The 57671-nt window shown below is 70.6% G+C and carries 48 protein-coding genes and 1 tRNA gene; 23 read left to right on the forward strand and 26 right to left on the reverse strand.

The genetic code is table 11. The features are described from left to right. Positions 1-235 precede the first annotated feature (235 nt). The gene (locus QP119_RS06890; RefSeq protein ID WP_284774748.1) at positions 236-5368 is read left to right on the forward strand and encodes a YPDG domain-containing protein; all 5133 of its coding nucleotides are present in this window, start codon (positions 236-238) and stop codon (positions 5366-5368) included. A gap of 115 nt (positions 5369-5483) precedes the next feature. Here the strand turns inward: QP119_RS06890 and QP119_RS06895 are convergent, their stop codons facing one another. From QP119_RS06895 to QP119_RS06910, 4 genes are read right to left on the reverse strand one after another with little or no spacing between them, the layout of a single operon-like run. Beyond that, entirely contained in the window at positions 5484-6263 is a 780-nt protein-coding gene (locus QP119_RS06895; protein ID WP_284774749.1) for a type 1 glutamine amidotransferase, read from the reverse strand. Further along, a complete protein-coding gene (locus QP119_RS06900) occupies positions 6260-7636 on the reverse strand; it encodes a Mur ligase family protein (RefSeq protein WP_284774752.1) in 1377 nt (458 codons plus the stop codon). Before QP119_RS06900 ends, QP119_RS06895 begins: the two co-directional genes overlap by 4 nt. A gap of 11 nt (positions 7637-7647) precedes the next feature. Continuing rightward, positions 7648-9318 (reverse strand): exonuclease domain-containing protein, encoded by a 1671-nt coding sequence (locus QP119_RS06905; RefSeq protein ID WP_284774754.1) that lies wholly within the window; start codon positions 9316-9318, stop codon positions 7648-7650. After that, entirely contained in the window at positions 9315-10712 is a 1398-nt protein-coding gene (locus tag QP119_RS06910) for a hypothetical protein (RefSeq protein WP_284774756.1), read from the reverse strand. Before QP119_RS06910 ends, QP119_RS06905 begins: the two co-directional genes overlap by 4 nt. A gap of 360 nt (positions 10713-11072) precedes the next feature. Here QP119_RS06910 and QP119_RS06915 point away from each other — a divergent pair, with 360 nt between their 5' ends. Further along, complete coding sequence (locus QP119_RS06915; RefSeq protein ID WP_284774758.1) at positions 11073-12284, forward strand: NRAMP family divalent metal transporter; 1212 nt, start codon at positions 11073-11075, stop codon at positions 12282-12284. A gap of 1 nt (position 12285) precedes the next feature. Further along, complete coding sequence (locus QP119_RS06920) at positions 12286-13101, forward strand: putative hydro-lyase (RefSeq protein WP_284774760.1); 816 nt, start codon at positions 12286-12288, stop codon at positions 13099-13101. A 415-nt stretch (positions 13102-13516) separates the two neighbouring features. Here the strand turns inward: QP119_RS06920 and QP119_RS06925 are convergent, their stop codons facing one another. Genes QP119_RS06925 through QP119_RS06940 form a run of 4 tightly spaced genes read right to left on the reverse strand, consistent with a single transcriptional unit; the run spans position 13517 to position 18886 of the window. Further along, entirely contained in the window at positions 13517-14302 is a 786-nt protein-coding gene (locus tag QP119_RS06925; protein ID WP_284774761.1) for a GntR family transcriptional regulator, read from the reverse strand. Continuing rightward, a complete protein-coding gene (locus QP119_RS06930; protein ID WP_284774762.1) occupies positions 14299-16119 on the reverse strand; it encodes an acetyl/propionyl/methylcrotonyl-CoA carboxylase subunit alpha in 1821 nt (606 codons plus the stop codon). The genes QP119_RS06925 and QP119_RS06930 overlap by 4 nt, the downstream gene beginning before the upstream one ends. Beyond that, positions 16116-18134, reverse strand: coding sequence for an urea amidolyase family protein (locus QP119_RS06935; protein ID WP_284774763.1), 2019 nt, complete (start codon positions 18132-18134; stop codon positions 16116-16118). The genes QP119_RS06930 and QP119_RS06935 overlap by 4 nt, the downstream gene beginning before the upstream one ends. Then, a complete protein-coding gene (locus QP119_RS06940) occupies positions 18131-18886 on the reverse strand; it encodes a LamB/YcsF family protein (RefSeq protein WP_284774764.1) in 756 nt (251 codons plus the stop codon). Before QP119_RS06940 ends, QP119_RS06935 begins: the two co-directional genes overlap by 4 nt. Before the next feature lie 435 nt (positions 18887-19321). Here QP119_RS06940 and QP119_RS06945 point away from each other — a divergent pair, with 435 nt between their 5' ends. Together QP119_RS06945 and QP119_RS06950 are read left to right on the forward strand one after the other, a co-directional pair. Continuing rightward, positions 19322-20341 carry a HesA/MoeB/ThiF family protein gene (locus QP119_RS06945; protein WP_284774765.1) on the forward strand — a complete coding sequence of 340 codons (1020 nt, stop codon included), beginning with the start codon at positions 19322-19324 and terminating at the stop codon, positions 20339-20341. A 34-nt stretch (positions 20342-20375) separates the two neighbouring features. Continuing rightward, positions 20376-21644: a hypothetical protein gene (locus QP119_RS06950; RefSeq protein ID WP_284774766.1), complete on the forward strand. Its 1269-nt coding sequence runs from the start codon at positions 20376-20378 to the stop codon at positions 21642-21644. Positions 21645-21697: 53 nt separating this feature from the next. Here the strand turns inward: QP119_RS06950 and leuA are convergent, their stop codons facing one another. Then, the gene (leuA, locus tag QP119_RS06955; protein ID WP_284774768.1) at positions 21698-23518 is read right to left on the reverse strand and encodes a 2-isopropylmalate synthase; all 1821 of its coding nucleotides are present in this window, start codon (positions 23516-23518) and stop codon (positions 21698-21700) included. 556 nt (positions 23519-24074) lie between these two features. On the opposite strand from leuA, the gene QP119_RS06960 reads away from it, so the two are divergent. From QP119_RS06960 to QP119_RS06975, 4 genes are all read left to right on the forward strand, one after another. After that, positions 24075-24689 (forward strand): hypothetical protein, encoded by a 615-nt coding sequence (locus tag QP119_RS06960; protein ID WP_284774769.1) that lies wholly within the window; start codon positions 24075-24077, stop codon positions 24687-24689. Positions 24690-24701: 12 nt separating this feature from the next. Continuing rightward, entirely contained in the window at positions 24702-24893 is a 192-nt protein-coding gene (locus tag QP119_RS06965; protein WP_284774771.1) for a hypothetical protein, read from the forward strand. Beyond that, positions 24877-25434, forward strand: coding sequence for a hypothetical protein (locus QP119_RS06970; RefSeq protein ID WP_284774772.1), 558 nt, complete (start codon positions 24877-24879; stop codon positions 25432-25434). The genes QP119_RS06965 and QP119_RS06970 overlap by 17 nt, the downstream gene beginning before the upstream one ends. A gap of 712 nt (positions 25435-26146) precedes the next feature. Further along, positions 26147-26902, forward strand: coding sequence for a LamG-like jellyroll fold domain-containing protein (locus QP119_RS06975; protein WP_284774774.1), 756 nt, complete (start codon positions 26147-26149; stop codon positions 26900-26902). 22 nt (positions 26903-26924) lie between these two features. Here QP119_RS06975 and QP119_RS06980 read toward each other — a convergent pair whose 3' ends face one another. Further along, positions 26925-27812, reverse strand: a complete 888-nt coding sequence (locus tag QP119_RS06980; RefSeq protein ID WP_284774776.1) for a DMT family transporter — start codon at positions 27810-27812, stop codon at positions 26925-26927. 198 nt (positions 27813-28010) lie between these two features. Here QP119_RS06980 and QP119_RS06985 point away from each other — a divergent pair, with 198 nt between their 5' ends. Together QP119_RS06985 and QP119_RS06990 are read left to right on the forward strand one after the other, a co-directional pair. Then, on the forward strand, positions 28011-29276 hold the full coding sequence (locus QP119_RS06985) for an aspartate kinase (RefSeq protein ID WP_284774778.1): 1266 nt from the start codon (positions 28011-28013) through the stop codon (positions 29274-29276). A gap of 92 nt (positions 29277-29368) precedes the next feature. Then, positions 29369-30400 (forward strand): aspartate-semialdehyde dehydrogenase, encoded by a 1032-nt coding sequence (locus tag QP119_RS06990; RefSeq protein WP_284774780.1) that lies wholly within the window; start codon positions 29369-29371, stop codon positions 30398-30400. A 104-nt stretch (positions 30401-30504) separates the two neighbouring features. On the opposite strand, the gene QP119_RS06995 is transcribed toward QP119_RS06990, so the two are convergent. After that, complete coding sequence (locus QP119_RS06995) at positions 30505-31860, reverse strand: YkvI family membrane protein (RefSeq protein ID WP_284774781.1); 1356 nt, start codon at positions 31858-31860, stop codon at positions 30505-30507. Between the two features lie 221 nt (positions 31861-32081). Further along, positions 32082-32636, reverse strand: a complete 555-nt coding sequence (locus tag QP119_RS07000) for an RNA polymerase sigma factor (protein ID WP_284774783.1) — start codon at positions 32634-32636, stop codon at positions 32082-32084. A 271-nt stretch (positions 32637-32907) separates the two neighbouring features. Here QP119_RS07000 and QP119_RS07005 point away from each other — a divergent pair, with 271 nt between their 5' ends. Next, entirely contained in the window at positions 32908-34413 is a 1506-nt protein-coding gene (locus QP119_RS07005) for a catalase (RefSeq protein WP_284774872.1), read from the forward strand. Between the two features lie 309 nt (positions 34414-34722). After that, positions 34723-35130 carry an Ohr family peroxiredoxin gene (locus QP119_RS07010; protein WP_284774784.1) on the forward strand — a complete coding sequence of 136 codons (408 nt, stop codon included), beginning with the start codon at positions 34723-34725 and terminating at the stop codon, positions 35128-35130. A gap of 145 nt (positions 35131-35275) precedes the next feature. On the opposite strand, the gene QP119_RS07015 is transcribed toward QP119_RS07010, so the two are convergent. From QP119_RS07015 to QP119_RS07040, 6 genes are read right to left on the reverse strand one after another with little or no spacing between them, the layout of a single operon-like run. Next, entirely contained in the window at positions 35276-35623 is a 348-nt protein-coding gene (locus QP119_RS07015) for a Na+/H+ antiporter subunit G (protein WP_284774786.1), read from the reverse strand. 6 nt (positions 35624-35629) lie between these two features. After that, positions 35630-35902: a cation:proton antiporter gene (locus QP119_RS07020; RefSeq protein ID WP_284774788.1), complete on the reverse strand. Its 273-nt coding sequence runs from the start codon at positions 35900-35902 to the stop codon at positions 35630-35632. Continuing rightward, positions 35899-36363, reverse strand: coding sequence for a monovalent cation/H+ antiporter subunit E (locus QP119_RS07025; protein WP_284774790.1), 465 nt, complete (start codon positions 36361-36363; stop codon positions 35899-35901). The genes QP119_RS07020 and QP119_RS07025 overlap by 4 nt, the downstream gene beginning before the upstream one ends. A 3-nt stretch (positions 36364-36366) precedes the next feature. Then, positions 36367-37899: a monovalent cation/H+ antiporter subunit D family protein gene (locus QP119_RS07030; protein WP_284774792.1), complete on the reverse strand. Its 1533-nt coding sequence runs from the start codon at positions 37897-37899 to the stop codon at positions 36367-36369. After that, positions 37896-38366, reverse strand: coding sequence for a cation:proton antiporter subunit C (locus QP119_RS07035; protein ID WP_284774794.1), 471 nt, complete (start codon positions 38364-38366; stop codon positions 37896-37898). Before QP119_RS07035 ends, QP119_RS07030 begins: the two co-directional genes overlap by 4 nt. A gap of 3 nt (positions 38367-38369) precedes the next feature. Then, entirely contained in the window at positions 38370-41441 is a 3072-nt protein-coding gene (locus QP119_RS07040) for a DUF4040 family protein (RefSeq protein ID WP_284774796.1), read from the reverse strand. 166 nt (positions 41442-41607) lie between these two features. Between QP119_RS07040 and QP119_RS07045 the strand changes: the two genes are divergently transcribed. Then, the gene (locus QP119_RS07045) at positions 41608-43386 is read left to right on the forward strand and encodes a hypothetical protein (RefSeq protein WP_284774798.1); all 1779 of its coding nucleotides are present in this window, start codon (positions 41608-41610) and stop codon (positions 43384-43386) included. A 149-nt stretch (positions 43387-43535) separates the two neighbouring features. Here QP119_RS07045 and QP119_RS07050 read toward each other — a convergent pair. Together QP119_RS07050 and QP119_RS07055 are read right to left on the reverse strand one after the other, a co-directional pair. Continuing rightward, positions 43536-43612 (reverse strand) — tRNA-Pro (locus QP119_RS07050). Positions 43613-43663: 51 nt separating this feature from the next. Beyond that, positions 43664-44584 (reverse strand): metallophosphoesterase, encoded by a 921-nt coding sequence (locus tag QP119_RS07055; protein WP_423777771.1) that lies wholly within the window; start codon positions 44582-44584, stop codon positions 43664-43666. 38 nt (positions 44585-44622) lie between these two features. On the opposite strand from QP119_RS07055, the gene QP119_RS07060 reads away from it, so the two are divergent. Further along, positions 44623-45090: a GatB/YqeY domain-containing protein gene (locus QP119_RS07060; RefSeq protein ID WP_284774800.1), complete on the forward strand. Its 468-nt coding sequence runs from the start codon at positions 44623-44625 to the stop codon at positions 45088-45090. 114 nt (positions 45091-45204) lie between these two features. Here the strand turns inward: QP119_RS07060 and QP119_RS07065 are convergent, their stop codons facing one another. Then, positions 45205-47460: a transglycosylase domain-containing protein gene (locus QP119_RS07065; protein WP_284774801.1), complete on the reverse strand. Its 2256-nt coding sequence runs from the start codon at positions 47458-47460 to the stop codon at positions 45205-45207. A 137-nt stretch (positions 47461-47597) separates the two neighbouring features. Between QP119_RS07065 and QP119_RS07070 the strand changes: the two genes are divergently transcribed. Further along, positions 47598-47966, forward strand: coding sequence for a WhiB family transcriptional regulator (locus tag QP119_RS07070; RefSeq protein WP_284774803.1), 369 nt, complete (start codon positions 47598-47600; stop codon positions 47964-47966). Positions 47967-48029: 63 nt separating this feature from the next. On the opposite strand, the gene QP119_RS07075 is transcribed toward QP119_RS07070, so the two are convergent. Then, positions 48030-49202 carry a globin domain-containing protein gene (locus QP119_RS07075; protein ID WP_284774804.1) on the reverse strand — a complete coding sequence of 391 codons (1173 nt, stop codon included), beginning with the start codon at positions 49200-49202 and terminating at the stop codon, positions 48030-48032. 172 nt (positions 49203-49374) lie between these two features. On the opposite strand from QP119_RS07075, the gene QP119_RS07080 reads away from it, so the two are divergent. The 3 genes from QP119_RS07080 to QP119_RS07090 are packed head-to-tail and all read left to right on the forward strand — an operon-like array spanning position 49375 to position 50869. After that, positions 49375-49536, forward strand: a complete 162-nt coding sequence (locus QP119_RS07080) for a DUF4177 domain-containing protein (protein WP_169842156.1) — start codon at positions 49375-49377, stop codon at positions 49534-49536. Next, on the forward strand, positions 49533-49991 hold the full coding sequence (locus QP119_RS07085; RefSeq protein WP_284774805.1) for a RidA family protein: 459 nt from the start codon (positions 49533-49535) through the stop codon (positions 49989-49991). Before QP119_RS07080 ends, QP119_RS07085 begins: the two co-directional genes overlap by 4 nt. Positions 49992-50047: 56 nt before the next feature. Next, positions 50048-50869 carry an MBL fold metallo-hydrolase gene (locus QP119_RS07090; RefSeq protein WP_284774808.1) on the forward strand — a complete coding sequence of 274 codons (822 nt, stop codon included), beginning with the start codon at positions 50048-50050 and terminating at the stop codon, positions 50867-50869. A gap of 140 nt (positions 50870-51009) precedes the next feature. Here QP119_RS07090 and glxR read toward each other — a convergent pair whose 3' ends face one another. Both glxR and QP119_RS07100 read right to left on the reverse strand, forming a co-directional pair. Beyond that, entirely contained in the window at positions 51010-51693 is a 684-nt protein-coding gene (glxR, locus tag QP119_RS07095) for a CRP-like cAMP-activated global transcriptional regulator GlxR (RefSeq protein WP_284774810.1), read from the reverse strand. A 255-nt stretch (positions 51694-51948) separates the two neighbouring features. Beyond that, entirely contained in the window at positions 51949-52077 is a 129-nt protein-coding gene (locus tag QP119_RS07100) for a hypothetical protein (RefSeq protein ID WP_284774812.1), read from the reverse strand. Positions 52078-52286: 209 nt separating this feature from the next. Here QP119_RS07100 and nth point away from each other — a divergent pair, with 209 nt between their 5' ends. The 4 genes from nth to QP119_RS07120 all read left to right on the forward strand — a co-directional run bounded on the left by nth (position 52287) and on the right by QP119_RS07120 (position 55943). Then, positions 52287-53120 carry an endonuclease III gene (nth, locus tag QP119_RS07105; RefSeq protein ID WP_284774813.1) on the forward strand — a complete coding sequence of 278 codons (834 nt, stop codon included), beginning with the start codon at positions 52287-52289 and terminating at the stop codon, positions 53118-53120. Further along, positions 53117-53737 (forward strand): TlpA family protein disulfide reductase, encoded by a 621-nt coding sequence (locus tag QP119_RS07110; protein WP_284774814.1) that lies wholly within the window; start codon positions 53117-53119, stop codon positions 53735-53737. The genes nth and QP119_RS07110 overlap by 4 nt, the downstream gene beginning before the upstream one ends. Then, positions 53737-54576: an NUDIX hydrolase gene (locus tag QP119_RS07115; RefSeq protein WP_423777772.1), complete on the forward strand. Its 840-nt coding sequence runs from the start codon at positions 53737-53739 to the stop codon at positions 54574-54576. Before QP119_RS07110 ends, QP119_RS07115 begins: the two co-directional genes overlap by 1 nt. Positions 54577-54752: 176 nt before the next feature. After that, positions 54753-55943 (forward strand): MarP family serine protease, encoded by a 1191-nt coding sequence (locus QP119_RS07120; RefSeq protein ID WP_284774816.1) that lies wholly within the window; start codon positions 54753-54755, stop codon positions 55941-55943. Positions 55944-56000: 57 nt separating this feature from the next. On the opposite strand, the gene QP119_RS07125 is transcribed toward QP119_RS07120, so the two are convergent. Together QP119_RS07125 and QP119_RS07130 are read right to left on the reverse strand one after the other, a co-directional pair. Continuing rightward, on the reverse strand, positions 56001-56987 hold the full coding sequence (locus QP119_RS07125; protein ID WP_284774818.1) for an alpha/beta fold hydrolase: 987 nt from the start codon (positions 56985-56987) through the stop codon (positions 56001-56003). Between the two features lie 38 nt (positions 56988-57025). After that, a complete protein-coding gene (locus QP119_RS07130; RefSeq protein WP_284774821.1) occupies positions 57026-57529 on the reverse strand; it encodes a phage holin family protein in 504 nt (167 codons plus the stop codon). Positions 57530-57671: the final 142 nt, after the last annotated feature.

The following is a 57671-nucleotide window of genomic DNA, read 5'->3' on the forward strand; positions in this document are numbered from 1 at the left end:
TTCACATCTTTCGGAGTCCAACGACCAGCCACAACAACCTCCAAGTCGAGGTGGCGCATTCACCCACTGACAACTCCGGCAAACCTCGTCCAGCTACGATCTGCAACTCGAGAAGGAGGACGTCACAGCCGCGGCAAGCGAGGAGGGGCTCATCTTCGGCGCGGCGGGCAAATACGGCGCGGACAACACCAGCGCGAGCTTCCAGTTCTTTCAGAACCTGTACACGATCGCCCGTGTGAACCCGTGGCCCAGTGAGAACTCCGACTGCTCTCCGATCACGGTGAGCTGGAATAACCTCGAGCGCGTCGTCATCGAACCGGGCAAGACGATCGAGGTCGGCAAGGTCAACTTCACCGACGCCTCGACCCGGGACCGCATCGTCGTCGAGGCCTACACCAACGACGGGCGCTTCATCGACGCTGACGCGGAGATCGCCGAGGACGGCACGATCACCTACGCGCTGCCGAAGCACGTCGACACGCAGTGGTCGGAGAACGCCGGCATCACCTTCACCGCCTACGCCACGGAGCGCACTGCCGACGTTCTCAGGGCTGACGTCACGAAGACCGCAGATGGTGAGAAGACCTACGTATTTGAAGAGTCCGTTAATTCCATCGGCCGCTACAACAGGCCGAACGTCCTGAGCAGCTCGCACATCAGCCTGGACGACACGCAGTACCACGAGCCACGCTACGAGACCGGGGAGCAGGCGATCACCTCCGGCGTCGGCGAGGACGGCGTGACCTCGGAGCCGCAGGAGGTCGTCTTCGAGCAGGTCGGCGACATGATCGCCGATCTGATCAAGCCCGAGAGCGAGGGCGGCGCCGGCGCGACGGTCGAACTGGACACCGACCACGTCTACGACGGGTGGGAGGCCGAGTTCGTCAAACCGAACGAAGGCGACTACGACGTGCGCGTCACCGCGCCCGCCGGCGCCACGCCGGGCACCTTCGCCCAACCGCGCGTCGTCGTCACCTACACCAACGGCACGAAGGACGTTCTGCCGCTGCTGACGGTGGTCAACCCGAATGATACGCAGACCACCGACGTCGAGTACTCCGTGCAAGTCGGCGTCCAGGGCAAGAAGCTCGAGGCCCGGCCGACCCTGAGGCGCATCCTCGGGAAGAAGGCCCCGAAGGTCCCGAAGAGCTACGCGGTCGACGCCACCAGCATCCCCGAGGGATGGCAGATCACCGTCGCCGACGACGGCACCGTCACCGCCGTCTCCCCGGCGGACGCCCCGAACCACTCCGTGGCCAAGCCGGTGATCACCGCGACCTACCCGGACGGCACCACTGACGAGGTCTCCGTCATCTTCCAGGTCGTCACCAGTGTGAAGGTCCCCACCTACGAGGGCGTGAACGGCAAACCCGGCGCCGAGGTCACACTGTCGCCGGCCATGCCGACCAACGGCATCGACGGGAACCCGCAGGCCGAGGAACCGAGCAGCTACTCCTTCCCCGACGGCACGCACGAGTACCGGCCCGCCTCCAATTCCAACTGGGTGTTCACGATCGACGAGCACACGGGGGAGATCACCACGACGGTGCCCACGGACGCGTTGCCCGGTGCCAACGTCAACGTCCCGGTGCAGCTGCACTACGAAAGCGGCGCGGCGAAGCAGGCCACGACCGCCACCGTCGCCGTCTACAGCGACGCCACGGGCGTGGACAACGCCGTCTACCCGAGCCGGATGACCTCGGCCGGTGTGTCGGTCACCGCGCCGTTCACCACCGCTCTGGCGGACAAGACGGCCGCGCGCTACAGCCTGCCCCGCGACTACACCGACAACGGCGACGGGACCTACACCAGCCCCGAGGGCTGGACGGTCTCCGTGGCCGAGGACGGCGCGGTGACCGCCACCCCGCCGCAGCAGGCGCACAGCGGTGACACGCTGACCGTCCCCGTCAGCGTGGCCTACCCGGACGGCTCGTCCAACGAGGTGCCCGCGAAGTTCGTCGTCCTGGCCACCGACGCCGACGCGAACAACCCGTTCTACCCCACGGTGATGGGGGCGCCGGGCACGACGGCCACCAGCGCCGTCGACACCTCGCAGCTCAATCCCGTCCGTGTCGCCCGGTACTCCTTCATCACGGACCCGGAGGATCCCGGCTACCGCCCGCTGCCGCAGAACCTGAGCTGGGACCAGCTCAAGATCGACGAGAAGACCGGCGAGGTGATCACGGAGATCAGCCCCGAGGCGCTGCCCGGCACGTTCGCCGACGTCCCCGTCCGCATCGACTACGTGGACGGCTCGCACGGCAGCGCGCTCGCCACGGTGGGCGTGATCGCCCGCCGAGCCCAGGTCTACAACCCCTCCTACGACCTCCGGAAGACCACTCCGGGTGTCGCGAAGAGCTCCGAGCTCAAGCTCGCCAACGGCCGGCCGATCATGGACCGGGACCTGCGTCGCACCGACGCGGAAGGCAACAAGGTCAACCCCTTCTCCGCCCCGGAGACCGTGGACGGGTGGAAGGTCTCGGTCGGTGACGATGGCACGGTGACCGCGACCCCGCCGGTCGACGCCGCCAGCGGCGACTCCGTCAGGGTGCCGGTGACCATCACCTACTCGGACGGCTCCACGTTCACCACCGAGGCGAGCTTCGTCGTCCAGGCAGCCAGGGACATCCACGAGCCGGTCTACCCAGTGGATGTGGCTCTCCCCGGCAAGACGGCGACCCGCGAAGTCAGCTCCGACGGTGCCCCGGAGGGCACGACGTTCTCCCTCGCGGAGGGCCGGACTGACGTCGACGGCTGGAAGTACGAGATCGACCCGGAGACCGGGGCGGTCTCGGTCACCCCGCCGGCCGACGCGAAGCCGGGCTCGCAGCAGACCAACAACGTCACGGTGACCTACCCTGACGGCACCACCGAGGACATCCCGGTGACCACGGTGATCGCGCTGACCGACAGCTATGAGGCCGAGGTGGCCTACCCGTCGATGCCGACCCACGCCGGTGAGTCGACCACCTCGGAGCTGGATCTCGAGCTCGCCGAAGGCGTGACCGTGGCCGGTGAAAACCCCTACGCGATCGCCCCGGCCGAGGACTGGACCGACACCGAGAAACCGAACGAGCACGGCAACCCCGTCTACACGGTGCCCACCGACAACGGCGACTGGACCGTCAGCCTGGATGACAAGGGCAACGTGCTGGCCACCGCACCGAAGGACGCGAAGCCCGGCGACAGGGTCGAAGTGCCGGTGACCGTCACCTACGCCGACGGCTCGACCGACACGGCCACCGCCACGGTCGACGTGGTCGGCGTCGCCGAGCGCCCGATCCCCTTCGACGTGGAGTACCAGTACGACGACTCGATTCCGGCCGGCGAGTACAAGGTGACCACCAAGGGCGAGCCGGGCGCCCAGCGCCAGAACCTTGACGGCACCTGGAAGCAGGTGAAGGCCCCGCAGAACGAGGTCGTCAAGGTCGGCAACAAGAAGGTCGAGGGCAAGAAGATCACCTGGAAGCTGCCCGTGCCGTATCAGACGGAGTGGCGCGCCAACACCGATCTCGCCCCGGGCGTGACCAAGATCGTCCAGCAGGGCGAGAACGGGGAGGCGACCCACGAGGCGGACTTCACGGTCGCCGAGGGGGAGTCGTCCGTGGTCACGCGCACGGAGACGAAGCCGGCCACCCCGATGATCGTCGAGTATGGCCCGCGGCTCGACGACCAGTCGGTGATCACGAGGGTGACGCATGCGGTGCCCTTCGAGACGAAGGTGACGCCTGACCCGACGTTGCCCGCCGGCACGGTGGTCGTCGCCAAGCCGGGCGAGCTCGGCAGCGAGACCGTCACGTCGACGCAGGAGCTGGTCGACGGCAAGCCCTCGGGCGATCCCGTCGAGTCCAGGGAGCAGACCAAGGCCCCGGTGGCCGAGGAGATCCGCGTCGGTACGAAGGCCGTGGAGTCGGCCTACGATTCGGCCACGGTCACACCGGGTGAGTCGGTCACGCTGTCGAACGCGGCGAGCGATCTGCCGGAGGGCACGACGTACCGGCTGAAGGACGGCTGGGAGGCCCCGGACGGTTGGGACGTCTCCGTCGACGAGGAGACCGGTGCCGTCGAGGTCACGAGCCCGGCGGGAGCCCGCAGCGGGGACACGGTCCAGGTGCCGGTGATCACGAAGTACGGGACCAACGAGACCGAGTCGACGGCGACCGTCGTCGTCAAGGCCGCGGAGACCCGTGAGGTGCCGTTCTCCGTGACCTACGAGTACAACGACTCGATCCCCGCCGGGGAGTACGAGGTGACCACCGAGGGCCAGCCGGGCACGGAGATCCACCGAGCCGACGGCACCTGGGAGCGCACGAAGGAACCGGTCGCCGAGGTGGTCCAGATCGGTACCAGGCAGGCCGTTTCCGACGGTGCCGTGGCCTGGACCGTCCCGGTGCCGTTCGGGACGGTGCTGCGCCCGAATGCCGAGCTGGCTCCGGGTGAGACCAAGGTGGTCCAGGAGGGTGAGCGGGGACAGAAGGTCTTCACCGCGACGTTCACCGGTGAGGGCGGTTCCTCGACGGTGACGCCGAAGGAGGAGCAGACCCTGGCGCCGAAGGACCGGATCATCGAGTACGGCCCGCGCCTGGAGGACGAGGAGCTGACCACGACCGTGACCCGGGAGGTGCCCTTCACCGTGGAGGTCACCGAGGACCCGACCCTCGAGGCCGGCAAGTTCGTCGTCGACGAGCCGGGCACCCCGGGCAGCGAGACCGTCACGATCACGCAGAAGCTCGTCGACGGCAAGCCCTCCGGCGAGGCGGAGGAGTCGGTCGAGCGCACGGCCGAGCCGCAGAACGCCAAGATCCGCGTGGGCACCAAGCCCGCTGAGCCCACCGAGCCGACGGAACCCACGGACCCGACGGAGCCGACGGAACCCACAGAGCCCACGGAACCGACCGAGCCCGGCTCGTCGATGGACGAGTACGGCAAGTGCATCGCCACCGGCATGGGCGTCGGCTTCGGCCTGCCGCTGCTGCTGCTCGCCCCGCTGGGGCTGGCCAGCCAGGTCAGCTTGCCGGGTGTTACCCAGTGGCAGGAACAGATCAACGGCCAGATCGCGGAGATGAACGCCCGCATCGCCGATGAGACCGCCGGTCTGGGCCTCTACAACGAGGACCTGGCCCGTACGGTCAACGAGGTCAACGCCCGCATCGCCGAGATCGGGCAGCGCTTCAACGTGCACTTCGATGACCCGAACGTGCGCTACGCGCTGGGCGGTCTTGGCGTCGTGGCGCTCGGCCTGGCCATCGGCGGCGCCGTGTTCGCGGCTTGCGAGCCGCTGAAGGGCGAGTCCGCGGAGCCGGCCAACTCCTCGACCGGTGAGCTGTCCTCGGGCACGGAGCCCGGCGAGCCCGAGCCCGCCGAGTAACCGTCAGCCGCGCAAAGCCGAATCCCCGCACCTCCCGGAAGGAGGGTGCGGGGATTCGGTCTGTTCAGGCCCGTGCAGGCCAAAGCCCGTGCAAGGCCAGGGCCTCGGCCCAGGCTCAGCTCCGGCGGGCCAGGCGCTCCATGCGCAGCCGGTCGATGACCGGGATCTCCAGCGGCTCGAGCTCCGCGGGCTCGATGCCCATCGCCTGGGCCAGCAGCAGGTCGGCCAGCTGCGGGTTACGCGCCAGCACCGGCCCGTGCATGTAGGTGGCGATCACGCTGCCCTGCACCACGCCGTCGACACCCGTCTGGGTGCCGTCGCCACGGCCCTCGGACGCCGCGGTCTGCGTGGCCGTCTCGTCGGCGTTGCCGTTGCCGTGGGTGACCGTTCCCAGCGGCTGGGCGTCCGGGCCCAGGATCGTGGCCCCCAGGTGGTTCTCGAAGCCGGTCAGCGGCTCGGTCAGCCTCGCCGAGGCACCCGCACCGGTCGGGGTGGAGGCCAGCTCGCCGATGGCGCGCTCGGCCATCGCGGCCGTCGTCGCGTCGATGAGCCCCACGCCGGTGACCACGCGCTCGCCGACCCGGAAGCTCTCGCCGAGGACCTGCAGGCCGGCGCAGATGGCCAGCATCGGTCGGCGGGCATCGGCCGCGCGCGCCAGGCCGCCGTCGGCGATCAGGTGCTCGGCGGCCAGGATCTGCGCGGTGTCTTCGCCGCCGCCGATGGTGTAGACGTCCAGCGACTCCGGCACGGGCTCGCCGAGGGTGATCCGGTGGATCTCCGCCGGGATGTTGCGCATCCGGGCGCGCTGGCGCAGCACCAGCGCGTTGCCGTCGTCGCCGTAGGTGCCCAGCACGTCGGGCAGCACCAGCCCGATCGCAAGCGGTTCGCGGTTCACTTCCCGACCTCCTCGTCCTTCGTCGCGGCGGCGCCGGCTGCGCCGTTCTCATCGGCAGCACCGGCCTCGGCCGCGTCCTCGTCCTCGTGCCCGGCCACCGCGCGGTTGAGCGCCTTCTTCAGGTCGCGGAACGCGGTGTAGTTGGCCAGCACCTCCACCCGCCCGGCCGGGCAGGCGCGGATCGCGTCCAGCGGGTCGGGCACCAGGTCGTGGTCGATCCCGGCGTACATCAGGCGTACCGCCAGGTCCGTGCCGCGCTCGCCGGCGGCCTTGACCGAGAGGTTCTCGAAGTCCTCGAACTTCACGTCCCACAGCCAGGAGAGGTCCTCGCCGTCGGCGACCTGCCCGTTGACCGCGATGACCAGCCCGTCGGCGGTGCGGTCCACCATGGACAGCGCCTCCTGCCAGCCGGCCGGGTTCTTGGCCAGCAGCAGGTGCACGGAGCGCTCGCCGAGCTGCACCGTGGAGTAGCGCCCCGCGACGTCGTCAACCTGCTCGGCGGCGCGCACCGCGCGCTCAAAGGGCACGTCGAAGCCGCGCACGGCCGCGCAGACCGCCTGCGCGGCGTTGCCACGGTTGGCGCGACCGGGCAGCTTCAGCGCCAGCCCACGCTCGCCCTCGGGGGCGTGCAGGCCGGCGTCGTCCACGGTCCAGTCGGGCTCCGGGCGCCGGAAGACGCGACCGTCGGCAAGCGGCTTGACCGCGTACCAGTCGGCGCCCTCGCGCACGATGTGGCCGCCCGTGCGCGGGCAGGACACGGAGTCGCCGAGCCAGCCGCCGCCGGCGGCGACCCACACGGTCTTCTCGTGGTCGAAGGCCACCGAGGTCATCAGTACGTCGTCGCAGTTGGCCACGACCAGCATGTCGGGGTGGGCGTTGACGCACTCGCGCAGGCGGCGCTCGATGGTGTTGATCTCGCCGACGCGGTCGAGCTGGTCGCGCGAGAGGTTGAGCAGCACCAGCACCTCGGGGTGCAGGCGCTCGGCCACGCGCGGGACGTGCAGCTCGTCGACCTCGAGCACGATGTGCGAGGCGTCGCCGCCCGCCAGCAGCGCGGAGATGATGCCGGCGTCCATGTTGTCGCCGCCGTCGTTCGTGGCCACGTCGTGGACGGTGCGCGTCGCGGCGGCCAGCATCCGGGTCGTCGTCGACTTGCCGTTGGTGCCGGTCACCAGCGCGCAGGGCCGCCCGCCGCCGAGCTGGGCCATGATCGTCGGGTCGATGGCCTGGGCGACCAGCCCGCCGATCATGCCGCCGGCGCCGCGGCCGGTCATGCGCGAGGCGGTGGTGGCCAGGCGCGCCGAGGTGGTTGCGGCTCGGGTACGCAGGCGGCGCCACAGGGGGCGCCGCGACGGTTGGTTCTCGTCGCTCATGGGCGTCAAGCCTAGTCGGCCGCCGCGCCCGCCTCATCGTCCGCCGCGGCGTCGGATTCCACGTCCTGCTTGACGACGCCCGCGCCTGCCGCCACGGGCTGCGCCTGCGCGCCCTCGGCGCGTGCGACGGCGGCCAGGAACTCCTCGTCCGTGAGGATCGGGATGTTCTTGCGGTGGGCGTGCATGGCCTTGCCGCGCAGGTCCTCGGTGCGGTTGCACACCACCGCGGAGGACTGGCGGGTCAGCTTCTCGGTGTAGGCCAGGCCGGCGCGCATCAGGGCGTCGATGATCTCGTCGGGCTCGCGGGTGATCTCGTCGGTGACCACGATCTCCATGCCCGGCTCGAGGCCGCGCTCCGGGGTGTAGACACCCGGGTTAGGCACCGGGCGCGGCGCCTCGGCGGCGTCGACGCGCTCGTGGGAGCGCTGCAGGCCGAGCTTGTCGGCGCGCAGCTCCTCGGGGGTGTACCTGCGGCCCACCCCGCCGTTCTCGGCGAGGTGGCGGGCCATGCGCGCGACGACCATCGTCTGCTCGCGCGAGGTGTCGGCCTCGGTGCGCCGGGCGCGCGCGACCGTGGCGTTCGCGCGCGGGGCGTCCAGGCCCATCGCGCGGGCGACGGCGCCGGGGCGGGCGTCCACGATGTCGGTGCCGGCGCGGTGCGCCGCGGCCAGGGTGTCGACGATCGCCAGCGGGCGCGGCACGTGGCCGACCTTCTTGCGCCGGCCTCGCGAGCCGGAGCGGCCGCGGCGGCGCGAGCGGTTCGCGCGCGCGGCGGCGTTCATCGCGCGGCGCGACTCGGAGACGAGGTAGCCCCAGGCCAGCGGGGCGTCGTGCACGATGAGCGTGCGGTTGTCGATGAGCCGGTCGAGCTTCTTGAGCACCTGCGAGAAGCGCCGGCCGGCCCGGATCTCCTCGTGGGTCAGCCCGTGCTGGTGCACGGGGCCCGGGTCGGTGCGCTCGCCGGGGTCGATGACCTCGTGGAACTTCTCGGCCGGCTCGCCCTCGGCGTCGAAGACGACGGCGTCGACCGCCACCACGCGGCTGGTGGCCGGGTGGATGCCCGTGCCCTGCAGCGTGACGACGACCCAGGGGTACGCCTCGTCCGGCTCCGGCGCGGGGCGCTGCTCGCGGTCGGCGTGGTTGCCGCTGCGCCGGTCGCGGGCGTCATGGCCGTCGCCGTCGCGGTGGCGCGAGCCGTTGTCCGCGTCGCCGGCGTCGTCCGCGTTGTTCTGGTTGTTCCGGTTCGCGTTGTTCTGGTTCGCGGAGCCGCGGTGGTTGCCGCGGTTCGAGCGGCGTCGGGAGCGGCCGCCACGGCGGCGGCCCCTGCCGCCCTGGCCGTTCTGGTCGCTCGGGCTGGTCTGGCCGTTCTGTCCGTCGGCGTGCCGCGCGTTCTCGCCGGCCCGGTCCCGGCCGTTCTTCTCGGCGGCGTCGGCGCCGTTCTGGGCGCCGCGCTGCTGCTCGCCGGCGTGGCCGCCCTCGTGGCGGGCCTGCTGGTTGTTGCGGCCGGTGCCGCCGCGACGGCGGGAACCGCGCCTGCGGCGACGGCGCCGGTTGCGGGAGCGTCCGGTGCCGCCGGACTTCGCGTCGGCGGCACCCTGGCCGCCCTGGCCGCCGCGGTCGCCCGCGCGGTCGGCCGCGCGGTCGGCCGCGCCCTCGGCGTCTCCGGTCTGTGTGCTGGTCATCGTCGGTCCATCTTAAACCGGCCGCGGCGCACCAGGGCCGCGACCCCGAGAAGGATCAGGACCGCACCGATCACGGCGACCCCGACGGCCTCCGTGGTGGCGAAGCCGAGGATGCCGCCGCCGGCCACGAGCGCGATGCCGATCAGCATCGCCAGCAGCCCCGGCCACATCGCCGGGCGCTTGCGGGCCGGGGTGTGCGCGGGGGCGGGGTCGTCCGCGCAGTCCGGCTGCGCCGCGTGCACGGGCGCAGGCTCCGCCGCGTGCGCGGGTGCAGGCGCAGCCCCGGGCCCGGCCTCGCGCGCCGGGACGGCCGGGTTGCTGCGCCGGTCGGCGGCGACCTGCTCCGGGGTGATCAGCGGGAAGCCCATGGCCGCCGCGCGCTCGGGCGCCGGGGCACCGGCCGCGCCCTCAGCCGCGGGCGCGGCCTGCCCGGACCGGCCCGCCTGAGCAGACACGGCCTGGCCCGGCATCGTCGGCGGGGCGACCTCGCGCAGCCGGGCGAGGCGCTCCGGGGGCATCGCCGGCAGCTCGTCGGTGACCGTGGCACCGGCGACCGTGACTGTCCACTCCTTCGCCTCCGCGCCGACGACCGGGAAGGTGCCCGTCGCCGGGCGGTAGGCCGAGACCTCGGGTAGCGGGTTGACCTGCGGTTCGAGGTCGGCCTCCGTCGCCGAGGCGGCGTCGCGGACGTCGACCACCACGCTGTGGGAGCCGGGCGCGACGTCGGCAATCGGACCGTCACTTCGCCCGCCCACGTCGCCGGGGGCGGCGTCGTAAATGTAGAGGCGCGCCACCGGCACCAGCCCCAGCGCGCTGTAGTGGTCGACCAGGTCGCGCACCGCGGCGGAGTCGGCGGCGGAGAGCGGACCGACCACGTGGTCGTCGACGGCGGCGACCACGGTGCCGTCGAGGACGCGCAAGACCGCGAGGAACTGGGCGGGCACCACGCGCTCGAGCGGGCCGGTGCCCTCGCCGGCGGCGGTGTCGAGGGCGCGGCGGGTGCCCTCGGGGAGCAGCGCCCACGGCTCCTCGGGCGCGGAGTTGGCGGGCATGACCAGGCCCGGGGCCGGCAGCAGCAGCTCGGCGGTCAGGCGCCCGGAGCCGGGCTCGGGGGTCACGGCGACGCCGGGGGCGGGGGAGAGGCCCTGGTTGAGCAGGTGACCCAGCTGCGGGTAGGTCTCCAGCACCGACTGCGGCAGGCGGCCGATGCGCGCCGGGCCGTGGTGGACGACCAGCCCGCCCTGGTACTCGTCGCCCGTCAGGTGCAGGCGCTCGCCGGCGGGGTCGGTGCCGCCGAGCAGGGAGAGCAGCACGCCCTGGCTGGCGGCGTCGACGGGGACGCGGGCGCCGCCGCCGGCGGTGACGAGGGGGAGCGGGTAGAGCGGGCGGTTCATGGCCCCAGTTTAAGCGGGCGAGCCGCGCGCCCGGACCCGCACCCGCACGATGTCGCGCCGCGCACGGCGGGTGGCCGGCTGCCCTTCCTCGGGTGCGGGTTGGTAGGCGGTTGTCGCGCCGCGCACGGCGGGTGGCCGGGGGTGGCGCGGGGAATTGTTCAACAATTGATTTGTCACTCGTCACTCCCACCCTTAATATGATCCGCACCACACGAGATCCCGACGCAGAAAGGCGGCGCCGACGTGAGCAACGCCGACCGGGTCCCCGAAGCCACCACCCCCGAAGAGACCGGCGCGTCCCCCGCGGGCGCGCAGGCGGGGGCCGCACGGGCCGACGGACACACCAAGAAGCATCACCGCATGACCCAGGCCGAGGTGCGCAAGGCCGCCACCCCGCGCCGCGGCGCGATGTACGGGGCCATGATGCTGATGGCCACCAGCGCCATCGGCCCCGGATTCCTCACCACCACCAGCGTCTTCACCGTCCAGATGGGCGCCTCGTTGGCCTTCGCCATCATGGTGTCCATCCTTGTCGACATCGCGATCCAGCTGAACGTCTGGCGCGTGCTCGGCGTCTCCGGCCTGCGCGCCAACGAGCTCGGCAACGCCGTGCTGCCCTACCTGGGCTGGATCCTCGGCGCGCTCGTCTTCCTCGGCGGCCTGGCCTTCAACATGGGCAACATCGCGGGCGCCGGCCTCGGCCTCAACGCGATGCTGGGCCTCGACCCGATCATCGGCGGCGGACTGGCCGCTGTCATCGCCGTGCTCGTCTTCATCTCGCGGCGCGCGGGCGTGGCGCTCGACCGCATCGTCGTTGTGCTCGGCGCGATCATGGTGCTGGTCATGCTCTACGTCGCGGTGGTCTCGGCCCCGCCGGTCGGCGAGGCGCTGAAGAACACCGTCATGCCCGAGGAGATCGACGGCGTGGTCATCACCACCCTCATCGGCGGCACCGTCGGCGGCTACATCACCTTCGCCGGCGCGCACCGCATGATCGACTCCGGCTACACCGGCCCCGAGAACGTCGGCGAGATCACCAAGACCTCCGTGCTCGGCATCATCGTCACCGGCGTCATGCGCATCCTGCTCTTCCTGGCGGTGCTCGGCGTGGTGGCCACCGGGGTCGCGCTTTCCGAGGACAACACCGCCGCCGACGCCTTCCAGCACGCCGCCGGCGAGATCGGCCTGCGCTTCTTCGGCGTGGTGCTCTTCTCCGCGGGCCTGACCAGCGTGATCGGCGCGTCCTACACCTCGGTCAGCTTCGTGACCAGCCAGGAGACCTCGCAGGCCACACGCAGCTGGCTGACCATCGCCTTCATCGCCGTGTGCGCCGTGGGCTACCTGCTGCTGGGCAAGGGCCCGCAGCAGCTGCTCATCTTCGCCGGCGCGTTCAACGGCCTGATCCTGCCGATCGGCTTCACCATCGTCGGCTGGGTCGCCTGGCGCCGCCGCGACCTGCTGCACGGCCAGGCCTACCCGAAGTGGCTGCTGATCCTCGGCGCGCTGGCCTGGATCTTCACCGTCTACCTGGGCGTGTTCACCTTCTCCGACATCGTGGCGCTGTGGGGCTGAGATGACTGAGTCCGACTCGATTTCCGACGTCCCGGTGCTCGGCGCCGCGACCACCCCCGCCGAGGCGCGCGCCGCGTTCCGCGACGGTGCGGTACGGCCCACCGCGGGTCTCGCCGCGGGACACGTGCAGTGCAACCTGCTCTCCTTGCCTGCGGCCGACGCCTTCGACTTCCTGCTCTTCGCGCAGCGCAACCCCAAGCCCTGCCCGATCATCGAGGTCCTCGAGGCCGGGCAGCTGTCCAGCGAGGTCATGCCCGGCGGCGACATCCGCCGCGACGTGCCCGCCTACCGCGTCTTCCGCGACGGCGAGCTCGTCGACGAGGTCACGGACGCCAGCGGGGTCTGGCGCGACGACCTGGTCAGTTTCCTGATCGGCTGCTCGTTCACCTTCGAGTCCGCCCTGCTGGACGCCGGGGTGCCGGTGGCCCACATCGCCCAGGGGCGCAACGTGCCGATGTACCGGACCAACGTGCCGGCCCGCCCGGCGGGGCGCTTCTCCGGTCCGTTGGTGGTCTCGATGCGCCCGATGCCGGCCGCGCAGGTCGCCGACGCGGTGCGGATCACCTCGCGTTACCCGTCGGTGCACGGTGCGCCGGTGCACGTGGGGGACCCGGCGGCGATCGGCATCGAGGACATCTCCCGGCCGGACTTCGGTGAGGCCGTCGAGATCGCCGAGGGCGAGATCCCGGTCTTCTGGGGCTGCGGTGTCACCCCGCAGGCCGCGGTGATGGCCTCGAAGCCGGAGTTCGCGATCAGCCACGCCCCGGGCCACATGCTCATCACGGACCTGAAGGACTCCGACTTCCAGGTCCCGTGAGGTCGGGGCGGGGTCGGGTCGGGCTGGGTGACCGCGGTTCAGCGGGGCCGGGCGCCGCTGTGCCCCGGTGATCCGGGGGCGGCCCGGTCATCCCGCCGTGTCCCGGTCATCCGGCCGTGTCCCGGTCATCCGGGGCGCTTTCCGGTCGTGCCGCCGGCCAATCCTCTGCGTTCCGGTCCTTCCGGGTGCCCCGACCGGGAAAATGTGTCATGGGGGAATTCAACGAACCGGGTTTTCCCAGGTCAGCTTCTGACCTGTCTGCTGGTATGACACAAAAAGTCGGTTCCGGAGGGCGTGACGGGGGATCCGCGGCCGGCTGACCCGGAAATGAGCCCGGTGGGCCCGGCCAGAAGGTGCAGGGGAGGGAGGACAGCCCCCGGCCTCGGCCCCGCCTGCCCCGTTACTTCCCGGCCCGCTACTTCTCCGTGTTCCCCGTGCTCTCCGCGGACTCGAGGATCCCGATGATGCGCTGCGCGGTGGCCAGCAGGCTCTCGTGCAGCGCCGCGGCCGCGCTCTCGCGGTCCCCTGCGGCTACCAGCTCGGCGACCCGGGCGTTCTGCTCGACGTAGTCGGCGTGGAAGTCCGGCTCGAATCGGGTGACCAGCAGGAAGACCAGGCGCATGCGCGCGAGCATCCGGTCGCTGAACTCCGCCAGGCTCGGGGCCCCGGACGTCGCCACTATGTGGCGGTGGAAGCTCTGGTTGCACGCCGCGACCTCGGCCAGGTCCCCGGCTTCGAGGCCCTCGCGGGCCTCGGCGACGATGCCCTGCAGCTCAGCGGTGTCCGGGGAGTCGCCCCACAGCAGGCACGCCGGCTCCACGGTCGCACGTACCCGGTAGAGGTCGTCGACGTCCGCGGGCGTCGGGATGACCAGGAAGACCCCGCGGTAGGGGATCCGCTCGACCACGCCCTCGGCCGCCAGCATCGCGTAGGCCTCGCGCAGCGTGTTGCGCGAGACGCCCAGGCGGGCGGCCATGGCGACCTCGTTGAGCTTCTCGCCGGGGGCGAAGGCGCCCGCCGAGATCTCCCGGCGCAGCCGGGTCGCCGCCACGTCGGCGCGGATCACCGCTCCGGTGTCGGCAGACCCGGAGGACTCGCCTGCACCCACGGCACCGGCCCCGGTATCCCGGCCGGCAGACCCGGCGGCCCCGCCAGCCCCCGCACCAGCGACGGTGCCGGTGGCCCCCACGCCGACCGTCATGCGATCGAGCCCAGGCGGTCGCCTTGGTCGAACTGCGTGCCCTCGGAGATCTCCTGGGTCAGCGTGCCGCCGGCCGGGGCGGTGATGGTGGACTCCATCTTCATCGCCTCGACGGTGGCCACGGCCTCGCCCTTGTCCACGGCGGCGCCGTCGGGGACCTTCCACTCCACCAGCGAACCGGCGAAGGACGCCGTCACCGGAACCGAGCCGTCATCGGCGGCCCCGGCACCGCCGGCTGCACCGGCACCGGCCCCCGCACCGGCACCCGAACCACCGCCGGCGCCGCCCGCGGCGCCGGGGCCACCCGCAGCGGAACCGCCCGCGCCGGCCGACGCGGCGTCGGCAAGCGAGAGCAGCTCGACCGGCAGGCGCAGCTCGTGGGCGCGCCCGTCGATCTCGACGGTCAGGGCGGTGCGCTCCTGGTAGATCGCGGCGATGTCGTCGTGGGCGGTGCGGAAGCGCGGGGTGTACTCGGAGTCGACCCAGTCGGTGTAGATGCCGAAGCCCTCGGCGGAGAGCACCTCGTGGTCGACCATGTCGCGGTGGAAGGGCAGCACGGTGCGCACGCCGGTGACCTCGAACTCGGCCAGCGCCTGGCGCGCGCGGCGCAGCGCGACCTCGCGGTCCGGGCCCCAGACGATCAGCTTGCCCAGCAGCGAGTCGTAGTAGCTGGGCACCGTGCCGCCGGTGCGCACGCCCGCGTCGACGCGCACGCCGGGGCCCGTCGGCGGGTCCAGCAGCGCGACGGTGCCCGGGCAGGGCGCGAAGCCGTTGGCGATGTCCTCGGCGTTGATGCGGAACTCGAAGGCGTGCCCGCGCGGGGTCGGGTCCTCCGTGATCGACAGCGGCAGGCCCGCCGCCACGCGGAACTGCTCGGCGACGATGTCCACACCCGTGGTCTCCTCGGTGACCGGGTGCTCGACCTGCAGCCGCGTGTTGACCTCGAGGAAGCTGACCGTGCCGTCCTCGGCGACGATGTACTCCACCGTGCCCGCCGAGGTGTAGCCGGCCTCCCGGCAGATGGAGCGCGCGCCCTCGGTGATGCCCTCGCGCTGCTCGTCGGTCAGGAACGGCGCCGGGGCCTCCTCGATGAGCTTCTGGTAGCGGCGCTGCGTGGAGCAGTCGCGGGTGCCCAGGACGACCACGTTGCCGTGGGTGTCCGCGAGCACCTGCGCCTCGACGTGGCGCGGGTGGGTGAGGAACTTCTCCACGTAGCACTCGGAGCGGCCGAACGCTTCGCCGGCCTCGCGGCCCGCGGACAGGAACGCCTCCTCGATGTCTCCGCGCTCGTGGACGACCTTCAGGCCGCGCCCGCCGCCGCCGAAGGCCGCCTTGATGGCGATGGGCAGGCCGTGCTCGTCGGCGAAGTCGCGCGCCTGCTCCCAGCTGCTGAGCGGGTCCGGGGTGCCCGGGGCCAGCGGGGCGCCGGCCTTGGTGGCCAGCTCGCGGGCGGAGAGCTTGTCGCCGAGCAGGTCGATCGCCTTCGAGGACGGGCCGACCCAGGTCAGCCCGGCGTCCTCGACGGCGCGGGCGAAGTCGGAGTTCTCCGAGAGGAAGCCGTAGCCGGGGTGCACGCAGTCGGCGCCGGCGCGGTCGGCGATGTCCAGCAGCGCGGGGACGTTCATGTAGGTCTCGCGGGCGGTGGAGCCGGGCAGGGCGTAGGCCTCGTCGGCGACGCGGGTGTGCAGCGCGTCGACGTCGGCCTCGGAGTAGACGGCGATGGACTTCATGCCCAGGTCGCGGGCCGCGCGCGCGATGCGCACGGCGATCTCGCCGCGGTTGGCGATCAGAACTTTCTTGAGCGGGAAGTCAGTCACTTCGTCTCCTTGGTGTCAGCGGTGTCGGCGGTGGCCGTTTCGGCGGCGTCGGTGTCGGCGGGTTCGGCGGTGGTGGCCGGGTCCGAGACCTGGCCGAGGGGTTCGAGGGTGTCGGGGTCGACGGCGATGAGCTGCACGCGCGCGCCGGGCGGCAGCTGCGCGGCGATGTCGAGGTCCTCGTGGACCACGGTGGCGATCACGGGGTAGCCGCCGGTGACGGCGTGGTCGCGCAGGAAGATCACGGGCGAGCCATTCGGCGGGACCTGCACGCAGCCGGCGATCATGCCCTCGCTGGCCAGCTCGCCGTCGCGCACGCGCTCGATGGGCGGGCCGCCGCGCTTGCGGCGTCGCCTGCTTGCCGACGCCGCGTCGGCCGCCGCCGCGTCCGCCCTCGCCGTGGCTGCGTGGGCGCCCGTGCCGTCTGCGCCGGCCCGGTCGGTGGTCTCGGGTGCGGCGCCGGCGGGCGCCGCACCGCCGTCAGGTGTCGCACTACCGTCGGTGCGCGCGGCGTCGGAAATCGTGTCCGGCAGCTCGGCGTCGGCGGTGGTGCCGGCGAGCTTCACGCGCCCGGCGCGGTGGCCGCCGCTGGCGGGGCCGGCGGTGCGGAAGGCGTCGATGGCGGCCTGGACGGGCAGCTCGACGGCGTCGGGTTCGAGGCGCAGGCCGACGCGGTTGGACTGGGCGGTCACGGACCAGGCGCGCGAGGTCAGGGCGGCGACGCCGTCGCGGAACCAGTCGTCACGCGGGCCCGGCACGCAGCGCAGCACCGCGCCGGTGCGGCCCTTGCCCACGTCCTGGACGCGCACCGGGTTGTGCTGGGCCGGCGAGACGGTGCCGCGCGCGTCGGTGGGCACCGAGAGCAGCGCGCCGGGCTCCAGGGGTGCCGCGCCCAGCCCGGAGAGCTGGTCGGTGGCCACGGAGCCGAGCTCGGTGGCGGCGACGATTCCGCCGCGCAGCGCGACGTAGGTGCGCGCGCCGAGGGTGGCCGGGCCGACCTTCAGCCTGGAGCCGGCGGGCAGCAGCACCGGGGAGCCCAGGCGCACCGGGGTGGTGCGCACGCGGGCGTCGGCACGCGCGCCGGTGACGGCTACGACGGTGTCGACCAGGGCGGTCAGCTCGAGCCCGCCGATGTTCTCCAGCACGGCGGCGCCCGGTTTGTTGCCCACCGCGGAGTTGGCCACGCGGGCGGCGGCGCGGTCGGCCGAGCCGGAGCCGGTCACGCCGAGGTCGCCGTGGCCGGCGCGGCCGCGGTCCTGGAGCAGGGTCTGCATGCCGGTGGAGACGAGGCGGGCCACCGGGCGGTGCGGGCGGGCGTGGCGCTCGCGCTCGGCGCGCGGCGGCTCGGCCGGGTGCTCCTCGACGGCGCGGTAGCGGACGGTGTCGCCGGGGCGCACCGCGGCGGGGAAGTCCGCCTCGGGGTCCCACATGCGGTGGCGGGTGGTGCCGATCAGCTGCCAGCCGCCCGGCGAGGTGCGCGGGTAGACGGCGGTGAAGGAGCCGGCCAGCCCGACCGCGCCGGCGGGCACCGCGGTGCGCGGCGAGGAACGCCGGGGCACGTCGAGGGCGTCGGCCTCGTCGACGGCGGTGCAGTAGGTGAAGCCGGGGGCGAAGCCGCCGAAGGCGCCGGTGAAGGTGGTCGAGGTGTGCCACTCGATGAGCTGCTCGGGCGTCTTGCCCACGGCCTTCGCGGCGGCCTCGAGGTCGTCGCCGTCGTAGACGACGTCGATGACGATCTCACGGGCGCCTGCGGTGTCGCGCTTCGGCGGGGTGAACTCGGCGAGCCGGCGGGCGGCGTCGCGCGCGGCGGCGTGCGAGTCGGTGACCACCAGCAGGGTCTCGGCAGCGGCGATGGCCTCGACCTGGCCGGGCAGTGGCTCGGAGGTCAGGGCGGCGTGCCAGTCCAGGACGGTCTCCAGGTCCGGCAGGTCGATCAGGATCGCGCGCGAGCCGACGCGGTGGACGGCCAGGCCGGGCGCGCCGGCGGCGGTGTCGGGGGTGTCGGGGGACTGGCTCACAGGAACCCCTCGATCTTGACGCCCTCGGCGCCGAGGCGCTCGACGACGGCGCGGGTCAGCTCGACCGCGCCCGGGGAGTCGCCGTGCACGCACACGGACTCGGCGTCGACCTCGAGGACGCTGCCGTCGCGGGCGGTCACTGCGCCCGAGGTGGACACCTGCAGCACGCGGGCCGCCACGGCCTCCGGGTCGGTGAGCACGGCGCCGGCCTCGCGGCGGGAGACCAGCGTGCCGTCCGGGTTGTAGGCGCGGTCGGCGAAGGCCTCGCGCACCACGCGCAGGCCGGCCTTCTCGGCCAGGTCCACGGCCACGCCGCCCGGTAGGAGCATCAGGGGCAGGTCCGCGAAGGCGCGCACGCCGTCGATGACGGCCCAGGCGTGCTCCTCGTTGCGCACGATCGTGTTGTAGAGCGCGCCGTGGGGCTTGACGTAGCTGACCTTCGTGCCGTTGGCGCGGGCCAGGGCGTCCAGGGCGCCGATCTGGTAGGTGACCTCGTCGGCCAGCTCCGCGGGCGCGTAGTCGATGAAGCGGCGGCCGAAGCCGGCCTTGTCGTTGTAGCCGACGTGCGCGCCGACGACCACGCCACGCTCGGCGGCGGCCGCCAGGGTCTCCGCGATGCCGTGCGGGTCGCCGGCGTGGAAGCCGCAGGCCACGTTGGCGCTGGAGATCAGGCCGATCATGGCGGCGTCGTCGGCGACGGGGTTGCCCGCCGTGGACTCTCCGAGGTCTGCGTTGAGGTCGATGGTGGTCATCGCGGGGCGGCTCCTCTTCGGTTGACGTTGGACGGTTCTCGGTCGCGACCGGCCCGGAGGCACGGGTGCGTCCGAGCGCTCCGGGACGAGCGTGGATTGTTGAACAATCCTAGTGTAACGCTCGACACTCTACGCCGTCTGCTGTGGTCTGTGCGTCCTCAGATTTGCTTGGGAGTCTCTGCCTCGTCTTCGCCCCTCCTGCCGCTCGTGACCGCGGAAGGTCGAGATCCGTTCTTGAGAAGATGGGATTACCGCGAAAGGTGACATGAATCTAAATCTGGACTAGGTGTGGTGTATCACATAAGGTCATCACACCAAAAAATCCCACAGAAAGGAGTGAATCATGAATATTCGTGTCCGCAACTGATCGGAACATACTTGTCGCGGCGGTCTGGCGGGTGGCCGGGCCGCCGCCTCAGTCTTGGAGGAAGTGAGATGTTTGACTACCGGCAGGAAATGAAGTTGGCCCCTTATGTTACTTGGACGCAGATTGAGGATAGGGTGTATATATGCGGTGGGACGCGCGAAACATCCTTCGATATTGAAGAGTCCAAACCACTAATTGCAACCCTCCAATGGTTGCGATCTCGGGCCGGGGGTGCAATGTGGGGCGAAATATGTCAAGAGCTCTCCAGAAATTGTAAAGACAACAAGTTAGAAACTGTTGGTCTGGATTATTTGGCCAATCCGTATCTGTATATTTCTGATCGTGATTTTAAGGACCGATATGACAGGCCGAAACTGTATTACAATTACATGGGTGCAAATCCTGCGGTGGTGCAGTCTCGGCTGCAGTCAAGTAGTGTAATTATTTTGGGGTGTGGAGGTGTCGGGAGTATTGTGGCTGCTGGTCTGGCAGGAAGCGGAATAGGACATATCCATCTGATCGATGATGATGTTGTCGAACTTTCTAACTTGTCCAGGCAGATTCTCTATACAGAAGCGGATCTTGGCAAGTCTAAATGCGCCGTACTTGCTAGGCGACTGCGTAATATAAATTCTGAGATTACTGTCACAATGCAACGTACTGCTTTCGTCGTTGACGACGTGACGCTTGCCCATTTTGCAGGTGCGGATTTGATAATGCTAAGCGCCGATTCCTCCGCTGAACTGATTGGCCAGGTGATTCGGGCTGCGGCGAAAACTGGTGCCGCAGTAATTCAGGCGGGATACGTTAACGATATTCCAATTTGTGGCCCTCTGGTTGAGGTTGAAACGTCAAATAATTGGCAGCGATTCTTTTCGGCCCTGAATGAAGATGAGGGCGATGGAATTTCCGAGTGGGCTTATCAGGCGCCTTCACATGCGTGGACAAATTTTGTTTGTGCAGGACTTGTAATCGATGATGTCGTTGCATATCTTGGACGGTTCAAGTCTCCTATTTCTCTCGATTGTAGAGTTGGCCTGTATAAAGATGATTTAAAGTTTAATCTGCAGAGGGCTTGGTATGTTTAGGGGTACTTCTACCTCCGCTTTCTTGTTGGTGTGCGTGGCCAGCTTCGGCGCACTGCGGATGCTCGTCGGTGCGACGAGTGCGCTGTTCCTGCTTGATCAGGGGCTCGACCTGTCTCAGCTGGCTTACTTGAAGGCGATGCAGGCGGTGATCGTCGTGTTGCTGGAGGTGCCCCTGGGCTACCTCGCAGATTCGCTCGGGCGCCGCTGGGCGATCATCGGCGCTGTCGGTTTCGGGGCCGCATGGCTGCTCATGACGGGTCTGGCCCCCAGTCCTGGCTGGCTGTGGGGCGCCGAGGTGTGCAACGCCTTGTCGATCTGCCTGTCCACCGGGGCGATGACTGCGGAATTCCTGGACCGGCGCCTCGATGAAGAAAGCCATTTAGAGGGCGAGGGAGGCACGTCGCAGCAGGACGAGATGGGGCTACGCGACGGTGCACGGGAGGCAGGTGCGGACGCTGAGCCAGATCGTGCGCGGGAGGCGCTGGCGCTGCTCTCGCGTTGGGAGTTTTCCGCCTCGGCCCTGGCCGCCGGGCTCGGAGGACTGTTGTACCCGGCCTTCCCGCGCGGCACCTGGGTTGCCGCGGGTGTGGGCTGCCTGGGCATCGCGTGCGCCTATCTTGTCTACTCTCGCCACTTCCCGCCCCTCGGTTTTGGGGCCACGACGCGGGGGCCAGCGGATCCGGAGGCGCGAGGGCACGGCGGATCCGATCGCTGGCGCACGGTCTTCGGACTGCGCCGCAGGCTGCTCGGGTCGATCGCCGTGGCCGGGCTGCTCTACGCGGCCTTCCAGGTGGCGATCCAGTACTGGCAGGTCTCCGTCACCGAGGTGTTCCCGGAAAGCTTCGCGGACCACAGCCTGGGGCCGGTGCTCGGAGGGCTCTTCGTAGCGATCCTGTGGGTGCAGTCCCGGGTGACGTCGCTGTCCCGCGTGGTTGCCGCCTCGCCGTCGGGCTACCTTCTGGCTGCCGGACTGCCGGCCACCGGGTGGCTCGTGGCTCAGGTAACGGGAAGTTTCCTGGTGCTGGCTGCTGCTCTATTGCTGTTCTTCTGGTGCTTCCGGGCTTGCGACGTCGCGGTCAGCGCAGCGATCAGCACTGCGGCCGGTGCCGGTCTGCGCGCGACGGCGCTGGCGGCCCGCTCGACGCTGGCGCGCATCCTGGCCGCTAGCCTGCTGCCCGCGGCCGGCGTGGCGGTGACTCGCTTCGACGGTTCCGTCGGCGCGGTCGTCGTTGTGCTCGCTGTGTGCCTTGCAGCGGGAACCGTGTTCGCAGTCAACGCCGCTCTCGCGCGGCGCGCGGAGTAGGCGCGGCGTCGGCAAGCGGGCCAAGAGGCGGAGCCGCCTTAACGCTCCGAGATCTACGCGGCCAGGGCGCGGTTGATCGAGGAGGTGATCGCCTTCATGGTGGCCTCCATGGTCGAGGGGTCGATGCCGATGCCCCAGGCCTGGGAGCCGTTGACCTCCGCGTATACGTAGCAGGCGGCCTCGGCGTCGTCGCCGGCGGTGCGGGCGTGCTGCTCGTACTTGATGTTCTCGAAGTCCACGCCCAGTTCCTCCAGCGCGTTGGCGTAGGCCGCGAAGGGGCCGTTGCCGGAGCCGGTGACCTCGTGGTCCCGGCCCTCGTAGGTCACCGAGGCGGTCACCTGCGTCGGCTCGCCGTCGGACTCCGGGGTGGTCACGCGGATCTGGTTCAGCGCCAGCGGGGTGTCGCGGTCCAGGTACTCCCCGGCGAAGATGTCCCACATGTTCTTGGAGTTGACCTCGCCGCCCTCGGAGTCGGTCACGGCCTGGATCACCTGCGAGAACTCGACCTGCAGCGGGCGCGGCAGGCGCATGCCGTGGTCGGTCTTCATGATGTAGGCCACGCCGCCCTTGCCGGACTGGGAGTTGACGCGGATGACGGCCTCGTAGTCGCGGCCGACGTCCTTCGGGTCGATCGGCAGGTAGGGCACCTCCCAGACGGCGTCGTGCAGCTGCTCCCAGGTGACCTCGGCGTTGGTCGCGCCCGGCACCACGGAGGAGGCCAGGGCGTCCATGCCCTTGTTGATGGCGTCCTGGTGCGAGCCGGAGAAGGCGGTGAAGACCAGGTCGCCGCCGTAGGGGTGGCGCTCGGGTACGCGCAGCTGGTTGCAGTACTCGACGGTGGCGCGCACGCGCGGCAGGTCGGAGAAGTCGATCTGCGGGTCCACGCCCTGGGTCAGCATGTTCAGGCCCAGGGTGACCAGGTCGACGTTGCCGGTGCGCTCGCCGTTGCCGAACAGGCAGCCCTCGATGCGGTCGGCGCCGGCCAGGTAGCCCAGCTCGGCGGTGGCCACGCCGGTGCCGCGGTCGTTGTGCGGGTGCAGCGAGATGATGATCGAGTCGCGCCGGTTCAGGTTGCGGTCCATCCACTCGATGGAGTCGGCGTAGACGTTCGGGGTGATCATCTCGACGGTCGAGGGCAGGTTCAGGATGATCGGGTGCTCGGGGCTGGGGTCCATGACCTCGACCACCGCGTCGCAGACCTCCTTGGCGTAGGCGACCTCGGTGCCGGTGTAGGACTCCGGCGAGTACTCCCAGCGCCAGTTGGTGTCCGGGTAGTCGGCGGCGATGGACTTGATCAGCTCGGCGGCGTCGGTGGCCATCTTCTTGATGGCCTCCTTGTCTTTACAGAAGACGACGCGGCGCTGCAGGATCGACGTCGAGTTGTAGAAGTGCACGATGACGTTCTTCGCGCCCTCGCAGGCCTCGAAGGTGCGGCGGATCAGGTGCTCGCGCGCCTGCACCAGCACCTGGATGGAGACGTCGTCGGGGATCATGTCGTTCTCGATGATCTCGCGCACGAAGTCGTAGTCGGTCTGGGAGGCGGACGGGAAGCCGACCTCGATCTCCTTGTAGCCCATCTCGACCAGCAGCTCGAACATGCGGCGCTTGCGCTCGGGGCTCATCGGGTCGATCAACGCCTGGTTGCCGTCGCGCAGGTCGACGGCGCACCATACGGGCGCGTGCTCGATCTTGCGGTCCGGCCAGGTGCGGTCCGGCAGCGAGAAGTCCTCGACCTCCTCGGCGTAGGACAGGTAGCGCTTGACCGGCATCGACGAGCCGCGCTGCTTGTTCCACTTCGGCTGGCCCTCGTAGGGCTCGCCGTCCGGGGTGTGGATCTGGTTGGGGGCGGAGATGGTGTTCTGGGAGGGGGCCATGGTGTGCGTCCTTTTCTTCTTCGTGCTCGGTGCGTCGCTTCGGTCAGGTCGTGGTGCCTGCCTGGTGGTTCCCGTGCGGTGTCGGCGGCCTCGGACCGTTCCGTCGCTTGCCGACGCCCGCGTGGGGCGCCCTGGGCGGTTTCGTTGCGGTGGTCCGCGGGTGGCGGGGCGGCGACTGGGGGGGGCGGGTCTCCGGTGCCTCCGCCCGTCCCGCCTGTGGAGGGGGAGGGCTGGAGCTTCCGGGGTGTGTCTCCAGTGCCCACGGCCGGCATCACCGATCTCCGCGACGGGGTGCCGGCCGTGTGTGACCTGGGGTTAAAGCCCGCCGCGGCGAAGAAGGAGAAGAATGCTCGTCCGCTGCATGTGAGGCAGCATACAACACTCCGGGAGCTGTTGAGGCGCATACCCTCGTTCAGGTGGGAACGTGGGTCCGGATACAAAACCTTGGAAAAGACCTAAAAGAGATTGCATGCAGGCCGTGCCCTTGGATGAGCTCGCGGATGTACTTTGAGGTCAGGCCGGGAATTTCAGTTCGAGCCCGGGGGTGAGAGGAAACGTGGCTGACACGTCCAAGCACAGGAGCAACAACAACCGCAAGTGGGTCGTGCCTGCCGTGGCGGCTTCGGCGGCGATCTTCGCCTCGCTCGGGGTCGGCACCCTGGGCGCCTACACGGCGAGCATCACCAACGACGGCAACCAGGCCGGCGCCGGCTCCCTGGTCATGCAGGAGACCGGCCCGGGTGCCGACGGCCAGGAGGTCACCTGCACCTCCACCGACGGCGAGGGCAACGCCGCCAGCTGTACCTCCATCAACAAGTACGGCGGTGACATGGCCATGGTGCCCGGCGGTGAGAAGACCACCACCGTCACGATCTCCAACACCGGCACGGTACCGGCGAAGAGCTTCACACTGGCCGCGGGTGCCTGCAGCGCGGCCGGGAATACCGCGGACGCCTGCGGGGTGATGACCGTGAAGATCGCCGACGGCGGCAGCGAGATCTACTCGGGCACCGCCGCCGATCTGGCTACTCAGTCCTTCAACCTGACGGCGCCGGTGGACCCGGGTGCCGAGCGGCCGTTCACCGTGACGGTCGGGCTGCCGGAGTCGGTGGGCAACGACCTGCAGGGCGGCACCATCTTGCAGCCGCTGACCTGGACCTTCCAGGCCTGATGAACGTCGGGCGTGTCGCTGGGTAAGAAGTGGCTGGCCGCGCTCGCGGCGTTGGCGGCAGTGACGGTGCTCGCCGGCCTCGGCGTGGCGTGGGCCTTCGGCATGCGCTCCTTCGTCATGGAGACCCCCTCGATGGGCCGGGCCATCCCGGTCGGCTCGCTGGTGGTCACCGAGCCAGCGCGTCGCCGTGCTGGAACCGGGTGACGTGGTCACCGCCGAGATCAACGGCCAGGCGCGCACCCACCGGGTCATCGACTCCACCGACGACGCAGTGCGCACCCGCGGCGACCTGAGCGCGGCCGTCGACCCGCTGCCCCTGACCGACCAGGCGATGGTCGGCCGCGTGGTCTTCACCGCGACCGGGCTGGGCTGGGTGATCCGGGGGCTGCCGGTGATCCTGCTGGCCTGGCTGCTGTTCTGGGTGGTCACCCGGCGCGTCGAGGAGCCCGCGCAGCGCTCGCGCTACCGGCTGCTGGGCGTGTTCTGCGGGTTCGCGCTGGCGATCGTGCTGGTGCGCCCCCTGCTCGGCGTCGAGCTGCTGGGGCTTCGCGTCGACGGCCCCCAGGAGGCGGAGGCGCGCACGGTCTCGACCGGCATCCTGCCCGTCGAGGTCGACCCTGTCGGCGACGATCCGGCCGGCCCGGTGATGTTCCCGGTGGGTACGGACGTGGCCACCACGGCGCACGAGACAGTCGACGGGGAGTTCTCCTTCCAGCCGCGCCCGGCGCTGACCTGGCCCTGGTGACTCGGCCTGATCGGCCTGGGTCTCTCGCCGTTCCTGTGGTTCTACCTGCAGCACCGCTGGTTCCAGCGGGAGGCCGGGCAGCGGGACGCGCAGGACCGGGACCACGAGGAAGTGACGCACGCGGCGACCGTCGGGGAGGGCGGCAAGGCATGAGCAACACCGAGGAGGCACGCGGGGGCGCGCTGCGCAGGGCGCTGACCGGAGCGCTGCGGGGCGACCCGTGGGCGGTCGTCGGCGTGGTCGTGGCGGCGGTGCGCGTCGCCGTGGCCGTGCTCGGGGTCTCCGGGCGGCCGACGATGGGTGCGTTCACTGCGGAGGTGGAGAACACGGAGAACTTCGCCGGCTACCCCGACCTGCAGAGCTGCCTCGAGCACTTCACCAACATCGGACTCAAGGGCGGCGGCGCCTACTACATCGCCGCGACCAAGAGGGGCAACGGCGACAACTGGATCGACGACCTCTCCTACCCTCAGGAGATCGACCAGTTCCGGGAGGAGAACCCCTATCTGCCGGCGGGCACGGTCCTGAGACCGCGGACCGCGGGCATCTACAACCACCTCAACAAGGTACGCACGGCGCCGCCCGGTGATGAGCCGTGCCCGGCTGACATGGACTACCCCGGATCGCAGTGGGATCATGAGGGGGTGATCCTGAACAAGGAGTTCCACAGCATGGACAACTTCAAGGGGATCGGCTCCTACTCCGGGGTGATGTGGGTCAAACCGGACAGGGCGCCCGCGGCACTGTTCACCGTGCCCGGGGCGGGCGCGGTCAACTGGGACGGCTGGCCGACCTCCAGGATCTACGCCTCGGCGCACATCTTCCCGGACGGCACGCTGGCCTTCGGAGCCAGCGCGTCCCGCACGGGCGACAACCACAACACGCCCGTCCACCCCTGCGGGCCGTCATCCAGGGAAAGACGTCGATCGTGGACGGTAGGTGGCACCAGGTCGCCTTCGTGCTCGACCGTAATCCGGTCGACGAGCTCGGGAACAAGATCGCGGGCTCGCAGTTGCGCATCTACGTCGACGGCCGGCTCGACGGGGCGACCACCGTCTCCTACACGTTCCCGCAGCGCACCGCCAACTTCCGCTTCGGCTGTGACGCTGCTTTGTGGGGCGGCATCGGCGGCAACAACGGGGCCCAGTGCTTCACCGGCCGGATGGGACTCGTCGCCGCCTACCCGTTCGCGGTCACCGGAACGGGCCTCCAGGGCAGCTTCCGCCGCGACATCAAGTCGACGGCACCCCGGTCCGTGGAGGGCCTGGACATCTCCGAGGGCCTCAACGCGCTGGAGAGACTGGCGGAGCTGAATCTGCCCGAGGGCCGTAACGAGTCGGAGGAACTGGAGGCCCCGGAGAGCCTCGAGGGCACGGAGCCGGCGGAGACCCCGGGGCAGCCGGGTGCGCCGGGCGCCTCGGAGGGGCCGGCGGACACGGACGCGTCGGAGGAACCGGCGGAACGGTGAGCCCGCCGCCGCGACCCGGGACCTAGTTCTTGATGCTGCTGCGCGAGAGTGCCACGGTCGCGCAGATCATCGCGATCAGGGCGGCGCCCATGGACAGCCAGCCGAAGACGGAGTCGACCTGGAACTTCTCGTCGAGTACCAGGTAGCCGAGGGTGAAGGCCACGATCGGCTCGCCGATCGTCATCGCCGGCAGCGAGTTCTTCAGTGCGCCGGCGGAGAAGGAGTACTGCTGCACAGCCGTGCCGAGGGCGGCGCCGAAGATCAGCGCGTAGGTCTCCCAGCTGAGCAGCAGCACCGGGACGGTCGCATGCACGGCGATGTCGACCACCGCCTTGGACAGCACGGCGACGTAGCCGAAGATCGCGCCGGTGACCAGGCCCAGCAGCAGGGCCTTCTCCCCGCGGATCAGGCTGACCGCGGAGCGCGCGACCGCCGAGAGCACCACGGTGCCCACCGCGATCGAGATCAGCCACCGGTTCAGCGGCGGGTGGGGGTTGCCCGACTGCGGGTTGCCCAGCAGGACCAGCACGGCGACGGCGGCGGTGAGCAGCCCGGCCCACGCCATCTGGGACTTCGAGATCCGCCGGTTGTCGTAGCGGGCCGACAGCGGCAGTGTGAACATCAGGGACAGCACGAGGATCGGCTGCACCACCAGCAGGGTGCCGAAGCCGAGGGCGACGACCTGCAGCCCGTAGCCGATCAGCGCGGTTCCGGTGCCGGCCCACCACAGCGGCCGGGTGACCGCGGCCCACAGGGGCGAGCCCTTCAGCGAGCCGTCATCGGGGGCCGCTTCCGCGATGCGGTGGCGCACCACGGTGCCCCACGCGAGCGTCAGCGCCGAGGACAGCGCGAAGAAGATGGCCAGCGCCGTCGATAATGTCTCGTGCACCCCACACACCTTAATCGTCATCCCCGCCCGGCCCGGTCCGCCGCGACGCACCCGGGCACCGGATGTGTCCCGGATGAGTGTTTCGGGTGGTCCGGGCGGGGCACATGGTGCATCAGCGCACGTGGGCGCGGTAAGGTGACTTGTTGCCAGAAATCCCGCGCCCGGCCCGCCCGGGTTCGGGACCCGAGACCCGACCCAGACCGGAAAGGCGGCCGCACGATGGCGCTGGTTGTTCAGAAGTACGGCGGATCCTCACTGGAGAGCGCCGAGCGCATCCGCAACGTGGCGGAACGGATCGTGGCGACCAAGAAGAAGGGCTACGACGTCGTGGTCGTCTGCTCGGCGATGGGGGACACCACCGACGAGCTGCTCGACCTGGCGGCGTCGGTCTCCCCGGTGCCGCCCGGACGCGAGCTCGACATGCTGCTCACCGCGGGCGAGCGCATCTCCAACGCCCTGGTGGCCATGGCCATCGACTCCCTCGGTGCGGAGGCCCGCTCCTTCACCGGCTCGCAGGCCGGCGTGCTGACCACCGAGCGTCACGGTGACGCCCGCATTGTGGACGTCACCCCGGACCGCGTGCGCGAGGCCCTCGACGAGGGCAAGATCTGCCTGGTCGCCGGCTTCCAGGGCGTCAACAAGGACACCCGCGACGTGACCACGCTCGGCCGCGGCGGTTCGGACACCACCGCCGTCGCCCTGGCCGCGGCGCTTGACGCTGACGTCTGCGAGATCTATTCGGACGTCGACGGCGTCTACACCGCCGACCCACGCATCGTGCCCAACGCACAGAAGCTGAAGCAGATCTCCTTCGAGGAGATGCTCGAGCTGGCGGCCGTGGGCTCGAAGATTCTCGTGCTGCGCAGCGTCGAGTACGCCCGCGCCTGCAACGTGCCCATGCGCGTACGATCGTCATACAGCAACGACCCCGGCACCCTCGTTGCCGGTTCGATGGAGGATATCCCCGTGGAAGAAGCAGTCCTGACCGGCGTCGCCACCGACAAGTCCGAGGCCAAGATCACCGTGCTCGGCATCCCCGACACCCCCGGCAAGGCGGCCGACGTCTTCCGTGTCATCGCCGACGCCGAGATCAACATCGACATGGTGCTCCAGAACGTATCCTCGCTGGAGTCTGGCACCACCGACATCACCTTCACCTGCCCGCGCCACGACGGCCCGCGCGCCATGGAGCTGCTGCGCAAGCTGCGCGACAAGGGCGGCTGGAAGAACGTCCTCTACGACGACCAGATCGGCAAGGTCTCCCTGGTCGGCGCCGGCATGAAGTCCCATCCCGGGGTCACCGCCGAGTTCACCGAGGCCCTGCGCGACGCCGGGGTCAACATGGAGCTGATCTCCACCTCGGAGATCCGCATCTCCGTGCTTGTCCGTGAGGAGCAGCTCGACACGGCTGCCCGCGCCCTGCACGAGAAGTTCGGCCTCGGCGGCGACAAGGAGGCCACCGTCTACGCCGGCACCGGCCGCTAGCGCACAGGCCCGCGGGGCCGCGCCCCACGGGGTGCACCGGGCCTACGGGCGCGACCACTGCACACACACCACCTAAGGAGCACTGAACCAGCATGACCACCATCGCCGTCGTCGGCGCCACCGGCCAGGTCGGCCGCGTGATGCGCGACATCCTCGAGGAGCGCAACTTCCCGGCGGACAAGATCCGCTTCTTCGCCTCGAAGCGCTCGGCGGGCTCCACCCTCGAGTTCCGCGGTGAGGAGATCACCGTAGAGGACCTCGCCGAGGTCACCGAGGACTCCGTCCGCGACATCGACATCGCCCTCTTCTCCGCCGGCGGCTCGACCTCCAAGCAGTGGGCCCCGGTCTTCGCTGCCGCGGGCGCGACCGTCGTGGACAACTCCTCCGGTTGGCGCAAGGACCCCGAGGTCCCGCTCATCGTCTCCGAGGTCAACCCGCAGGAGGCCAAGAACGCGGTCAAGGGCATCATCGCCAACCCGAACTGCACGACGATGGCCGCCATGCCGGTGCTGAAGGTGCTGCACGACGCCGCGGGTCTGGTCTCGCTACGCGCCTCCTCCTACCAGGCGGTCTCCGGCTCCGGCCTCGCCGGCGTGGAGACCCTGGCCAAGCAGGTCGCTGAGATCGGCGACCGCAACGTCGAGCTCGCCCACGACGGCTCGGTGCTCAAGACCGACGACTTCGGCCCCTACGTCGCGCCGATCGCCTTCAACGCGCTGCCGATGGCCGGAAACTACGTCGACGACGGCTCGCTGGAGACCGACGAGGAGCAGAAGCTGCGCAACGAGTCGCGCAAGATCCTCGGCATCCCCGACCTGAAGGTCTCCGGCACCTGCGTGCGAGTCCCGGTCTTCACCGGCCACACCATGACGGTGCACGCGGAGTTCTCCCGCGCCATCGACCCGGAGGAGGCCAAGAAGCTCCTCGAGGGTGCCCCGGGCGTGCGCGTCGTCGACGTGCCGACCCCGCTGGAGGCCGCCGGCATCGACGACTGCCTGGTCGGCCGCATCCGCCAGGACCAGGCCGTCGACGACGGCAAGGGCCTCGTGCTCGTCGTCGTCGGTGACAACCTGCGCAAGGGCGCCGCGTTGAACACGATCCAGATCGCGGAGCTGTTGGTCTAGACCTCACGCTCCAGCCTGGCCGCATCCGGCCGCAACCGGCCGAAACGACAGGAGCCGCGGTCCGCCACCTCGACGGTGGGGACCGCGGCTCTAGTTGTGTGCGCCTAGTCCGGGTGTTTGACGGCCGTGGCGCGGCCCGAGCCGGAACCCGAACCGGAACCCGAGCCCGTCCCGGCCCCGGCCTCAGCTGCCTCCGAACCAGCGGCCTCCTCGCTCTCGGCTGCGGCGGCCTCGAGGGTGGCCTCCTTGTCCTCGGCGTCGAGCTCGGCCTCGACCTCCTCGGTGATCGCCTCGACCAGGGTCTCGTTGTCGGCGTGCGCGGCGCGGATCGCGCGGCGCAGGTGCTTCTCGTCGCGGCGGCCGAACTTCTTGTTCGGGTCCAGCTTGCGGCGCAGCAGGTTGCGCACGCGGTCGCGGCGCTTGGCCTCCTTGGAGATCCGCCCGCGTGAGCGGTACCAGGCGATCGCCAGGGTGAAGGAGAGCAGGATGCCCGCCCAGCCCAGCGTCGGGTAGACCACGCCGACCAGGTCGGAGAACGGCAGGAAGCCGAGCGCGAAGCCGATGAGCGTGCCCACGATGAACACCGGGCGGAAGCGCTCCGGCCGGTTGCGGGTGATGCGCTTGGCCATGGCGTAGAACATGCCGATGGCCGTGTTGAAGACCATCAGGTAGATCACGATGGACATGATGTTGCCCAGCCACGGGTGGATGTCGTCCACCACCGTGAGCATCGGCATGTCGTCGCCGGAGACGCTCTCGACGCTCAGGAACAGCGTCAGCGTCGAGCAAGCCAGCAGGATCGCGTAGGTGCTGCCGCCGACGAGCCCGCCCCAGCCGGCGGCGCGGGTGTCCGCGTTCGCGCCGGCGATGACGATCGCCATCGAGACCGCGACGATCAGACAGAATCCAACGTAGTTGAGCGCCGAGAGCCACCACCAGTCCATCGCCGGCTCCAGGTTGGCCCGGGCGAAGGCGTCGTGGGCTGCCATGTCCCAGTCGGCGGTGGCGAAGGTGTAGACGGTGGCGATCACGATGAACGTGATGCTCAGTGGGGTGATCGTGCCGATGACGGCGGAGACCTTGTTGACGTCGAGCATGCCCGCGCCGAGCACGAGCACGAGCATGATCGCCGTGCCCACCCACAGCGGCAGGTCGAATTTCTGGTTCAGGTTGGACCCGCCGCCGGCGAACATGACGAAGCCGACGCCGAAGAGGGTGGCCACGGTGGCGATGTCCAGGATCCACGCGAGGATCGGGTGGGTGACCTTGCTGAACACCACGGTGTGCTCGTCGGCGAGCAGGTAGCTGCCCAGCTGCATCATGGCCACCGAACCGACGACCATGATCACGGCGGCGATCGTCAGGCCCCACAGGCCCATCGAACCGAACGCCACGAAGTACTGGAGCATCTCCTGGCCGGACGCGAAACCGGCACCCACGATGAGTCCGACGAGCGCCATCGAAATGCCTAACACTCTCTTAAACATGTCTTCTAGTTAAGCACGATCCGACACTTTTGTGGTGCTATACCCCTATCCATGCATCCGTGGTATAGGCCACTTCAATTGCCGACGCCGCCTCCCACGCACGTGTCGACGCAGGTACGGCGGGGAACGGGTGGGCGAAGGCCGGCGCCCTCCGGGCGTCGGCCCACGCAGGCGGGTGCGGGGGCCGGAGAGGGTCAGCGCGGGGCGTCGTCAAGCAGGTCGCGGCGCGCGCGGGCGACGCGGGAGCGCACGGTGCCGATGCGCACGCCGGTGATGCGGGCGGTCTCCTCGTAGGAGTAGCCGAGCACCTGGGTGAGTACGAGGGCCTCGCGGCGCTCCTCGGGAAGCGCGTTGATGCGCTCACGCACGTCGAGCCACTCCGACCAGCTGGCGTCGGAGGCGCCCGGTGCCGGTCGGGTCTGCGCGGCGTCCTCGTACTCGGTGGCGGACTTGCGCGGGCGGGCCATGTCGTGGCGGATGTTGTCCACCCACACCCGCCGGGCGATGGCCAAGAGCCAGGTGCGCGCAGAGGAGTTTGCGGCGAAGCGGGGCAGTGCGCGCATGACGCGCAGGTAAGTCTCCTGGGTCAGGTCGTCGGCGGTGTCGGTGTCGCCGAGGTGTGTCAGTAGTCGCCAGACGTCGGACTGGGTGGCGCGGATGAACTCCGTGAGCGCGCGGCGGTCGCCCCGGCCGGCACGCAGCGCCAGGTCGGTGACGTGTGCGTCGTCGCTCTCGGAGTGGTGCCTCACAAAGGACAACGTTACCAGCGGCGTTGCCGGCCACTTCGCGGTGTGAGACGGTGCGCGGGGCGGGGTGCGCCGGGGTCCCGCCAGGGGTCCTCGCGGGGATGGGCACCCGGCGGCTAGCCGAAAGTTTGATCTTCCTTGCCTTACTGGCGAGGGTCCGCGGGCGTCGATAGAATCGGTAATGAGCTATTAATCACGGCCCAATACTAAAGGGAGGCTATCAGTCATGGCTCTTGAGAAGAACGCTTCGACCGAAGACATCGTCACCAACGGCATGTCGCCCAACGACGAGGGTGCGACCCGCCGCGAGAACGGCGCCCCGGTGCCCTCCGAGAACCTCTCGGTGACCGCTGGCCCGCAGGGCCCCACCGTCCTCAACGACATCCACCTCATCGAGAAGCTCTCGCACTTCAACCGCGAGCGCGTCCCGGAGCGCAACCCGCACGCCAAGGGCAACGGCGCCTTCGGTGAGCTGCACGTGACCGAGGACGTCTCGCAGTACACCAAGGCGGCGATCTTCCAGCCGGGCACCGTCACCCCGATGGCCGCCCGCTTCTCCACCGTCGCCGGCGAGCAGGGGTCCCCGGACACCTGGCGTGACGTGCACGGCTTCGCCCTGCGCTTCTACACCACCGAGGGCAACTACGACATCGTGGGCAACAACACCCCGACGTTCTTCCTGCGCGACGCGATCAAGTTCCCGGACTTCATCCACTCGCAGAAGCGCCTCGGCGGCTCCGGCCTGCGCGACGCCGACATGCAGTGGGACTTCTGGACCCGCACCCCGGAGTCCGCGCACCAGGTGACCTACCTGATGGGCGACCGCGGCACCCCGTCCTCGGAGCGCACCATGAACGGCTACGGCTCCCACACCTTCCAGTGGATCAACGCCGAGGGCACCCCGGTGTGGGTCAAGTATCACTTCATCTCCCAGCAGGGCGTCCACAACTTCACCGACGCCGAGGCCGAGGAGATGGTCGGCAAGAACGCCGACTACCTGCGCGAGGACCTCTACAACGCCATCGAGGCCGGCGACTTCCCGAAGTGGGACGTCTACGTGCAGATCATGCCGTTCGAGGACGCGGAGAACTACCGCTTCAACCCGTTCGACCTGACCAAGACCTGGTCCAAGAAGGACTACCCGCGCATCAAGGTCGGCTACTTCGAGCTGAACCGCAACCCGGAGAACTTCTTCGCCCAGATCGAGCAGCTGGCGCTGGACCCCTCCAACCTGGTGCCCGGCATCGGCCTGTCCCCGGACAAGATGCTGATGGGCCGCGTCTTCGCCTACGCCGACGCGCAGCGCTACCGCATCGGGCCGAACTACCGCATGCTGCCGGTCAACCAGTCCCGCGTGCCGCGTAACACCTACCAGCACGAGGGCCCGATGGCCTACAACTTCAACGAGACCTCCCACCCGTCCTACTCGCCGAACAGCTCCGCCATCCAGGCCGGCTACCTCGACGACGGTGAGACCTCCTCGTCGAACCACACCAGCTACGGCCAGGCCGAGGACGTCTACGTCAACCCAGACCCGCACGGCACGGACCTGATCCGCGCCGCCTACGTCAAGCACGAGGACGACGACGACTTCCTGCAGGCCGGCATCCTCTACCGCGAGGTGCTCGACGACGACGCCAAGGAGCGTCTGGCCGACAACATCACCAACGCGATGGTCGGCGTGCGCCCCGAGACCGAGGAGCGCTGCTACTGGTACTGGAGCAGCGTCGACGAGAACCTGGGCAAGCGCGTCAAGGAGCTCTTCGCCGAGAAGAAGTAGCCTTCGGACGACACCGACTGTTTCCCGGTCGATCCCGGTCCCACTGAGGTGAGGACCTCTCCGGCCCCGACGGCGAGAACCGCCGCCGGGGCTCTTTCATGCCTGCGGCGCCCGCCCGCGGGGCGGCCGCAGGAGGCTTTCCGGGCGGCCGCGGGAGGCTTTCCGGGCGGGCCCGGTGGCCTCCGGCCCGCTGACCGGCGGGCCTGAAAGCCCGCGCGTCCGTGACTACGCTCGGGGCCGCACGGGGTCGAAGGGCCCCGCGGAAGTTAGCGCAGAACCACACATTCCTAAGACAAGGAGCAATCAACCATGGCAGAGAAGCTCTACTCCCAGACCGTCACCTCCACCGGCGCCGGCCGCGATGGCCACGTCAAGGGCGACGGCGGCATCGACTTCGACGTGACCGCCCCCAAGGGCGACGGCGTCAACCCCGAGTCCCTCCTGGCCGCCGCCTGGGCCGCCTGCTTCAACGGCGCCCTGCAGAAGACCATGGGTGAGGCCGGCGTGGACGTCGACAAGCACACCCCGACCGTCGACGCCGAGGTCACCCTCAACAGCGTCGAGAGCGGCTTCCGCCTCAGCGGCAAGATCACCGCCCGCTTCGCCGACGCCGGCGAGCTGGACAACGCCCAGGAGCTCGTCGACAAGGCCGACGCCTTCTGCCCGTTCTCCAAGGCGCTGCGCGGCGACATCGACATCGAGGCGGTCGCCGAGTAACACCGGCACCTGCGCGCCGGCCGCGCTGACCGGCAGGCGCCGGCGACCGGCACCTGCGCGCCCCGGGCGCGCAGCCGACGGAAAACCGCCCCGGTCCCCGCAATGGGGGACCGGGGCGGCGTCGTCAATCGGGGACGAATTCCACCTACTGCTTGGTCGAGACGTCCCGGTGGTCGACGCCGGCGCGCTCGTCCACGACGGTCACGCCGTAGATCGAGCGGCCGATGTAGTAGCTGCCCACGGCCGCGATCAGCCACAGCCCCGCGATCGCGATGACCGCGCGGACGAGGTCGTTCGCGTCGAGCTCGCCCAGGGAGGCGTCGTGGATGACCTTGGCCACCAGCAGGATCGGCAGGGCCACCGAGGTGGTCGGACCCAGCACGTTGACCCGTGTCAGGGCGTCGGGCGCGCGCCACAGGGCGACGGCCGTGGCCACCACCAGCAGGGTGGCCAGGACGACGAGGACGCTGACGATGATCTCAACGACGGACACGGCACATCACCTCCTGCCCCGCGAGATCATGCGGGACATCGACAGGGTGGGCAGGACACCACCGGCGAGGGCGGCGAGGATCGCGATCTCGTAGGCGATCGAGGTCTGGTTGACGAAGGTCCAGATGAAGAAGATCGCCAGCATGCTGTAGAAGATCATGTCCGCGAGCACCGCGCGGCTGAGCACGTCGCGGGTGACCAGGATGAGCACCAGCGCGGACAGCAGCGCGAGGGCGCAGACGACCCCGCAGACGAGGAGTACGACGGAAAACGCGCTCATCGGCGTCCGCCTCCTTTCCGGTTGTCGGCCCCGGACCCGGCGCGCGTCGCGCTCGCGCCGCGCGCGGCCGGGTACTCGTAGCGGGATTCGTCGAGGGTCTCGGTCGGGCCCTGGCCGGGCACGCCGTAATCGATGTCTTTGACGCGGGGGGCCATGCGGGCCTCCATGTCGGCCAGGCCCGCGACCACGTCGGCCGGATCCGAGCCGAAGACCGCCTGGACCAGCAGGGTGCGCGGCTCACCGGGGGAGGTGGGCTCGCGCAGACCCAGCGAGAGGGTCGCCGGGGTGACGGTGATCGAGGAGGTGAAGAAGAAGATCTCCCACGGCCCGGTCACGCGCAGCGGGTAGCGCACCACCACCGGGTCGAACCCGGAGCGGGGCTTGACCGCGGCGAGCGCCAGGGTGAAGCCGCTGACCAAAATCTCCTTGATCAGCCAGAGGGTGTAGCCGATGACATGCATGGTTTACCGTCCTCCCTGCAGATCGGTCATGTCCGGAACGCCCACCGGGTCCTCACCGAGGACCGCGGACTGGTAGGCGTCGACGTCCAGCAGCGCGCCGGTGGCGGTGCGCGTGGCGTCGATGAGCGGGCCGGCGAAGATGAACATGCCCACGGAGATGACCATGAGCACCACCGGCGGGGCGATCAGGCGGCCGCGCACGCGCAGATCCTCCGGGATGTCCTGCATCGGCCGACCCCAGAACACCTGGCGCCAGACGCGCAGCATGCTCAGCAGCGCGCCGAAGGAGGCCAGGATGACCGCGGCGATCGCGGCCCAGGCCCACCAGCTGCCGTCGCGGGCGATCTCGACGACGACGAAGACCTTGCCCCACAGGCCGGAGAACGGCGGGAAGCCGACCACCGAGTACGCGCCCGCGGCGAAGACCGCCGCGAGCAGCGGGTCGCGCCGCGCGATGCCGGAGACCTTGCGCAGCATGCCCGAGCCATAGGTCTCCTCGACCGCACCGGAGGAGAGCACCAGCGAACCGATGGTGACCATGTGGTGCAGCGCGTAGATCAGGCCGGCGGCCAGGGCGCGCTGCGGGTCATCGGTGGCGAAGGCCAGCATGACCAGGATGAACGGCATGCCGTTGACCATCTGGTAGGCCAGTACGCGCCGGATCGAGTTCTCGGCCAGGCCGGCGAAGCCGCCGATGAGCATGGAGACGATCATCACGACGACGATCAGGCCCTTCCAGCGGTCCTCGAGGTCGAAGACGACCACGAAGATGCGGTAGAGCATGTAGACGGCGACCTTGGTGTGCAGGCCGGAGAACAGCCCCATCACGGACGCCGAGCCACCCGGGTAGGTGCGCGGCAGCCAGGTGTGGACGGGGAAGACGCCGGCCTTGGTGGCGATCGCGAGGACCACCACGCCCATGGCCACCACCGCCGGGCCGTTGCCGGCCGCCACGCCGCGCAGCGCGGCGAGGTTGACGGAGCCGACGACGCCGTAGACGAAGCCGACGCCGATGACCAGCATCGTCGAGGCGGTCAGGTTGACCAGGACGAAGGTGCGCGCCGAGGCGATGCGCGACCACGTGCCCGTCATGGCGATCAGGCCGTAGGACGGCAGCAGCATCACCTCGATGAACACGAAGAAGTTGAACAGGTCCGCCGTGATCAGCGCGCCGTTGACGCCGGTGACCAGCATCAGGCTCAGCGCGGGGTAGTAGCGCGACCGGGTCTCACCGACGACGGTGGCGAACCAGTTGGCGCTGACGGCGACCAGCCCCGTGGCGATGATCATCACCGCGGAGAAGGCGTCGACGGCGAACGGGATCGCGATGCCGCCGGTGAACAGGCCCACGTTGTGGGCCAGCGGGCCGTTCGCCGCGGTGTGGGAGAACAGCGCGACGCCGGCGAGCACCCCGCAGGCGGGGACGACGATGTGCAGCAGGTCGCGGACCCACTTCCACGGCGCCATGACCGCCAGGGCGGAGGAGACGAGGGGCACCGCGACGAGCAGCGGCAGCAGGATGTCGGGTTGGTTCACCGGCGGGCCTCCTTCCAGATCGTGGTCTTGCGTTTGTCCGCCGCGAGCCGGGCGTGCTCGCCGCGGGCGTAGTCCTCGTCGGACTGCACGCCGCGGCCGAGCGTCGACAGGGGCGAGGGGTACGGGTCGGGGCCGCGCTCGTCGTCACCGGCGGCGACGCTGTCGCCGACCTCGGTGTCGTCGCTGCGGCCCAGGGAGGCCAGCGTGAGCATGATCGTCGCCGTGGCCATCGAGATGACGATGGCCGTCAGCACGAAGGCCTGCGGCAGCGGGTCCGCCGCGTCGGCGAGGTCCGCGCGGTCGGGGAAGGCTTCCCCGCGCCAGGCGCCCACACCGGCGGCGAGCAGCGTCAGGTTGCCCGCGTGCCCGATGAGCTGCATGCCCAGCACGAGACGCACCATGCCGCGCTGCTGGACCAGGTAGACCCCGCCGGCGACGAGGACGGCGATGGACAGTGCCATGAGCATCGGTCAGTCCTCCTTGTTCTTGTCGTTGACGGTCCCGGTGTGTGTGCCGCCGTGGGCGACGGCCCAGTCGCGCAGCTGCGCGCGGTCCGGTCCCGGGTCCTCCGGGTCAGGGTTCGGCTCGATCGGCTCGGGGAAGAACTCCTCGGGGGCGACGGCCGCGGTGACGGCACCGCGACCGGTGCCCTCCGCCTGCGTCGCGGCGTCGTCAAGCAACGCCTGCTCCCACGCGCGCGTCTCCGCGTCGCTCGGCGTGTGCGGCAGCGGGCCGTCGGAGCGCATGTAGTCGAGCTCCTCCTGGGTCAGCGCGCCCGGGCGCAGGTAGCCGCCCAGCGAGTTGATCGCGGAGGTCAGCATGCCCAGCACGGCCAGGTAGATGCCGCCGTCGAAGATCAGCGAGGTCGTCAGGTGCTCGCCGAGGATCTCGCCGTAGATCGGCTTGAGGAAGCCGCCCTCGGCGTAGCCGACGAAACCGGCCGTCAGCGCGGTGACGATGCCGATGCCCGTCAGCCAGAACGGGGTCGAGGGGCGGAAGACGATGGAGTCGCGGCCCTTGGCCATGTAGGCCATCATCACGGCGGCGCCGGCGATCAGCGCGGCGACGAAGCCGCCGCCCGGGTCGTTGTGGCCGCGCATGAAGACAAGCAAGGAGAGTACCGCCAGCACCGGGACCACCAGCTGGAAGCCCTTCTTCAGCGGCAGCGAGTTCAGCTGCGACTGACCGAAGGGCGCCGGGCGGGTGCCGCGGTCGAACGGCGAGGACGGCACCGAGGCGCAGACCGCGGCGATGACGATCGCGGCCATGCCCAGCACCGAGAGCTCGCCGAGGGTATCCAGTGCACGGAACTCGACGATGATCGCGGCGACGATGTTGTTGCCGCCGGTGATGTCCGGGGCGTTGTCCAGGTACCACTGGGCCAGCTCGGACTTGCTGTGGCGGCCCATCAGCGTGAACACGCCGAGGAAGGCGGTCAGGCCGGCGAGCAGCGCGATGACCGCGGCGCGGATCCGGCGGCGGCGCGGCACCTCGGGGAACAGCCGCGGCTGGTAGCGCACGACCATCATGATGATGACGGCGACCAGGGCCTCGACCAGGAACTGCGTCAGCGCGACGTCGGGGGCGCCCAGCAGCAGCATCTGCAGGGTCATGCCGACGCCGGCGGTGCTGATGAAGACCGCGCCGGCGATGCGGTTGCGGTTGGCCACCAGGCCGACCACCGAGAGCACGATGATCAGCATCGGGCCGAGGTCCAGCCAGTTGTCGATGTCCTCGGCGCGCGGGGCCATCGGCACACCGTCGACGCCGTCGGTGCCCAGCAGGGTGACGGCCATGATCGTGATCAGGGCGAGCATCGGCCAGACCAGGTGGCGGCCCGGCGAGAGCGAGTTGGCCATGGCGCCCATGCCGCGGCCGCAGGCCTGCAGGCCCTTCTGCAGGGCGGCGAGCAGTTCGTTGCCGGTGGCCGGCAGGACCTCGCGGTTCTCGATCCTCGGCCAGATGCGGCCGCGGACGACCACGCCGATGATACCGAGGACCAAGACGCTCAGCGAGATGATGAGCGGGGCGTTGACGCCGTGGAAGAGCGCCAGGTGGGTGGAGCTCTCCACGCCGATGGCGGCGGTCACGGCGTCGACCGGGCCGTCGAGCACACCGGCGGTGAAGCCGAGCGGGATGGCCATCAGGCCGGGCACGGCGGCCGGCAGCCAGAGGGCCACCGGGGCCTCCTCGACGTCGGAGAAGTCGCGGTCGTTCTCGGCGGGGTCGATAAACGCGCCGAAGACGAGCTTGGCCGAGTAGGTGAAGGTCAGCAGGGCGGCCACGCCGGCGACGATGAGCAGGATCCACTGGCCGGCCGAGCCGATCGGGGCCTCCTCGAAGGCGGTGAGCATGCCCTCCTTGGAGATGAAGCCGAACAGCGGCGGCACGGCGGCCATCGAGGCCGCGCCGACGACCACGCAGCCGAAGGTCCACGGCATCCGGTGCCACAGCACGCCCAGGCGGCGCGAGTCACGCGTGCCGGCCTGGTGGTCGACCACGCCGATGAGCATGAACAGCGAGGACTTGAACAGCGCGTGGGCCAGGGTGTGCACGACGGCGGCGGCCAGCGCGAAGCCGGTGCCCACGCCGATGGTGGTCACGATCCAGCCGAGGTGGCTGACCGTGGAGTAGGCCGTCAGGTGCTTCAGGTCCGTCTTCTGCACGGCGAAGAACGCCGAGACCAGGGCGGTGGTCATGCCCACGACAATGAGCAGCCAGTTCCACACGGCCACGTCGTGGAAGACGGTGGAGAAGCGCAGCAGCAGGTAGACACCGGCCTTGACCACGGCGGCCGCGTGCAGGAACGCGGAGACCGGCGTGGCGGCGGCCATGGCCTCCGGCAGCCAGAAGTGGAAGGGCAGCTGGGCGGCCTTGGTGAACGCGGAGACCGCGATGAGCACACCCAGCGTGCCGGTCAGGCCCGGGCGCTGCGCCCACACGTCCGAGGCGAGGATGCCGGACAGGCTCGTGGTGCCCGCGGCCGTGGCCGAGACGGCCAGGGCGGTCAGCAGGGTCAGCCCGCCGAAGAAGGTCAGGATCAGGGTGCGCATGGAGCCGGCCTCGCCGCCCGAGCCCGAGCGGGCGATGAGCATGAACGAGGCGATGGAGACCAGCTCCCAGCCGACGAAGAGCACGGTGACGTCGTCGGCGAGCACCAGCAGGACCACGGCCAGCGTGAACGCGGTCATCAGGGTGTAGAAACTGGTGTTGCCCTGGCGACGCGGCAGGTAGGCGGCGGAGTACATGAACACCACCGCGCCGATGACCAGCGCCAGCAGGGCGAAGAAGGCGCCGAGGGCGTCCGCGCGCAGCGAGAACCCGGCGTCGAGTCCGCTGCCGAGGAAGTCCGGCACCCAGGTGTAGTGGGCGGTGAGCGCCTCACCGTCGAGGATGGCCGGCAGCTCCCGGCCGAGGACGAACGCCCCCGCCAGTAAAAGGAGCGCGAGCGGCCAGCCCGCATATCTGTCCATGGCACGCACCAGCGGCGGTGAGGCTGCCACCGCCACCGCGACCAGGGCGACTACGACGACCAGCGTCATGCGTTACCCCAAGTTTCCAGCCTCCCGCCCAGCGCTTTCACAGGCGGGCGTCATGGAGGCATGATCGACATTTGAACCGTCTTCACGTTATCAGGGCACAACTACCTCTTCCCAGTTGACGGTGTGGCGCCAGCTATGGCGCGAGCTGCGCGGATACGGTCAGGACATGACCACTCTGCGCAGCCGCATACTTGCACTGCTGGCACTCGTGCCGCTCCTCATCGGTGCCGTCATCGTCCTCCTGGGCATGACGGTGGACCGCTCCTGGTCCGCCGCGGGCGAGGAGTCGCCCGCGGGCGCCCCCGTCGCCGCCGCCCCCGGTGGCGCCGACGCCGCGCAGATCGCCCAGGCGCAGAAGGCCGCCGCCAACGCCTCCGCCCAGGCCGGGATGCTCTCCACCGGCACCGGTCAGCTCGCCGAGGGCACCGGCAAGCTGCGCGAAGGCGCCGGTGAGCTCGGCGGCGGCGTGCGCGAGGCCCAGGACGGCGCCAGCCAGCTCGCCGAGGGCATGCGTCAGCTGCAGGCCGCCACGGGCCAGCTCGGCGGCGGCGCCACGGAGCTCGCCGACGGCGTCGGCGGCGCGGTCGATCAGGTCGTGGGCCTGGGCGCGGTACAGGGCCAGCTGCTCGAGGCCGTGGACAACCTGGACCGCGAGCTGGCCGCCTCGAGCGACCCGCGCGCCGGGGAGCTGCGCGGCCAGCTCGGCGACTTCCGCCGCCAGGTGGAGAACGTCGACTTCGGCGGCGAGATCACCTCGCAGCTGACCCGCCTCAAGGACGGCTCGCGCCAGCTGGCCAACCAGCTGGCCGTGCCCGGCTACGGCTACCACGACGGCATCTACCAGGCCACCGAGGGCGCCAAGCAGCTCGACCAGGGCCTCGGCCGGCTCGGCGGCGGCGTGGACGAGGCGGTCAACGGCGTCAACCAGCTCGACGACGGCGCCAAGCGCGTCGACGGCATGGCCGCCACCAACAAGGACCGGGTCAACGACGTGCGCCGCGCGCTGCCGGCCACCCAGGCCGCCGCCTCCGCGCAGGGGGCCGAGGCCACCGGGGAGGAGGCTGCGACGGGCTCCTCGCTCGCCCCGGTCTACGCGCTGCTCATCGGCGCGCTCGCCGCGCTCGGCGGCCTGGCCGCGGGGCTGATGTACCTGGCCCGCGGCCGCGAGGCCTGGCTGGTCGGCGCCGGCGCGGTGCTCTCGGCCACCGCGCTGTTCTGGGTGCTCTCGGGCGCGGGCGTGGTCGCGGTGCTCGCCGCGGCGGGCATCCTGGCGCTGCTCACGGCGGCCTCGGCGGCCGTCGCGCTGGTCGGCGTCGTCGCGCTCGGCCGTACCGTGGCCGCCCCGTTGCTCGTGGTCGCCGCGGTGGTCCAGGTCGGCCTGGTCGGCTGGGTCTGGAAGACCGCCGCCAGCTCGGACCCGACGATCGTCTGGCAGGCCGTCTCGGGGCTGACCCCGTTGCACTGGGGCACCGGCGCGCTGACCGCGGCGGGCAACGGCGCGGACGCCACCGTGGCCTGGACGGGCGCGGCGATCCTTGCGGCCGTGCTGGTGCTGGCCTGGCTGGCGATCGGCTCCGCGCACCGCGAGCCGGCCTACGTCGGCGGCGCCGGCGTGCACGCCTCGCGCGAGGGTGGGCGCTACTACCGCAAGTCCGCCGACGCCTCCGAGGGTGAGTTCGACGGGGAGATTGACGACGCCGCGCGTGACGACGTCGCCGCCGACCGCGCCGCGGGCGCGGACGACTACGACGAGGACGAGCTCGCCGAGGAGTACGAGGAGATCGAGGGCGACCCCGTCGACGACGAGGTCACCTACATCGGCGACGGCTACATCGACGCCGACGACGCCGACAACGCGGACGACACCGACGACGCCGCGGCGGAGGAGGCCGAGGCGAAGCGCAATCGCAAGCGGCGGTCCCACCGGCGCTGGTTCCGGCGCTGAGCGTCAGGGGCGGGGCTCACCCGCCCATGGCGTGCGCGCCGGGCGGGCCGGACCGGCCCGCCCCGGTCAGGCGCCCGGTGAATCGCCCCGGGCATGACTGAGGCCCCGGTCGCCGCGGATCATCTCCGCTGCGGCCAGGGCCTCTCGCATGGTCGGGATAACAGGATTTGAACCTGCGACCTCCTCGTCCCGAACGAGGCGCGCTACCAAGCTGCGCCATATCCCGTGGTGCGCGGATTACTGTAGTGCACCCCGCCCGGAAATCAAAAACGGCAGCTCAGCCGCGTCGCTCCGTGATCTTCAGCAGCGTGGCCGACGGCCGGCAGAAGATCCGCACCGGCGCGTACTTCGAGGTGCCCAGCCCGTTGGAGACGTGCAGCGGCATCCCGTCGAACTCGGAGAGCCCGGAGACCCGCTTCGGGTCGATGCCCGAGTTGGTCACGATCGCGCGCCCGCCCGGCAGGCAGATCTGCCCGCCGTGGGTGTGCCCGGCCAGTGCCAGCTGGTAGCCGTCCGCGGCGAAGCGGGAGAGCACCCGCGGCTCCGGGGCGTGCAGCAGCGCGAGCGCCAGATCCGAGTCCGCGTTCGGGGCGCCGGCGATCTCCTCGTAGTCGTCGAGGTCGTGGTGCGGGTCGTCCACTCCGGCCGCGGCGATGCGCACGGGGCCGACCTTGAACTCGTGGCGGGCCTGGTTGGCGTCGCGCCAGCCGTGCTCGAGGAAGGCGGCGCGCATGTCGCGCCACGGCAGGTCGATGTAGCTCGGCTCGCGCTTGGCGCCGGTCAGGTACTTCGCGGGGTTGACCGGCTTCGGCGCCCAGTAGTCGTTGGTGCCGAAGACGAACAGGCCCGGCCGGGCCAGCAGCGGGCCCAGAGCGCGCAGGACGTCGGGCACCGCGCGCTCGTCGGAGAGGTTGTCGCCGGTGTTGACCACCAGGTGCGGGTCGAGCTCGTCGAGCGCGTTCAGGAACGCCGTCTTGGCCTCCTGGCCGGGGATCATGTGCAGGTCGGAGACGTGCAGCAGGCGGAACTCTCCGGTGCCGCGCAGCACCCCGGGCTCGAGGATGGGCAGTTCGTGCGTGTGCAGCTCGAAGCGTTCGAGCTCGCTGTACCCCCAGGCCAGCGCGCCCGCGCCGGCGGCCGCCGCGGCTCCGGCCAGCGGCAGGACGGACTTGAGTACGTGCTTCACATTTCCCTTCACCGGTCTCACCCTACCGACAGCGGGGTAGCGTGATGTCCATGAGTGAACTGAAGAACCAGATGCGGTCCGACCTCAAGGAATCCATGAAGGCCAAGGACGAGCCGCGCACCGGCGCCCTGCGCATGCTGCTGGCCGCCCTCCAGGAGGAGGAGACCAAGGGCAGCAAGCACGAGCTGACCGACGCCGACGTGCTGGCCGTCGTCGCCCGCGAGATCAAGAAGCGCCGCGAGTCCGCCGAGGTCTACGCCGACGCCGGCCGCCAGGAGCTGGCCGACTCCGAGCTGGCCGAGGCCAAGGTCTTCGAGGCTTACCAGCCCACCCAGCTCGACGACACCGAGCTGGGTGAGTTTGTCGACGCCGCGGTGGCCGCCGTCGCCGAGGAGACCGGCGAGGCGCCCACGATGAAGCAGATGGGCCAGGTCATGAAGAAGGCCAAGGCCGACGCCGCCGGCCGCGCCGACGGCAAGCGCCTCTCCGACGCCGTCAAGGCCCGCCTGCAGGGCTAGCCGACCGCGTCAGTCGGCCGGCGGCGGGGCGCTCCGCCCGCCGCGAGCGGCATAGACCAGGGCCCGGGCACCCCGTGTGGGGTACCCGGGCCTTTGGCGTGGGGGAGCGGCGGATCAGATTCCGAAGGCGCCGCGCAGGTCGTTGGTGAAGGTGTCGATGTCCTCCTGGCGCACGCCCGGGATGATCTCGTCACCGCCGGCGGGCTGGCCGCCCTCCGGGGCCGCCGGGGAGGACGGGGCGGCGCTCTGCCCGCCCGAGGGTGCGGAGGGCGCCGGCGCCGGGGCCTGTGACTGGCCGAGCGGGCCGGAGCCGCGGCGGTAGCGGTCGCTCGCGCCGCCGCCCAGGTTGCCCGAGGCGGCCGCCGGCACACGGTTGGCCATCGAGAACCACGTCTCGGCGGGCTCGTCGCCGCCGTACATGTTGCCGCCGCCGCACTGCTGGGCCGGGTGCGAGCACAGCGGGGTCGTCGTGGTGCCGTCGTTGTAGATGTAGGGCGCGGCGGCCAGGCCGGTGTTGAAGCCGATGAAGGCCGCGGACTGGTGCGACTCGGTGGTGCCCGTCTTCGAGGCCACCGGGGCGCGCCACCCGGCCGCCGAGGCGGCGTCGGAGGCGGTGCCGGACTTCGGGTCCTCGGACATACCCTCCATCAGGGCGTTGGCCGTGGCCTGGTTGAGCACGTCCTCGCACTCGGGGCGCTCGATGTAGACCTCGTTGCCGTCCTTGTCGATCAGCGCGTCGATCGGGTTGGGCTCGCACCAGCGCCCGCCGGCGGCGATCGAGGCGCCCGCGTTCGAGAGCTCCAGGGCGTTGACCGCTGTCGGGCCGAGGGTGAACGAGCCCAGGTTGGCCTTCTTCATGTAGTCGGCGATCGAGTTCTCCTCGTCCCAGCTGCCCGGGGTGGCGTAGCTGCGCAGGCCGAGCTTGACGGCCAGGTCGACCACCGGGGCCACCCCGACGCGTTCGATGAGCTTCACGAAGGTGGTGTTCGGGGACTGCGCCAGCGCGTCCTTGAGCGTCATGGCGGACTTGTAGGTGCCCGCGTTCTCCACGCAGTAGGTGTTCGGCGGGCAGCTGGCGGCGCCGCCGGAGCCCATGCCGGTGGCCTCGTAGCGGGTCGGCACCGGCAGCACGGTGTCCAGGCCCATGCCCTTGTCCAGGGCGACGGCCGCGGTGAAGATCTTGAACACGGAACCGGCGCCGTTGCCCACCATCGTTGTGGGCTGCGGCAGCATCGTCTCGCCGGCGTCGAGGTCGAGGCCGTAGTCGCGCGAGGAGGTCATCGCCCGGATCGGGCGGGAGTCGCGGCCCGGCTCGACGACGTTGAGCACCTCGGCGACGCCGGGCTGCTTCGGGTTGACGTGCGAGGCCACCGCGTCGTGCGCGGCGTCCTGGATCTGCGGGTCCAGCGTGGTGCGCACCGTGTAGCTGCCGTGGGTGAGCATCTCGTGCGAGATGCCCTTGGACTCCAGGTAGGTCAGCGCGTAGTCGCACATGAAGCCGCGGTCCCCGGCGCTGATGCAGCCGTTGGGCAGCCCGATCGGCTCCTCGACGACGCCGAGCGGCTCGGCCTTGAAGGCCTCGGCCGCGGCCGGGTCGAGCGCGCCGTAGTCCACCATCGAGTCGAGTACCGTGTTGCGGCGCTCGATGACGGCCTCGCCGTTGGTGTAGGGGTCCAGCCAGGAGGAGGACTGCACGATGCCGGCGAGCATCGCGGCCTGCGGGACGTTGAGCTCCGCGGCCGAGGAGTTGAAGTAGGTGCGCGCGGCCGCCTCGACGCCGTAGGCGCCGTTGCCGAAGGAGACCAGGTTGAGGTAGCGGGTGAGCACCTCGTCCTTGCTGAGCACTTTGTCCAGGTCCGAGGCCATGCGCATCTCACGCAGCTTGCGGGGGATGGAGGTCTCGGTCGCCGCGGCGCGCTCCTCGTCGGTGTCGGCGTCGACGAGCAGCAGGTGGTTCTTGACGTACTGCTGGTTGAGCGTCGAGGCGCCCTGGGCGACCCCGCCGGAGACGAGGTTGGCGGCCATGGCGCGGACGGTGCCCTGCAGGTCGACACCCTCGTGCTCGTAGAAGCGGCGGTCCTCGATCGAGACGATGGCGTCCTTCATCGGCTGGGCGATGCGGTCGCCGGGCACCTGGTAGCGGCGCTGGTCGTAGATCCAGGCGATCGGGTTGCCCTCGACGTCGGTGACCGTGGTGACCCCGGGGGCGGAGCCGTCGGTCAGGTCGGCGAGGTTGGATTCCATGGTCTCGCTCGTCCGGGCCGCGGCAAGGCCCGCGACCCCCGCGGCCGGCGAGAGCGCGACGGCCGCGAGCACGGCCGCGAGCAGTGCTCCGCCGAGGAGGGTGAGCAGGGAACGTGAGGTAGACACGGGACCAACATTACGGGGTGCGGCGGGGAAAGAAGTAGGCGCGGTCTCCCCCATTTATGTGACCTAGTCGACAAACGGCGATTCGCGTGAGTACACTTACACAAACGTTAGCGACTCCGCTTCAAAGAGGAGGGACTATGACCACCGCAACACCGACCCGGACCGAGCGCGCACTCGGCGTGGACGAGTTCCTGGGCATCGAGAGCGGGAAGACGCCTGCCGAGGCCGTGCAGGACCGTGGCACCTGGGTCACGAGCGCCAAGTGCCGGGGCATCGACCCCGAGACCCTGTTCGTGCGGGGAGCTGAGCAGCGCAAGGCCGCGACCTTCTGCCGTGGCTGCCCCGTCCAGCAGATGTGCCTGGCCGACGCGCTGGACAACGGCGTGGAGTTCGGCGTGTGGGGCGGGCTGACCGAGCGTCAGCGCCGCGCCCTGCTGCGCAAGAACCCGCAGATCGACGACTGGGCCGACTACCTCGCCCACGGCGGGGAGCTCATCGGCATCTGAGCCGCCGGCCATCCGGGCCCGGCCGGGAGTCCCGCCGGGTATCCCGGCCGGGAGGCCCGGCGATCAGGCCAGCCAGTCGTTCGGGCTGAACAGCTCGAAGTGCACCGCCACCGGCGCGGCCTCGCCGGGAAGCTCCGCCAGGTCCGCCCGCAGCGACTGCAGGAAACCGGTGCCGCCGCACAGGTAGACGTCCGCGCCGCCGGGCACCTCCTCTGCGACGTCGATGCGCTCGCCGGCGTCCCGGTAGAACGTGCGCAGCTCGCCGTGGCCGAGCTGCTCGAGGGCGGCGCGGGTCTGGCCCAGCTGCGCGTGGGTCTCGCGCGAGGAGTCCGCGTGCAGGACGAGCACCTGGCGCTTGGAGCCCGTGCGCGCCAGGTGGTTGAGGATGCCGACCATCGGGGTGGAGCCGATGCCGGAGGAGATGAGCACTACCGGCGCCTCGGTCGACTCGTCCAGGGTCAGGTCGCCGGCGGCCAGCGTGGCCTGCACGGTGTCGCCGACGGCGACGTGGTCCTGAAGATACTGCGAGACCTCGCCGTCGCGCTCGACGGCGATCCGGTAGCGCCCCGCGTCGCCGTCGATGATGGAGTACTGCCGCAACTGGCGCGCGTCGTCGTCAAGCACCACACCCACCGACGTGTACTGTCCCGGCAACGGCGAGCTGAGCTCGCCGGAGAGCTCGAAGGCGGAGACGGTCTCGCTCAGCTTCTCGATCCCGGTGACCGTGACCTCACGGAAGACCTCGCCGGGGGCGACGCCGTCGGAGGAGTAGAGGGCGGATTCGTGGTCGATGAGCACACGCGCCATCATCCAGTAGACCTCGTCCCAGGCCTCCTCGACCTCGGCGGTGAAGGTGTCGGCGCCGAGGACCTCGCGGATCGCGTCGAAGAGGTGCCTGCGCACGATCGGGTACTGGTCCTCGACGATTCCGACGGAGACGTGCTTGTGCGCGATGCGCGAGAGCATCGTGACCGGGTCCGGAGCCTCCGGGTCGACGAGCATCGTGGCGAAGGTGGCCACGGAGGCCGCCAGCGCCTTCTGCTGCGCACCGGAGTGCTGGTTGCCACGGTTGAAGGTGTCGCGCAGCAGCTCGGGGTGCGCGGAGAACATGCGGTGGTAGAAGGTCTCGGCGATGGTGCCGATGTTCTCGCCGACGGCCGGCAGCGTGGCGGAGACGGTCTTCTCGTGCTCCGGGGTCAGGCGGGCGCGGGTGATCGGTTGATCGGAGACGTGCATGGTGGTTCCTCGGGTCGGGTGCAGGGGAGTGGGCGGGAAACCCGTCTCCATTGATACGCCTGTAGCCGTGGTTAATGTCGGGCGGGGGTAGGTCCGCGCGACCTGTGCAGCTCAGAGGGGTTACGGCGGCGGATACGGCGAAGGTGAGGCCGGGGTAAGTACAGTGGTCGCCATGACCACTTGGGAATACGCCACCGTGCCGCTTCTGACCCACGCGACCAAGCAGATCCTCGACACCTGGGGCGAGGACGGCTGGGAGCTCGTCACCGTCATGCCCGGGCCGAACCCGGAGAACGTCGTCGCCTACCTGAAGCGCCCGAAGGAGGACGCATGAGCACCGTCTCCGAGCGCCTGAAGGAACTCGGCATCGAGCTGCCGGCCGTCGCCGCCCCCGTGGCCGCCTACGTGCCCGCGCTGCGCGTCGGCGACCATGTCTGGACCTCCGGCCAGCTGCCCTTCGTCGACGGCAAGCTGCCCGCCACCGGCCAGGTCGGCGCCGAGGTCGACGCCGAGCAGGCCGCCGACCTCGCGCGCACCGCGGTGCTCAATGCACTCGCCGCCGTCGACTCGGTCGTCGGCGTCGACCATGTCACCCGCGTGCTCAAGATCGTCGGCTTCGTCTCCTCGGCCGCCGACTTCCACGGCCAGGCCGGCGTGGTCAACGGCGCCTCCGAGGTCATCGGTGAGATCTTCGGTGAGGCGGGCGCCCACGCCCGCAGCGCCGTCGGCGTCGCCGAGCTACCGCTGGACTCCCCGGTCGAGATCGAGCTCATCGTAGAGGTCGACTGATAATTCCAGGTCCGCCTGAATTTCCAGGCCCGCCCGGGCGCGCTAAGCTGGGGGCCATGCAGCATCCTGCCTACAGTCAGCTGCGGCCGGTGACCGACTCCGCCGCCGTCGTCCTGTGCACCAACCCCAGCTACGCCGCGCTGGAGGGCACCAACTCGTGGATCGTGCGCCGTGAAGGTGACGAGCGCGCGATCGTCGTCGACCCGGGCCCCGAGGATGAAGGCCACCTCAATGTCCTGCACGCCAAGGCAGGCGAGGTGGCCCTCATTCTTCTCACGCACCGCCACCCGGACCACGCCGACGGCGCGCACCGCTTCCGGCAGCTGACCGGGGCGCCCGTGCGCGCCTTCGACGCCCGCTACTGCCACGGCGCCGACCCACTGACCGACGGCGAGACCGTCTCCGTCGACGGGGTCACCCCGCAGCTCGAGGTCGTGCACACCCCCGGCCACACCGCCGACTGCGCCTGCTTCTTCGTCTGGTCCGGCAAGCCCGGCGAGTCCACGCTCGAGGGCGTCATCACCGGCGACACCATCGCCGGGCGCCACACCACCATGATCTCCGAGACTGACGGCGACCTCGGCGACTATATGCAGACGCTGGAGATGCTGGAGTGCCGCGGCAAGGACGTCGCCCTGCTGCCCGGCCACGGCCCGGACAACCCGGACCTCTCGCAGTTCGCCCGCAAGTACATCGACCGCCGCAACTACCGCCTCGACCAGATCCGGAAGATCTGGAAGGAGCGCGGCCGCGACCTCGAGATCGACGAGCTGGTCAACCTCATGTACGACGACGTCGACCCCGTGCTGCGCGGCGCCGCCGAGCAGTCCACCCGCGTCGCCCTGCGCTACCTGAACGACCACCCCGAGCAGGTCTAGGCCGCGTGGCGGTGCCGCGCACCGCCACCGGCACGCCGGAAGGCGCCGCTGGCGACGCCGCGCGGTGACCGACGCGACGTCGGCAATCGAAAAGAGCGGGCCCGGAACGAATCCAGGGCCCGCTCTCCTTGTGTCCGTGCCTAGCGCGCGCGGCGGGCGAGGTGCTCGGTGTCGACGATGAGCACCGACTTGCCCTCGAGGCGGATCCAGCCGCGGTGGGCGAAGGTGGCCAGCGCCTTGTTCACGGTCTCACGCGAGGCGCCGACGAGCTGGGCGATCTCCTCCTGGGTCAGGTCGTGGTTGACGCGCAGGGCGCCACCCTCCTGGGTGCCGAAGCGGTTGGCCAGCTGCAGCAGCGTCTTGGCCACGCGGCCGGGCACGTCGGTGAAGATGAGGTCGGCCAGCGAGGCGTTGGTGCGGCGCAGGCGGCGGGCCAGCACGCGCAGCAGCTGCTGGGCGATCTCCGGGTGCTCGGAGACCCAGCGGTTCAGCATCGCCGAGTCCATGGTGGCGGCGCGGACCTCGGTCACGCAGACGGCCGAGGAGGTGCGCGGGCCCGGATCGAAGATGGACAGCTCGCCGAACATGTCGGACGGGCCCATGATCGTCAGCAGGTTCTCGCGGCCGTCGGAGGCGTGGCGGGCCAGCTTCACCTTGCCGGCGGTGATGATGTACAGGCGGTCGCCGGGCTCGCCCTCGTCGAAGATCGTGGTGCCGCGGGGGAACCGGACCGTCTCCATGTCCTTGATCAGGTTGTTGACGGCGGTAGCGTCAACGCCCTGGAAAATACCCGCGCGGGACAGGATCTCCTGAACGCCTTCCACAATGAACTCCTCAATACTTATCTGTTTCTCAACGCAACCGTTTCCGGCACTGCCGTGTGGCGGGGTTCCTCCCGCGCTTCGTGTCAGTCGGGCGTGAGCGGAAGTAGGTTGCAGGGGCAGGTGCACGTCCGGGTACACCCTACCGTCAGGTCGGTCACACCGCCAGATTTTTCATCGGCCGGTCACATGCAACTGAATGAATCTCTCGGCGGTCCGGGCATTCGGTTCTGACCGTGCAGTCCAGGGTCTCTCCGGTCAGGCCGACGCCTCTGGCGAGCCCGCGGTGGCGGACCCGGAACTGAAGGCGGCGCGCTCGAGCTGTTCCAGTCCGAGTGCGAACACCCCCAGCAGACACGGTGCGACAAATGCGGTGACGATGGACATGTCTCCCAATACTACAGAAGAGTGTCACGCGATACCAAGAAAACGGGCACCCGAATTTGGCGGAACATTGTTCAGTTCTAGACCAAAAAGCATGGTCAGCGCCGATTGACTCCATTGGTCAGACCTGTGGGGATACAACATTTATGTCCGGTTATGCCCGATTCTGCGGTGATCAGACCTCCCGTGGCTGCCCACGTGTGCCCGGTAGGATGGCGCCCGTGTCCACCACCGCCCGCTCTGGCTCCCTGACCCCGCGCAAGCGCCGGCGCCCGGGCGCGCACCCGACCGCCCGCGGACGCGAGACCGACCTCGGCCGCACCCGCAGGGCCCGCCGCATCAACCGCACGCTCGCCGCCGTCTACCCCGACGCGCACGCCGAGCTCGACTTCCGCGACGCCTTCGAGCTGCTCGTGGCCACGGTGATGTCCGCCCAGACCACCGACGTGCGCGTCAACTCCGTGACTCCGGCGCTCTTCGCGCGCTACCCGGACGCGGCCGCGCTGGCAGCCGCCGACACCGCCGAGGTCGCCGAGATCATCCGGCCCACCGGCTTCTACCGTGCCAAGGCCCGCAACCTCGTGGGTCTTTCCCGGGCGCTCGTCGCCGAGCACGGCGGCGAGGTGCCCCGCGACCTCGACGCGCTGGTGAAACTCCCCGGCGTCGGCCGCAAGACCGCCCACGTCGTCCGCGGCAACGCCTTCGGGCTGCCCGGCCTGACCATCGACACCCACTTCGGGCGCCTGGCCCGCCGCATGGGGCTGACCGGACAGGAGGACCCGGTCAAGGTCGAGCGCGAGATCGCCGGGCTGATAGAGAAGAGCGAGTGGACGATGTTCTCCCACCGCATGATCTTCCACGGCCGGCGTGTGTGCCACTCCCGCCGCGCGGCCTGCGGGGCGTGCCCGATCGCCTACGACTGCCCCTCCTTCGGCAAGGCCGGCCCCGTCGACCCCGAGGCCGCCGCCGAGCTGGTCAGCGGCGACAACCGGGGGCACATCCTCGCCATGGCCGGAATCAACGACGAAGAGGAGACCACACGGTGAAACGACACCTTCTCGCCTACGTCATCGTCATCGTCGCCAGCGTCGCCCTGATCGCCGCGCTGGTCCCGCGCATGCAGTCCGCCGGCGACGGCGGTGTAGGAGGGGCAGGCGGTGGCGGCGACACGACCGGCGCGGACGGCCAGGCCGACCCGACCGGCTCGGGTGACTCCGCGGGCGCCGGCGCGCAGGCCGACGTGCCGGCGCGCCCGGACTGCCCTGGCTCCACGGTCGCAGGCGTCGACCTCGACTGCCTGGGCGGCGCCGGGTCCGACGGCGAGGTCTCCCAGGGCACCCCGACCGTGGTCAACGTGTGGGCCTGGTGGTGCGCGCCGTGCCGCGAGGAGCTGCCCGTCATCGCCGAGTACGCCGCCGCGCACCCGGACCACCGGGTCGTCGGCGTCCACGCTGACCCCGACGGCGCGCGCGGGGCGGCCCTGCTCGAGGAGCTCGGTGTGGACCTGCCCAGCTTCCAGGACGACTCGGGCGCCTTCCAGGGCGGCCTCTCGCTGCCGGCCGTGGTGCCCGTGACCCTGCTTGTCCAGGACGGACAGGTGACAAAGGCCCTGACCAAGCCGTACACCTCGCTGGCCGAACTCGAGGCCGACCTGGAGGGCTGATGGATTACCGCGACCCCGCGACCGACCCCGTCGGTGCCACGCACCGCCCCGGCCCCGCCGCCGACCGGCCGGGCCACAACGTCACCCTGCGCCCGGAGACCGCCCCGGACTGGATGCACCGCCTGGTGGCCGGCCTCGACGGCGAGGGCGGCAGCCGCGAGGTGCGCCGCCTGCGCGAGCGCCTCACTGGGCGCACCGGCCGCACCAACGACGGTGACCCGGCGCGCCCGGCGGGGCGCGCGGGACGTCATCAAGCGGAGGCCGCACGCGACACCCGCGGGGCGGCGGTGCTCGTGGCCGTCTCCGGAGAGACGGCCGCCGACGCGTCGGTGCTGCTGACACATCGCTCGCCGCACATGCGCTCGCACGCCGGGCAGATCGCCTTCCCCGGCGGGCGCATCGACCCGGGCGACATCAGCCCCGTCGACGCCGCACTGCGCGAGGCGTGGGAGGAGACCGGCCTGGACCGCACGGCCGTCAGCCCCCTCGCCGAGCTCGGCGCGGTGCCCGTGCGGCGCACCGGCCGGCCCGTCCACCCCGTGCTGGCCTGGTGGCACACCCCGGCCGAGGTCGGGGTGGCCAGCTCGGACGAGACCGACCACGTCTTCAACGCCCCGGTCGCCGAGCTCGTCGATCCCGAGCGCCGCTTCACCGTGGCCTGGGGGCCGTGGCGGGGCCCGGCCTTCGCCGTTGAGGGCTACGTGGTCTGGGGCTTCACCGCCGCGGTGCTCGACGGCATGCTGCGCACCGCCGGCTGGGAGCGCCCGTGGTCGCAGCGCCCGGCCCGCCCCCTGCGCGAGGCGCTGGCCGAGTCGCGCAACGGCGAGGTGCTGCGCTGACCGGCGCGCCGTCCCGTCCGCACCGGGGCGCGCCGTCCGGTCCGCGCCCGGGCACGCGCCGCAGCGCGCCGCGCGGGGGAGGGGCGCAAAAGGGGAGGGCGCCCCCGCGGGGGCGTTAAGAGTAAGGTGACGGCAGTTAATCCGCACCCGACGCACGGACGAGGAAGTACAACCACGTGACAGCCGGACTCATCGTCGACGGTGTCGTCGTCATCGCCGCGCTCGCCGCGTTCATCACCGGCTGGCGCCAGGGCGCGACCACCTCGGTCCTGTCCACCCTCGGTGTCGTCTCCGGGCTCGTGGTCAGCGCCGGGCTGATCCCCGTCGCACTGCGCCTGACCGACTCGGTCGGCCTGCGCCTGCTGCTGGCCGCGGCGATCCTCATCCTGCTCGTGGCCGTCGGCAACGTCGCCGGCGCCGTGGTCGGCGGCCAGCTGCGCCGCTCGTTCAAGATGCGCTCCTCGCTGCGCATCGACTCCTGCATCGGCGCGTTCTTCCAGGCGGTGACCCTGCTCATCGTCGCCTGGCTGGTCTCCCTGCCGCTGGCCGCGGGCCTCGGCGGAAAGGTGGCCACCGGCGTTCACAACTCGAAGGTGCTCTCCGGGGTGGACCGCGCGACGCCGCAGTCCTGGAACCAGCTGCCCAACAAGATCGCGGCGATGCTCAACGACTCGGGCCTGCCGCCGCTCTCGCCCTTCGAGCCCGTCGACTCGCCCGAGGTCGAGGCCCCGCGCATCGAGGTGGAGAACACCGAGCTGGTGGAGAAGCTGCGCCCGAGCGTCATCCACGTCCTCGGCGACGCGGACAGCTGCCGGCGCCGCCTGCTCGGCTCCGGCTTCGTCGTCGGCCCCGACCACGTGATGACCAACGCCCACGTCGTCGCCGGTACCGAGACGGTGCGCCTGGACACGGTGCTCGGCCTGCGCGACGCCGAGGTCGTCTACTACAACCCCGAGGTCGACATCGCCGTGCTCTACGCGCCCGACCTGGGACTGGAGCCGCTGCAGTGGGCCGAGGATCCGGCGATGACCGGCCAGGACGCGATCGTGATGGGCTTCCCGGCCTCCGGCCCCTTCGAGGCCGCGCCGGCGCGCATCCGCAGCAAGCTGACCATCGCCGGGCCGGACATTTACGCCACCGGGCGTGTCGAGCGCGAGGCCTACACCGTGCGCGGCACCATCCGCGAGGGCAACTCCGGCGGGCCGATGACCGACGCCGAGGGCCGGGTGCTCGGCGTGGTCTTCGGCGCCAGCCTCGACGAGTCCGACACCGGCTACGCGCTGACCGCCGCCGAGGTGCACGCGCGCGTCGGCGACGTCTCCGAGCTGACCGCGCCGGTGGGCACCGGCGAGTGCGTCGCGCACTGAGTCACGGGAGATTGACGACGCCCGCGCCGTGCGGCGTGGGCGTTTCCGTTGCGGCGGTCAGTCCAGCTCGTTGAGCCAGGCGGCCACGGCCGCGGCGAAGGCCTCGGGGGCCTCCACGTGTGGCAGGCGTGCGGTGCCGGGCAGCTCGCGCACGCTCATCCGGGCGGTGCAGCGCTTGCGGGCGCGCCGGGCCAGGTGCGTGAAGGTCGGCCGGTCCGGCTGCAGGGCGAGCACGGGCACCGTGACCGGGTTGCCCAGCCACTTCGGGGGCACCACGGTCGTGGTCAGGCGCGCGTAGCGCGCCGCGCCCGGAAGCGCCGACGCGATGTGCATCGCGCGCACACGCAGGTCCAGTACGGCGTCGTAGAGCGCGGTGCCGTGGAACTGCGGGGCGGTCCAGCGGTCCAGGATGCGCCGCTGCAGCCAGGCGGCGGTGCGCTCCGGCAGGCGGTGGACGCCCGGCAGGCGGCCGAAGCCCGCGCGCAGGTGGGCCGGCAGGAAGCGCACCGGGCGGGCGGCCATCGCGCGGCGCATGTCGACCGGGTGGGCGGCGGCCACGGAGACCAGCGCGCGGACCTGACCGGGGTGTGCCGTGGCCGCGCACCAGGCCACCGCGCCGCCGGAGTCGGCGCCGACGAGGACGGCGTCATCGTGGCCGAGCACCCGGATGAGCGCGGTGACGTCGCCGACGGCGGTCAGCACGTCCAGTCCGGCGCCGGCCGGGGGCTTGTCCGACATGCCGTAGCCGCGCGCGTCGAGGGCGACGACGTGGAAGCCGGCGGCGGCCAGGGGTGCCAGCACGTCGCGGTAGTCGAACCAGCCGCCGAAGGCGTCGTGCAGCAGGATGACCAGCGGGTCCTTCGCGTCGCCGGCGGCGGCGACGTGCAGGCGCACCCCGCGCAGGTGGACGAAGCGGTGGGTGAAGGGCCCGGCCAGCTCGACGGTGGAGGGCGAGAGGCCCCCACCGGCGCCGGCGCTCGCGGCGCTCGGCCGGGCGGGCACGGAAGAACCCCCGTCACCTGCGGCGTCGCGTGCTGCGGCCATGGTGCGGGGGCTCCGGTGCTTCTTTTTGTGCGGGTCGGCTAGCTGTAGAGGCCGCGGTTGGCGCCCTCGAGCTTGTCCTGGGCCTTGCCCGGGACGAGGTTCTTCAGCTCACCGACGGAGTCGATGGTGCGCTTCGGCGCGCCCATCTTCTTGACCTTGCGCCAGCCGAAGAGCGCCAGGACGGCGGCGGTGGCCAGCATGATCAGGAAGACGATGAGGAAGCCGGCCCACCAGGGCAGCCAGACGGAGATCAGCGCGGCGAGGAAGAAGAAAAAGAAGAAGGAGCTGTAGAGGGCGATCACGCCGGCCACCGAGAACAGGCCGCCGCCGATCGCGCCCTTCTTGGCCTCGGCGGCCAGCTCGGTCTTGGCCAGCTCCAGCTCGGAGCGGAACAGCGAGGACATCTGCGCGGTCGCGTTGCTGACCAGGGTGCCCACCGACTGCTGGCCGTTCGAGGCGTCGACGTCGCTCAGCGGAATGCTGTCGGCGCGCGGGGCGAAGTTGTCCGCGCCTTCGGTGAAGAGTCCGTCCTGCTTGCTCACGATTGGGTTCCTCCCGTTGGGGGTCTTTGTTCTCGGCCGGGGCCGGTGCCGCAGCTGATTCTAACGTTGTCGATGGTGCCACGGGTGGGGCGTCCGCGCGCCGTTGTCCCGCATCACTTTACGACCATGGTAGCCGTCACGT

This window comes from Corynebacterium frankenforstense (genome assembly GCF_030211955.1).
Classification (GTDB): domain Bacteria; phylum Actinomycetota; class Actinomycetes; order Mycobacteriales; family Mycobacteriaceae; genus Corynebacterium; species Corynebacterium frankenforstense_A.

Bases quoted from the DNA above. Each gene is read 5' to 3' on its own strand.
- QP119_RS07010 (WP_284774784.1), top strand. From the start codon at position 34,723: ATGGCAGAGAAGCTCTACTCCCAGACCGTCACCTCCACCGGCGCCGGC.
- QP119_RS06980 (WP_284774776.1), bottom strand. From the start codon at position 27,812: ATGACGATTAAGGTGTGTGGGGTGCACGAGACATTATCGACGGCGCTG.
- QP119_RS06915 (WP_284774758.1), top strand. From the start codon at position 11,073: ATGACCCAGGCCGAGGTGCGCAAGGCCGCCACCCCGCGCCGCGGCGCG.
- QP119_RS07115 (WP_423777772.1), top strand. From the start codon at position 53,737: ATGGATTACCGCGACCCCGCGACCGACCCCGTCGGTGCCACGCACCGC.
- QP119_RS06920 (WP_284774760.1), top strand. From the start codon at position 12,286: ATGACTGAGTCCGACTCGATTTCCGACGTCCCGGTGCTCGGCGCCGCG.
- QP119_RS07075 (WP_284774804.1), bottom strand. From the start codon at position 49,202: ATGCACGTCTCCGATCAACCGATCACCCGCGCCCGCCTGACCCCGGAG.
- QP119_RS07085 (WP_284774805.1), top strand. From the start codon at position 49,533: ATGAGCACCGTCTCCGAGCGCCTGAAGGAACTCGGCATCGAGCTGCCG.
- QP119_RS06925 (WP_284774761.1), bottom strand. From the start codon at position 14,302: ATGACGGTCGGCGTGGGGGCCACCGGCACCGTCGCTGGTGCGGGGGCT.
- QP119_RS07090 (WP_284774808.1), top strand. From the start codon at position 50,048: ATGCAGCATCCTGCCTACAGTCAGCTGCGGCCGGTGACCGACTCCGCC.
- QP119_RS07125 (WP_284774818.1), bottom strand. From the start codon at position 56,987: ATGGCCGCAGCACGCGACGCCGCAGGTGACGGGGGTTCTTCCGTGCCC.
- QP119_RS07040 (WP_284774796.1), bottom strand. From the start codon at position 41,441: ATGACGCTGGTCGTCGTAGTCGCCCTGGTCGCGGTGGCGGTGGCAGCC.
- QP119_RS06940 (WP_284774764.1), bottom strand. From the start codon at position 18,886: ATGACCACCATCGACCTCAACGCAGACCTCGGAGAGTCCACGGCGGGC.
- QP119_RS06985 (WP_284774778.1), top strand. From the start codon at position 28,011: ATGGCGCTGGTTGTTCAGAAGTACGGCGGATCCTCACTGGAGAGCGCC.
- QP119_RS07005 (WP_284774872.1), top strand. From the start codon at position 32,908: ATGTCGCCCAACGACGAGGGTGCGACCCGCCGCGAGAACGGCGCCCCG.
- QP119_RS07020 (WP_284774788.1), bottom strand. From the start codon at position 35,902: ATGAGCGCGTTTTCCGTCGTACTCCTCGTCTGCGGGGTCGTCTGCGCC.
- QP119_RS07070 (WP_284774803.1), top strand. From the start codon at position 47,598: ATGACCACCGCAACACCGACCCGGACCGAGCGCGCACTCGGCGTGGAC.
- QP119_RS06905 (WP_284774754.1), bottom strand. From the start codon at position 9,318: ATGACCAGCACACAGACCGGAGACGCCGAGGGCGCGGCCGACCGCGCG.
- QP119_RS07035 (WP_284774794.1), bottom strand. From the start codon at position 38,366: ATGCTCATGGCACTGTCCATCGCCGTCCTCGTCGCCGGCGGGGTCTAC.
- QP119_RS07045 (WP_284774798.1), top strand. From the start codon at position 41,608: ATGACCACTCTGCGCAGCCGCATACTTGCACTGCTGGCACTCGTGCCG.
- QP119_RS07100 (WP_284774812.1), bottom strand. From the start codon at position 52,077: ATGTCCATCGTCACCGCATTTGTCGCACCGTGTCTGCTGGGGGTGTTC.
- QP119_RS07080 (WP_169842156.1), top strand. From the start codon at position 49,375: ATGACCACTTGGGAATACGCCACCGTGCCGCTTCTGACCCACGCGACC.
- QP119_RS06945 (WP_284774765.1), top strand. From the start codon at position 19,322: ATGTTTGACTACCGGCAGGAAATGAAGTTGGCCCCTTATGTTACTTGG.
- leuA (WP_284774768.1), bottom strand. From the start codon at position 23,518: ATGGCCCCCTCCCAGAACACCATCTCCGCCCCCAACCAGATCCACACC.
- QP119_RS06995 (WP_284774781.1), bottom strand. From the start codon at position 31,860: ATGGCGCTCGTCGGACTCATCGTGGGTGCCGGTTTCGCGTCCGGCCAG.
- QP119_RS07060 (WP_284774800.1), top strand. From the start codon at position 44,623: ATGAGTGAACTGAAGAACCAGATGCGGTCCGACCTCAAGGAATCCATG.
- QP119_RS06900 (WP_284774752.1), bottom strand. From the start codon at position 7,636: ATGAGCGACGAGAACCAACCGTCGCGGCGCCCCCTGTGGCGCCGCCTG.
- QP119_RS06910 (WP_284774756.1), bottom strand. From the start codon at position 10,712: ATGAACCGCCCGCTCTACCCGCTCCCCCTCGTCACCGCCGGCGGCGGC.
- nth (WP_284774813.1), top strand. From the start codon at position 52,287: ATGGCGCCCGTGTCCACCACCGCCCGCTCTGGCTCCCTGACCCCGCGC.
- QP119_RS06990 (WP_284774780.1), top strand. From the start codon at position 29,369: ATGACCACCATCGCCGTCGTCGGCGCCACCGGCCAGGTCGGCCGCGTG.
- QP119_RS07025 (WP_284774790.1), bottom strand. From the start codon at position 36,363: ATGCATGTCATCGGCTACACCCTCTGGCTGATCAAGGAGATTTTGGTC.